Here is a 56,997-nt window from a genome sequence, read left to right as displayed (position 1 = left end):
ACGTCAGGTCCAGCCACGGCCGCCCCGGGGCCATGGACCCGACGAGCACGGCCTGCTGGCTCTTCAGCTCTTTCGGCGCGGTGAGCGCCCCGATCAGCCGCACGAGCGCCACCAGGCCGCTGGCGCCGAGCGAGACCGACATCACGACGAAGATCTCGGCCCGGATCAGCTGGGGCCCGAGCACCGGGGTAGATGCGGTGGGAGACTCTGTGCGCATGGCCGCAGGTTAGTCGTTGCCCGCTAAAAAGGAGATCAGATGACGAAGGGGCCGCACGACGTGCCCACGGCGGCGCAGCTGGTGGCCGCCGTGCGCGATTTCCTCGAGAGTGACGTGTTGCCGGCCGTCGAGGGCCGGGTGCGGTTCCACACCCGGGTCGCGATCAACGTGCTGGGCATGGTCGAGCGGGAGATCGAGCTGGGTCCCGCCCAAGCGGCCGAGCACGCCGCCCGGCTGGCCGCGCTGGGCGTGGCCGGCGACGCCGAGCTGGCCGCCGCCGTTCGCGAGGGCCGGATCGCCGACGACCACGAGCTCGTCGCCGCCCTGGTGGATGCCGTGCGGGCCAAGCTGGAGGTCGCCAACCCCGGCTATCTCGTGGCGGATTGACCGGCGGCCCGCCCCCGCGGGGGGACGGGGGCGGACCGCCGGGGTTCAGTGCGAGCCGGTCAGGTCCAGGTCCTTGACCTTGGGGTCGCCCTCGTCGGCGAAGTAGTCGTCGCGCGAGGTCCCGTCCGGCCCGTCGGCCATCTTGAGCGCCCGGAACACCAGCGTGCCCAGCGCCGCCACCACCAGGTTGACGATCACCGCGACGAACCCGACGTAGATCGTCATCTTGGTGTCGAACCCGAAGTTGGCCAGCGGGAACGCCGAGCCGCCGAAGTGCAGCTTGCCGTTGGCGGGGTTCGGGATGAGGTAGAGCATCCACATGCCCGCCCCAAGGCCGGCCGCCCAGCCCGCGATCAGGCCGCCCTTGTGGAACCAGCGCGTGTAGAGGCCGAGCGCCACCGACGGCAGCGTCTGCAGGATGATCACGCCGCCGATGAGCTGCAGGTCGATGGAGAACTGCGGGTCCAGCACCAGGATGCACAGCACCGCGCCGACCTTGACCAGGAGCGAGGTCAGCTTGGAGACCTTGGCCTCCTGGGCGTCGGTGGCGTGCTTGTTGAAGTACTCGCGGTAGATGTTGCGGGTGAACAGGTTGGCCGCCGCAATCGACATGATCGCCGCCGGGACCAGCGCGCCGATGCCGACCGCCGCGTAGGCGACGCCGGTGAACCAGTCGGGGAACATCTGGTCGAACAGCTGCGGCACGATCGTGTTGGCGTCCGGCTTGCCGTTCGCGTTCATGACCGGCTTGGTGCCGGCCGCGATCGCCATGTAGCCGAGCAGCGCGATCAGGCCGAGCAGGAGGCTGTAGGCGGGCAGCGCCGACATGTTCCGCTTGATCACGTTGCGGTTCTTGGAGGCCAGCACGCCGGTGAGGCTGTGCGGGTAGAGGAACAGCGCCAGCGCCGAGCCGAAGGCCAGCGTGATGTACTGCAGCTGGTTGGCGGCGTTGAGGATGATCCCGTCACCGGGCGCGGGGGAGGCGTCGAACTTCGCCTTCGCCGCGTCGAAGATCGATCCCCAGCCGCCCAGCTTGGCCGGGATGTAGAAGACCGCCGCCAGGATCACGATGTAGATCAGCGTGTCCTTGACGAAGGCGATCAATGCGGGGGCGCGCAGGCCCGACTGGTAGGTGTAGGCGGCCAGGATCGCGAACGCGATGATGATCGGCAGGTGCCCGGTGACGCCCATCGACTTCAGCACGGCCTCGATGCCGACCAGCTGCAGCGCGATGTACGGCATGGTCGCCACCAGCCCGGTGATCGCCACCAGCAGCGCCAGCGTCGGCGAGCCGAAGCGGGCCCGGACGAAGTCGGCCGGCGTGACGAACCCGTGCACGTGCGACACCGACCACAGCCTGACCAGGACCAGGAACACCAGCGGGTAGATGATCACGGTGTACGGCACGGCGAAGAAGCCCATGGCGCCGGCGCCGAACACGAGCGCGGGCACCGCCACGAACGTGTACGCGGTGTACAGGTCGCCGCCCACGAGGAACCAGGTGATCCAGGAGCCGAAGTTGCGGCCGCCCAGGCCCCACTCGTTCAGGCTCTCGATGTTGTCGGGCCGCCGCCAGCGGGCCGCCACGAATCCCATGGCGCTGACGACCAGGAACAGCACGATGAAGACGACCAGCTCGGTCGTGTGCCCGCTCACTTCGTCATCCTGTACACGATCGTCGTGGACACGACGCCGACCCCGATGAAGGCGAGCTGCAGCCAGTAGAACAGCGGGAAGCCCAGCAAGCGGGGCTCATCCCCGTTGAACAGGAACGTCAGCAACGGCAACACGATCGGCACGAGCAGCAGCCAGTTCCAGGGGCTGCGGTCGGTGCGCGGCTGCCCGGGTTCCCCGGTAGTCATCGACCCTCCGATGGCATGGATCAGCAGCCGGCGGTGACCGGCTCCTGACAGGTAGTCAATGGAGGGAGACTAGCTTTACGGCGGTATTAAACCCAATGTCGGTTATGTTACGGTTTGGCCTAAATACTGAGATTCCATCCCGGCATATGAGACACACAGCCGTAACGCCGTTGTGGGAGCTTAGTTACCAGGACCTCGCCTGCCCGTCATCGATCGGCGAGTGGTCGGTTGCACGCGCCGAACGGCTTCTCGCGGAAAACATGACAAGAGATGTCCTCTTTCCCGGACAGCATCGGTCGCATGATTGCTTTGGTGGCGGGCTCGACCCGCGGCACGGGACGAGGGATAGCGGTCGCGCTGGGCGCGGCCGGCGCGACGGTTTACTGCACGGGCCGCAGCACGCGCGAGCGGCGCTCGGAGATGAACAGGCCGGAGACCATCGAGGAGACGGCGGAGCTGGTCACGGCCGCCGGCGGCACGGGCATCGCCGTCCAGGTCGACCACCTCGACCCCGCGCAGGTCGAGGCGCTCGCGGGGCGCGTGGAGCGCGAGCAGGGCCGGCTCGACGTGCTGGTCAACGACGTGTGGGGAAGCGACCACCTGTGGGAGTGGGACACCCCCGTGTGGAAACACGACATGGACAAGGGGCTGCGGCTGCTCCGGCTGGCCGTCGACACCCACATCATCAGCAGCAGGTTCCTGCTGCCGCTGGTGATCAGGAACGAGGGCGGGCTGGTCGTGGAGGTCACCGACGGCACCTGGGAGTTCAACGAGACCCGCTACCGGCAGAACGTCTACTACGACCTGGCCAAGATGTCGGTGAACCGGCTGGCGTTCGCCTGGTCCGAGGAGCTGCGCCCGTACGGCGGGACGGGCGTGGCGGTCACGCCCGGGTTCCTGCGCTCGGAGGCGATGCTGGACAACTTCGGGGTCACCGAGGACAACTGGCGCGAGGCCAAGGTGGACCACACGAGCTGGCTGGTCTCCGAGACCCCCGCCTACGTGGGCCGCGCGATCGCCGCGATCGCCGCCGACCCTGACAAGCAACGCTGGTCGGGCAGGTCAGTGGACAGCGGGCAGCTGGCCGAGGCGTACGGTCTCACCGACGTGGACGGCAGCCGCCCGCAGGTGTGGCGCTTCATCACCGAGGTGGAGGAGACCGGCAAAGACGCCGACCCCGCCGACTACCGGTAGCCGCGGACCCTGCTACCCACCGTAGAGGGCGGAGGTGCGGGCGGCGGCCTCGGCGACCATCGTCCGCAGCTCCGGCGGCGCCAGCACCTCCGCCTCCGGCCCGAACCGCAGCACCTGCGAGAACGCCACCTCCACCGACTCCACCGCCAGCTGCACGGTCCCGTCCGGCTGGAGCGAGCCGAGCGCGTCCGCCAGCGCGGCCGGGTCGGCGATGTGCCGCAACATGCGCTGTCCCCGCTCGCTCAGCCGCAACGTGATCACGTCCCGCAGCAGCGAGCGGGTGAACTCGGCCGACTGCTCCGCCCAGAAGCCGGCCAGGTCGAAGCCGGGATCCCGGTCGAAGGCCTCGGCGAGCACGTCGATCGCGCCGAACCGGTGCACCCGGAAGATCAGGAACCGCGTCCCCAGCCGCGCGGCCAGGTACCAGACGCCTGCCTTCAGCACCAGCCCGTACGGCTCCAGCGTGCGCTGGTTGCCCTTGTACACCGTCCGCACGCGCCGGTCGTTCCACACCGCCCTGGCCAGCGGCGCCAGCGCGGCCGGCGGCGGATCGTCGCCGGCGAACCAGCCCGGCGCGTCCAGGTGGAAGCGCTGCGCCGCGGTCGCCGGCGCGTCACGCAGGGCCGGGGACAACGCGGCGGCCGCCTTCAGCCGGGCGGTCGCCGCCACGTCGTGCAGCCCCATCTCGCGCAGCGCGGCCGGCACGCCCGACAGGAACAACGCCTCGGCCTCGGACCGGTCCAGCCCGGTCAGCCGGGTCCGGTAGCCCTCGAGCAGCCGGTAGCCGCCGCCGCGGCCGCGGTCGGCGTACACCGGCACGCCGGCCTCCGACAACGCCAGCACGTCGCGGTGCACGGTGCGCTCGGAGACCTCCAGCTCCTTGGCCAGCTCGGTCGCCGTCATCCCGCCCCGGCCCTGCAACAGCAGGACCAGCGACATCAGCCGCGAGGCGCGCACACCGGCATCACCACCGCCGAGGGCCGGTCGGGCGAGTGGAACACCTCGACGTCGGCCGGCACCATCGGGCCGCCCGCGCCGAGGGGGTCGCCGGTGCCGGGGTTGCGGGCGATCGTCGGGTACGCCCCGGCCGCCACGTGCACCCGGATCCGGTGGTCGCGCCGGAACCGGTGCGCGATCGGCCACAGGTCCACCTCCACCCGCCGCACCTCCCCGGCTGACAGCGGCCCGAGGCGGCGCACGCCCTCGCACACGTTGACCGAGCGCCCGTCCGGCCAGACGTCGCACACCCGCACCACCACGTCCACGTACGGGGTGCTGGAGCGCACGAACACCTCCGCGCGGACCGGGCCGATCATCTCCACGCCCGACTCCAGCGCAGGCGAGCTGTAGACCAGCACGTCGCGGCGCTGCTCCAGCCGCCGCTGGTCGCGCGGCCGGGAGTCGCCGAGCAGCACCGGCCCGCCGATCACCGGCGTCGGATGGTCAGGATGGTAGCGGAACCGGTCGGGCCCGGCCTCCCGCGGACTGTCCACGCCCAGCCTGAACCCGTGCTGCAGATGCCACCGCTGCTCGCGCATGCCCGGCACCGGCCAGTCGGGGTAGTCACGCCACTCCTCGGCGCCCGTCACGTAGATCCGCACAGGGTCGGGCCGCAGCCGGGACAGGTCGCCCATCAGATGCGCGCGGAACCACGCCGACGCCTCCACCATCGTGGGCCGGGCGTGCCGCGTGTCGATGTGGTACCACGGCCCGATCGTCAGATAAGGCCGCCGGCCCGCCGCCCGCAGCGCCGCGTAGTCCTTCAGCTGCCACGGCAGGAACACGTCGTACCAGCCGCCCAGCATGGTGACGGCCGCGTCCACGTCGCCGACCTTCAGGGAGAAGTCCCGCTTGTCCCAGTACGGCACTGCCGGGTCCGCGTGATGCGTCACCAGATCCTGGAAGAAGGGCAGCGGCCGGCCCGCCGACACCAGGTCCAGCTCGGCCACCGGCCGGCCGGACAGCACCGCCCTGCGGGTGAGCCGGGGCGCGGTCCACAACGCGGCGCCGCCGAAGCGGCGCGACATGGCGTCGGTGAGCGTGGTCCAGCTCAGCGCCGACTCCAGCGCGAACGCGCCGCCTACGTAGGCGGCGTCCCTGAACTGGGAGGCGGTGATCTGCAGGGACATGGCCTTCAGGTCCGGCCCGGCGTAGGGGGCGATCGCCCACTGCGTGTAGCCGAGGTAGGAAGGGCCGAACATCGCGAACGAGCCGCCGTACCAGGGCTGCTCGCGCAGCCACGCGACGGTCGCCAGGCCGTCGTCGTGCTCGTCGCCGAGCGGGTCGAGCAGGCCGCCGGAGCCGAACCCGCCCCGGCAGCTCTGGATCACGACGTGGAAGCCCTGCCTGGCGAAGCCGCGGCCGAAGAACCAGCCGAACGGCCCGCGCCGGCCGTAGGGGGAGCGCATCAGAATGACGGGAGCCCGCTCGCCCGTGGCCGGAGCGTAGTGGTCGGCCAGCAGCGTCACGCCGTCGGGCATCGGCACCGGAAGATCGCGGTGGAGCCGCACGCGTCTCATGTACTAACCAGTAACAGATGCGCCCGGGGTGCGGTAGCCCGGGGGCACCGTGGGACCTATCTGTCGAGCTGGACCGCGATGTCGCTCACCTGACGGTTGGACGGGAACGTTCCAACCAGGGTCGCCGCGCCGGTGAGCACGTTGACCGAGTAGAAGCGGTAGGCACCGCGGACCTTGAGCGTGGCGTACGCGGCGTTGGACACCGTCACGCCCCTGCTCAGCCTGCTGTAGACGTCGAACCCGGCGTCGGTGGCGGCGTCCACGCCCAGCTTGCCGGTGGGGGCCAGGTTGCCGGCGTTGGCGGGGGACTGGAGCGAGACCTGGTCGTTCATGGTGTCCACGTCGATCAGGGTCGTCGCGGTGGCCGCGTCCAGGTCGTTGTTGGTGTAGCCGGCGGCGGTCACGCCGGTCGCGGTCGCCCCGGCCGTGGCGGGGGGCACGGGCGGGTTGGTGAGCGTGCCGTCGGTGGCGGTGGTGTTCCGGGCGGGCGCGCCGTTCGGGTCGTCGATGTTGTGCCGCAGGTTCTGGCCGGTGTCGCTGATCACGCGCAGCCGGTTGGCGGCCGGGTTGAAGTCGACGCCGAAGATCCTGCCCTGCAGCGCGACGGTCAGCTGCGACACCTTGGTCGCCCGCGCGCGGCTGTCGAGCGTGTAGATGCCGCCCCGGTCGCCGACCGCGTACAGCCGGCCGTCCTGGACGCGGTAGTCGATGCCGACCACTCTCATGTCGCCCCTGAGGCCGCTGATCCTGCCGGCCCGGTCGACGTTGCCGGGGTTGTCGCTACGGAAGACCACCAGATCGCCGCCGGTCGTCAGGCCCGCCACGAGCGGTCCGGCGTTTCGGTGCTGGGCCTGCGCGGGCGAGGCCAGAACCGCGCCCGCGCCGAGGACGGCGACGGCGAGCGCCAGTTGCTTACGCATCAGATCTCCTTGTGTGGGGTGTTGCCTTGCCCCTTTCTTCGCTGATGGGACCGTTGCGGATGACGTTCGTAGACGCGCACCACGTTGGCGGGCCGTCGGGCTGGACGCGCCGCGCGAGCCGCGTTGCGCGATCTTGATTGGCCGGATAACCTATCGGCATGCGAAATCACGCTCAGCTCCAGTGGTGGCGCCGCTCTTAGGCGGCGCGGGTTTCGCATTTCTCGACGGACGGCCGCCCCGGATGGCGGCCTTTCTCGTGTCCGCCCCCGGGGCTCGATCTTTTGACGTGATAAGGGGCAGCAGATGGAGACCAGCGGATATACCACCGCCGGGGGCATCGGGGTCGAGCGCGAGGCTCGCGAGGTGGACGAGACGGCGCTCGAAGAGATCGTGACGGCCCTCGGCGAACGACGCGGCGGCGCGTTCTCCTCGGGCATGGACTATCCGGGCCGCTACAGCCGATGGGCGTTCGGCTACGTCGATCCGTGCCTGGAGCTGGTCGCGAAGGGACGCACGATCAGCGCGACCGCGCTCAACGAGCGCGGCAGGATCGTGCTGCCCGCCGTCGCCTCCTGCCTGCTGGCCGCGGGCAAGCCGGTCACCGAGCCCACGGCGGAATGCATCGTGGTGCACGTACCCGAATCCGAAGACCTGCTGCCCGAGGAGATGCGCAGCCGCCGGCCGACCGTGTTCACCGCGATCCGCGAGGTCATCGCCGCCTTCCGCGGCGACGACCCGCACCTGGGTCTCTACGGCGCCTTCGGCTACGACCTGGCCTTCCAGTTCGAGCCCATCAGGCAGGAGCTCCCGCGCCCCGACGACCAGCGCGACCTCGTGCTCCACCTGCCCGACCGGCTGGTCGTCATCGACCGGCAGCGCGAGACGTGCGTCGAATACCGCTACGAGTTCACCGTGGACGGGACCACCACCCGCGGCCTGGAGCGCACCGGCGCGAGCACGCCCCTTGCCGTCCCCGGCGAACTGCCCGCGAACCCCGAGAAGGGCGAATACGCCAAGGTCGTGGCCGCCGCCAAGGAGAAGTTCAAGCGCGGCGACCTGTTCGAGGTCGTGCCCGGGCAGGTCTTCCACGCCGCCTGCACCGACCCGGCCGCCTTCTACCGCGGCCTGCGTCACAGCAACCCGGCCCCCTACGAGTTCATCATCAGCCTCGGCGAGGGCGAGCACCTCGTCGGCGCCTCGCCCGAGATGTACGTCCGGGTCACCGGCGACCGTGTCGAGACCTGCCCCATCTCCGGGACGATCGCCCGCGGCAGCAACCCGGTCGAGGACGCCGAGGCCATCCGCACGCTCCTGTCCAGCATCAAGGAGGAGTCGGAGCTGACCATGTGCACCGACGTCGACCGCAACGACAAGTCGCGGATCTGCGTGCCGGGCACGGTCAAGGTCATCGGCCGCCGCCAGATCGAGCTCTACTCCCGCCTCATCCACACCGTCGACCACATCGAGGGCCGGCTGCGCCCCGAGTTCGACGCGCTCGACGCCTTCCTCACCCACATGTGGGCCGTCACCGTCACCGGGGCCCCCAAGACCTGGGCCATGCAGTTCATCGAGGACCACGAGGCCACCACCCGCCGGTGGTACGGCGGCGCCATCGGCTTCATCGGCTTCGACGGCTCCATGAACACCGGCCTGACCCTGCGCACCGCCCAGGTCAAGAACGGCGTGGCGACCGTCAGGGCCGGGGCCACGCTGCTGTTCGACTCCGACCCCGAGTCCGAGGAACGCGAGACGGAGCTCAAGGCCAGCGCCCTGCTCGGCGCCCTGGCCACGGTCAACGAGCCGGACGCCGTTCCGGTCGCCGAGCCCAGGCCGCAGCCGGGCTTGGGCATGAAGGTGCTGCTCGTCGACCACGAGGACTCCTTCGTCAACACCCTGGCGGACTACTTCCGCCAGGAGGGCGCGGACGTCGTGACGTTGCGTCACGGCTTCCCGGCCCACATGATCGACGAGATCGGCCCCGACCTCGTGGTGCTGTCGCCGGGGCCGGGCTGGCCGACCGACTTCGGCATGGCGGCGCTGCTCGACCAGGTCTACGCCCGCGACCTGCCGGTCTTCGGCGTCTGCCTCGGCCTGCAGGCCATGGTGGAGCAGGCAGGCGGCACGCTGGAGCTGCTCGGCTACCCCGAACACGGCAAGCGCGGCCAGGTCACGCGGCTCGGCGACAGCGCGCTGCTGGACGGGCTGCCCGAGCAGTTCACCGCGGCCCGCTACCACTCGCTGCACGCCAAGCAGCCCGGAGTGGTCGGCTTCGCCGCGACCGCGCTCACGCCCGACGGCAACGTCATGGCCATCGAGGACGTCGAGCGGCGGCGCTTCGCCGTGCAGTTCCACCCCGAGTCGATCCTGACCCAGGAAGGCGGGGCCGGCGCGAAGGTCATCGCGAACGTGCTACGGCTCTGCCGCCGCTAGGGCGGTGCGGACCTGAGCCGCCCGGCTGGGGCGGCTCGCGCTGTCGCGCAATGGGGCGGCTCGCGCTGTCGCGTAATGGGGCGGCTCGCGCTGTCGCGCAACACGCCCAGGCGCGCGTAGCTCGTAAAAGGGCGGCGGGTGCATGCGGGACTCCCATAGAGTCTCCGCATGCACCCCGTAGATCTACCCGGCACGGTGCGTGACGCGCTGCTGGCCCCGCTCGTCGACCACCACTGTCACGGGGTGCGCAGAGACGACCTGACGAGAGCCCAGTTCGAGCTGCTCATCCACGAGGGCGGCAGCGCGGCCCCGCCTGGCACCACCCACTTCGACACACCCTTCGGCCTGGCGATCCGGCGCTGGTGCGCGCCCCTGCTCGACCTGGAGCCGCACGCCCCGCCCGCCGTCTACCTCGCCCGCCGGGCCGAGCTGGGCGCCGCCGAGGTCAACAGCCGGCTGCTGGCCGCGGCCGGGGTGGTGGCGTTCCTCGTGGACACCGGGTCCGAGGACGCGGACCTGCTGTCGGCAGCCGAGATCGGACGATATGGCGGCGCGGCGGCCGACGAACTGGTCAGAATCGAGCAGATCGAGCACGACGTGGCCGAGACCGCCGAGCTCGCCGTCGACTACCTCGACAACCTCGGCGAGGAGCTGACCGCCAGGGCCGCCAGGGCGGTCGGCCTCAAGACCGTCATGGCCGGGCTCTGCGGGCTGGACTTCGATCCGGCCAGGCCGAGCAGGGGCTCGGTGATCGCGGCGGCCAACCGGCGGCTGGCCGACCCGAAGCAGCCGCTCACCGACCCCGTCCTGCTGCGCCACCTGCTGTGGAACGCGATCGAGGTGGCCAGGGAACGCTGCCTGCCCGTGCAGTTCCACACGGGCCTCGGCGGCGTGCCCGGACTCGGCGTGGGCGCGGCGGCGCGGTTCGGCGGTGGCGCGGGGGCGGACCTGCACCGCACGGACCCGGCCCGGCTGAGCACCTTCATCGCCGGGCTCCAGCCCGCCGGCGTGCCGGTGATCCTTCTGCACTGCCATCCGTTCCACCGCCAGGCCGCCTACCTGGCCGGCCGCTACCCGCACGTCTACGTGGACGTTGGGCTCGCCCTGCCGCACACCGCCGCCGCGTCCGCCAGGGTCATGGAGGAGCTGCTGGAGCTGGCGCCGTTCCACAAGCTGCTGTTCAGCTCCGGCTGCCGCGGCGCGGCCGAAAGCTGTCTGCTGGGCGCCCTCTACTACCGGCAGGCGCTGGGCGCGGCGCTCGCGGCCAGGGTCGGCGCGGGGGAGTGGAGCGCCGCGGACGCGGCCAAAATCGCCCACATGATCGGCTCAGGGAACGCCCGCCGCATTTACCGCTTGTGAGGCACCTCCTCCTCGCGGAGAAGGTGTGATCCACGTCTCATTCCGGATAATCGGCCACCATGACTGCTGCCGCGATACGAGACCTTTGCTAGTCATTCGGTCCGGTACGATCAAGGGCTACTTAGGCCCGAGAACGGCGCCGACAAGCAGAATAGCGGTCTGGAAGATCACTGAAGAGCTCGTTCCTGTGGCCGTGTGGCTAGGTCCGTGGTGGGTGTCTACGCGAGTCTGGGAGCCAGTGTTCAGATGTCGCCGGTCCTGGTGATTTCGGGTGATCCGGGTTCGTGGTTCGCAGGTTGAGGGTTGCGGCGCATGTTCTCCCTGTGACCCGGGCTCCTTGCCCGGGATCCCGGATCTCACGCGTGTCTCGCCGGTCGAGAACGCTCCGGTCCTGCGTCACCCTGTGGGTGTCCCTGCGGCAGCAAATGTCGCCTCCTGGGTATGCGGTGAGCCGATCTTTGATCTGCGAGTCGGGCAAACCCTTTTGATCTACACATGGATGGTGACGGCGGTCAAGACCGCTGGGCAAAGATTCGCCGCCACGGCCCCTCTGATACGCCTTTCTGCAGGTTGCTCGACGCGTCGGCCGCAAGTTTACGGACTGTGCTGTTTTCTGTGAGTTTGTTGTGAATTGACTCCCGGAGCTTTGCCGGGTGCTCGTGATCACCTGCGGGTTTCACTCTGCGTTATCGCTGGCGTGGGACGGCTGGGATCCCATCTTCGGGTCGATCTTCGCAGCCGGGAGGGCTTGTCGCCCCTGCTTCAACAGTGTGTTCGGTCATTCAGGTAAGCCACCTTCCGTTGGCCTTGACCGAATGTGCCGGTTTGTGACGTTATTTGGGTGTTTTGCTCCGAGGATCTTTTAGATCCTCCTTACCTGCGGCCCCGCAAGGGGTCGCATGAGTGTGGAGTGTGCCCGTGTCACAATTACCCCTCCCTCGACCGCAACCGGCCGGACGGCCCCGACCCCGACGTCACACACGGTTACGCCGATCCGTCACCCTGATCACCACCCTCGCCCTGGTGCTGTCGCTGGCCCCGGCGCCACCCGCCGTGGCGCAAACCGGCCCGGCCGAGCCCGGGTTGCTCTCCCAGGCGGTGAGTTGGCTGGCCGGGCAGGTGGCCGGCTGGTTCGCCGTCGAGCCGGAGGGCAAGACACCCCCGAGCGCCGACAAGGTCACGCTGCCGGGCCGCGACACCCGCCCGGCGGCCGGGTGGCAGGCGGCCCCGCCCGGCAAACGGGTCAAGGAGGTGGCCGGTAAGCGGTGGCGGTATGGCACCGTTTATGAGCTGGAGGACGGCCGTTCGCAGGCGGAGATCTCGACGCGGCCGGTGCATTATCAGGACGCCTCGGGCGCCTGGGAGAAGATCGACACGACCGTCGCGGCGACGTCGGAGGACGGGTTCGTCCACGGCAACGACAAGACCGGTTTCCAGGCCCGCTTCGGCGACAAAACCGACAAGCTGGTCCGGGTCGGGGTCGGTAAGCGGCAGGTCACGTTCGGCCTGCCGGGTGAGGCGCGGCCGGTCGTCCCGACGGTGGACGGTTCGACGGTTACCTTCCCGGGCGTGTGGGACGGCGCCGACCTGGTGTACACCGTGACCGGCTCGGGGGTGACCGAGCACCTGCGGCTGACCAAGCCGCCCACGGCGGGGACGGTGTTCGCGTTCACCGTCAAGACCGGCGGCGGCCTGCAGGCAACGCAGAACGCCGACGGGTCGATCGTCTTCACGGGCGAGGACGGAGATCGCGCGTTCACCATCCCCCGCCCGTTCATGATCGACGCTCAGTCGGATGCGGCCTCGCCGTTCGGCAGGCGCACCGGCGCCATCACCCAGGAACTGACGCAGGGGCAGGGTGGTGAGGCGACGATCACGCTGAAGCCGGACGCGGCGTGGCTGGCCGCTCCCGAGCGGAAGTGGCCGGTGGTGATCGACCCCACCCTGAAGATCAACGACTGGGGGGCCAACCTCTACGACACCTACGTCAGCAACGCCGCGACCTCTTCCAACTTCGCCGACTCGTGGAAGCTGCCGGTGGGCAAGAGCGCGGCGGGGCTGAACCGGGCGCTGCTGTACTTCGGCCCTCCAGGGGCCAACGAGGATGTGCTGCCGATCGGCACCCGCATCGACCAGGCCCGCCTGGAGGTGTACTTCGACCAGGCACTGGGTGAGAGCGCGGCGGTGACGCTGGCCGCCCACGAGATCACCGATGACTCCTGGGTCTGGGATCCCCAGGGGGTGACCTGGAGCAACCAGCCCTCTTTCGCCTCTACCGCGGCTTCGACAGTGACCCGCAATGTGGGGGAATTGTCGCGCTGGCACGGCTTCGATGTGACCGCGATGGTCAACGCCTGGTACTCCAGCGGCGCCGCGCCGATGGGCGGCATCCTGCTCAAGGCCGCCAACGAGGCCAGGACGGCGCCGGTGGGCGGGGTGGCCTACCAGGCGATGGACGACTTCACCGGGGTCGACCCGCTGACCATCGATCCGGTCGCGCATCCGCGGCTGCTGGTGACGTTCGGCAAGCCGTCGGTGACGCTGGAGCAGCCGACGCTGGCCACCTCGGTGGGCGCGTCGCTGTCGTGGAGCGCCTACGCCGACCCCACCCCCGGCGACGCCTCCGATGACCTGGTGGAGTACCGGCTGCGCAGGACGTGCCCGTCGGGCTGCCAGATCACCTCCAACACCACCGGCGGCGACGGGGACGACCTGGTGGTGACGCTGGGGCCGGAGGTCACCTCCTACGCCGACACCAGCAGCGGCGCCGACCCGTTCGATGCCGCCAGCCCGGACTACGCCCACCAGGCGGACTACTGGGTGGAGGCGGTGCTGGCCAACGGGCAGGTGGTGCCCTCGCAGCAGGTGCGGGCGTTCCTGCCCAAGCCCGGCTACGTCACCAAGACCCTGTACGGGACCGCCGACACCACGCTGTCGTCCGGGGAGGCGTCGGCCGGCCACGATGTGGTGGGCGGGCAGAAGCGGCTGCAGGTCGGCAACACCGCCACCGCCCTGGCCAACACCCGCGCCGTGGTCACGTTCGGCGACTACACCGAGCAGATCCCGGCCGGCGCCCAGATCGCCGACGCGCGGTTGTCGCTGTGGCAGGCCACCGCCACCGGCACCGGCGCCTCCTTCACCGCCCACAAGCTCACCAAAGCCTTCGACGAGAGCGCGACCTGGACCAGCCCCTGGACCACGCCCGGCGGCGACGTCGACGCCGCCGCACTGGGCAGCCTCGACGGGTTGAGCGACACCGCCGGCTGGCGGCAGTGGACGGTCACCGACGCCGCCAAGGCCTGGACCGCCACCCCGAGCACCAACCACGGCCTGCTGGTCAAGATCGGCAACGAGGCCGGCGCGGCCAAGCAGTCAGCCCAGTTCCTGGCCACCGAGACCAGTGAGCCGCTGCTGCGGCCCAAGCTGGCCGTCACCTACGCCGACCCGGCCGCGGTCACCTCCTTCTACGCCCCCGGCACCCCCGAACGGCTGGACACCGCCGCCACCACCACGGTCACGGTAATGGTGAAGAACACCACCAGCCAGCCCTGGCCGGCCGCCTCGACCAAGCTGTCCTACCACTGGAAACTGCCGGACGACACCGACATCTCCACCCCCGACACCCAGCTCAAGACCGACCTGCCCGATCTGGAGCCGGGCGCCGCCGCCACGGTGACCGCCGCGGTCAAGGCACCGGCGGCGGTCGGGAACCTGGCCGAGGGCGCCCAACTGGTGTGGGACGTGCAAGACACCGTCACCAACAACTGGAAGTCGGCCACCCACCAGCTGCCGCAGCTGCCCCAGCAGATCCGCCTCGACTCCCCCACCTCGGACCTGCTCGGCTTGGAGAAGTTCTACGCCTACACCGGCAAGAACACCGGCGCCGGCGGCACCGCGCTGACCAACCTGTATGCCGGCAACGCGGTGTGGGGCTACAACGCCTTCTCCAACCCCTCCCGCGGCCCGCAAACCTTCGCCCGGATGACCTACAACAGCCTGGACACCAGCACCGCCTCCCTCGGCTACGGCTGGAGCCTGCAGACCTCCACGCTGGCCAAGCTGGGCTCGCAACTGCAGTTCCACCCGCCCGGCCAGAAATGGCCCGAGCAGGTCAGGTTGACCGACGGCGACGGCACCACGCACGTGTGGACCATCGACCGCCACGGCAACACCGGCTGCCTGCCCAACACCTGCGACTACGTCCACCCCCGCGGCGTGCACCTGTACCTGCAACGCGTCCCGGAGTCGGCCAGCCTGCCGGACCGCTACTCGCGTGACCCGGCCCGCCAGTGGGTGTTCACCAAACCGGACCGCACCCAGTTCTTCTTCGACGAGGAGGGCTTCCAGTCCGCGATCGTCGACAAGAACGGCAACACCATGGCGTTCACCTACGAACGCCGCCACTCCAACAACAAGCCCACCAAGTTCCTGCAGTACATCACCGACGCCGCCGGCCGCCAGACGCTGACCTTCGACTACTACACCAAGGGCCAGGACTACAGCTACATCAACGACGCCGGCCAGGAAGTCAGCGACACCAAGCTGACCAACCCGCACATCATCGACAACGTCGAGTCCATCACCGACATCGCCGGCCGCAAGGTCACCTTCACCTACACCGACAAGGGCCTGCTGGCCAAGATGGTCGACGGCGCGGGCGACGACGGCGCGAAGACGTTCGGCTTCACCTACGACGCCACCCAAGGCACCAAGAACGTCAAACTCGTCAACGTCACCGACCCGCGGGGCAACAGCACCAAGCTGGCCTACTACGAGGCGACGACCGACCCCAAGGACAAGTGGGAGCTCGAAACCCTCACCGACCGCGAGAACGGCATCACCCACTTCGACTACGTCGACCCCGACGGCCCGCAAGACGGAGTGATCCACGCCACGGTCACCGACCCGCTCCAGCACGGCACCGGGCGCAACACCAAGTACGTGCTGGACGCCTTGGGCCGCCCCGATGAGATCACGAACGCCAACCTCGAGATCACCGATCTGGTGTGGAGCCCGGATCACAATGTCACCACACTGATCGAGAAGGGCCGCGCCGACTCACCGACGCCTGACGCCATCACGACGTGGACGTATGACGACAAGACCGGCTACCCGCTGACCATCACCGACGCCGAAGCCAACAACAACGGCACCAGCCCCACGGTGCTGGACTACTACCGCGGCCTGGGCGGCTACGTCGCCGACCTGAAGACGAAGACCAGCCCCGAAGGGCGCACGTGGGCCTTCAGCTATGACGACCGCGGCAACCTCGAGACCGTCACCGACCCGCTCGGCGTCACGACGCCGGACGCGACGGACTACACCACCTTCTACGAGTACGATCCCGTCGGCCAGCTGGCCAAGGTCATCGACGCCAGAGACAACCCCACCACGTTCACCGACTACCACCCCACCGGATACCCGGAGAAGATCACCGACGCCGACAACAACGTCACCACCACCGGCTATGACGTGCGCGGCAATGTGCTGTCGGTGATCGACGCGCTGGGCAAGAAGACCACCCAGACCTACGACATCTTCAAACGCCCGCTGGAGTCCAAGGTCCCCAAGGACCAGGATGCCTCCCCGCCGGTGTTCATCACCACGCCCGCCCCGGTCTACGACCGCAACGACAACGTCACCAAGACCACCGCCCCCAATGGCGCCGTCGCCACCGCCACCTACGACAAAGCCGACCAGCTGATCGAGTCGGCGCTGCCCAAGGACACCACCGACGGGCCCGAACGCAAGGCCACCTTCACCTGGGACCTGGCCGGCAACCTCACAACCCAGACCGAGCCCAAGGGCAACCTGACCGGCGCGAACCCGGCCGAGTTCACCACCACCTACACCTACGACCCGATCTACCAGCTGACCGACATCCTCAACGCCGACCAGCACAAACTCACCTACCGCTACAACGACGTCGGCAACGTCACCACGGTCATCGACCCGCGCAAGAACACCACCACCGACACCGCCGACTACACCGCGTTCTCCACCTACGACCTCAACCACCGCGTCACGACCGTCAAGGACGCCGCGGGCTTCGAGACGTCCACTGAGTATGACCTGGACGGGCTGGTCGTCGGCCAGACCGACCAGGACAACAACAAGACGATCACCGCCTACAACGCACGCGGCGACGTCACCGAAACCAAGGTGCCGCACTCGGAGACCGGCGGCGTCATCAAGTACGTCACCACCCAGTTCACCTACGACGAGGTCGGCAACAAGACCAAGACCATCACGCCCCGCGGGGTGGAACGCGGCGGAGACCTAGTCGACTTCGTCGCCGAAACGAAATACGACAAGCTCAACCGCCCGATCGAGGAGATCTACCCGTACGACCGGTCCGACCCGGTCTACAACACCCCCGACAAGGTCCTCTACACCTACGACCCGGCCTCCCGGCTCAAGACGATCTCCCACCCGCCCTCGCACGGCCAGACCATCCGCAACATCTCGACGATGACCTACTGGGACAACGGCTGGTCCAAGACCACCACCGACCCATGGGACATCAAGACCACCTACGACTACAACGAACTCGGCCTACAGAAAAACCGCACCGTCACCAGCGCGGGCGGCTCCAGCCAGCGTGCCCTGGACTGGGACTACTACCCCGACGGCAAACTCAAGACCCACTCCGACAACGGCACCCCGCTCGGCCTCGACGTCGTCATGAACGACAACTCCGATGTCGGCCAGGTGAGTACGACCGGCACCTGGACCTTGGGTTCGGGGAGCAGCTCGTCCTCGAACATCGTCGGCCCACAGGTGGCAGCGGCCGAGGGCTTCGTCGGCTACGACTACGCCACCGCCCCGGCGGGCACCGGCCAGTCGTCGTTCACCTGGAACCTGACCACCCCCACGGACGGCACCTACAAGGTGCAGGTTCAGTACCCGACCGGCGCGACGGCCACCAACGCCAAGTACACGGTCAAGCACCAGGGCGGCGAGGCCGGCGTCACCGTCGACCAGACCCAAAACCCCGGCACCTGGGTCGAGCTGGGCAGCTACACCTTCACCGCCGGCACCACCCACAGCGTCACTCTCACCGACGCCGCCAACGGCACGGTGGCGGCCGATGCGGTCAAGCTGGTCCGCGACAACACCGGCGAGTCCGACGCCGAGAAGAAGGACTTCGCCTACACCTACGACCCCAACGCCAACCTCACCAAGATCGAGGACAAGTCCCCGACCGCCAAGATCGACGTGTGGGACGTCGCCTACACCAACCTCAACCAGATCGACACGATCAAGGAGTTCCTCAACGGCACGCTGAAGAACACCACCAGCTACGCCTACAACGAAAACAGCGCCGTCACCACGCGCACTCATGACAAGACGGTGGCCACCTACGGTTACGACGTGCGTGACCTGGTCAACGAGGTCGTCAACAAGAAATCGGTCACCGACACTGCGCCGAAGACCACCCGCTACACCTACACCAAGCGCGGTGAACGCTTCACCGAGACGAAGGCCAACGGCAACACCGTCACCTACGGCTACTTCCTGTCCGGCGTGCTACAACACTCCATCGAGAAGAAGCCCAACGCCACCGTCGTCTCTGAGCACACCATCGGCTACCAGGGCAACCTGCACCGCTCAAGCGACCACGCAAAGATCCAGAACGCCGACAACCCCGGCGCCTACCTCGATCACACCTACGCCTACACCTACGACCCCCGCGACCGCATCGCCAAAACAGTCAAAACCCCCACCAGCGGCGGAACGGCCGAGACCGAAACCTACTCCCACGACGCCAACAGCAACGTCTGGGAAGAGGTCCTCGGCAAGAAGACCACCTTCACCTACGACCGCAACCGCCTGATGACCTCCGCCACCAACGGAGCCACCAGCACCTACACCTACGACCCCTACGGCCGACTGCGCACCATCCAAGGCGGCGGCAAAACCCAGGAGAAGTACACCTACGACGGCTTCGACCACGTCACCAAGCACGAAAAACTCGGCGGCGACGGCGTCACCAGCACGGTGACCAGCTACACCTACGACCCGCTCGACCGGACCACGTCGAAGACTGAAAAGGAAGGCACCGCCAACGCCAAGACCACCGCCTACTCCTACCTCGGCCTGTCGGCAGAGGTCCTGGACGAAGAGGTGGCCGGCAAGCTCACCAAGTCCTTCCAATATTCGCCGTGGGGCGAGCGTTTGTCGCAGGTCAAGGTGAAGGCCGACAGCACGGAGGAGTCCTCGTACTACGGCTACAACCCGCACACTGACGTCGAACAGATCACCTCGGAGGCGGGCGACACCCGGGCCACCTACGGCTACACCGCCTACGGCAAGAACGACGATAAACTCTTCACCGGCGTCGACAAACCCGACCCCGTCGACCCCACCGCCAAAGAGGAGTACAACCCCTACCGCTTCAACGCCAAGCGCTGGGACAACTCCACCGGCATGTACGACATGGGGTTCCGCGACTACAACCCCGGCCTCAACCGCTTCCTCAACCTCGACACCTACAACGGCGCCCTCAACGACCTGAGCCTCGGCCTCGACCCCTGGACCGCCAACCGCTACGCCTTCACCGGCGGCAACCCCATCAACATCATCGAACTCGACGGTCACGCAGGATGCACGCCAGGAGAGTTCTGCAACACCGGACGCCGCTCGGCCAGCGGCGATATCAAGCCCGAAAAGGTGCCCGGCGCACCCGGTTACCGGCCTGCCGGAGACCCGTGCGCGAAGGTCAATTGCAATCCTCGTCCCACGCCCAAGAAGTCCAAGGGTTTCTGGGATGGCTCCCGTGACTCGGCCATGGGCATCTACCAGGCAGGCTGGGACCTGACCTGCATAATATGCCACGCCGTTGTACCGGACTGGAGCGACCTTCCGAAGTACCCCATGCAATTCTTCGGGGTGGACACCGACAGTGGGGAATTCAAGACCGGATACTGGGGAACCCAGGCACTAACCCTATTAGTCGCGCCAGAAGGCGAAGCTGTCAGGGCGGGAGCTGCTGCCAGATCCGGCAGTAAGGCGACGGCAATTCCTTGCCTGAATAGCTTTGCGGCAGGCACCAAGGTCCTCATGGGTGACGGCACCCAAAAGAACATCGAGGATATCAAGGTCGGTGACAAGGTAACGGCCACTGATCCTGAGACAGGTGAGACCAGCGTCAAAGAAGTCATCGCGGTTCACCGCAATCAAGATGAGAAGCTGGCTGACGTCGAGATCCGAATCGATGGGAAACGCGTCAAGGTCGTACATACTACTCAGCATCATCCCTTCTGGGATGAATCCCAGAAGGATTGGGTAGAGGCGGAGAACTTGCGGCCTGGCGACATCCTCCGCACGCCTGACGGAGCGGTGGCAGTGGTCGTTCGGGTACGGTCCTTCAACGACATCCAGTTCATGTACAACCTAAGCGTGGACCGCATCCAAACCTACTACGTGAAGGCTGACGAGACGGCCGTCCTCGTCCACAATACGAAACCAGGGTGCGGGTCCTTGTGGATATCAGCCGACAAGGTGCCGCACCATTTCATGCGAGCCGATGACGAGGGGGTCACGCACGCGGCACAGTTCGGCATAAAAGGTCCGTATAACAAGACCAATGCTGGCGCCTTCATCGAGGCGATCAGGCAATTGGTCGAAAATCCTGGAACCAAGGTCATTCGCGGCACCTTCAGAGGTCAGAATGCTGTCCATTACGTCGACGAGGCCACCGGGCGGCACGCGTCATTTGTCGCGGACGGGCCAAGGGTAGGAGAATACATGGGAGGATGGCAGTCTGCGGGTGATCAACTAAGATATCTGCTGGAGCGCGGAGTGCTCTAGCTGATATACTGATCGGGCGTCACACCTTGGCTGTGGCGCCCGATTTATATGTAAGGACATATAAATGATGCAGAATGAAAATGTCGCGATCACCTTTAGTGCCGACGAAGCTCTAGTTCTATCTGACTGGCTTGAGCAAGTCATAGATAATCCAGAGTTTTCCCGACTAATAGGGGAGAATAAAGCGGTTTGGGTGCCGCTAATGAAAATATCGGGCGTTCTGGAGCATGGCTTGACTGTAATATTCTCTCCCGATTATGCGGATCAGCTGCGTATGGCACAAGAACGCCTCATCGACAGTCTCGGAGAATTCGGAAGAACGTAAGACCGCTTATCGAGTAGGCGAGGAGCAATATCACCCTCCCGGCTCCCCGAAATCCGCACGTGAACCAGTCAGTTTTACGGCTCTTGTCGGACCGGAGACGTCATCACCAGCTACGGTCCATCAGGTCTTCTGGAGAAGAGCGGTGTGGAGACTTCGTTCGAGACCCGGACGATCCTGTTGTACCGGTCTGTCAACGGTCAGATGCCGAGTTGATCGATCCACGAACAGGGGCAAACATCGTGTTTTTCGACTGCGGAATGGGAGACGGATTTTGCCCCACCTGGATCGGTCGATCCGCGAATGGGGAAATCGCCTGTTTTGCCACCGACCTCGAACTGTTGTCGCACAGCTCGGGCCCCGTTGCGTCGTGATGGGCGCTCTGCCGCGCGACACACGCCCGAAGATTGCGACAGCACTCCAAGGGAGTTGACGCCCTGGCGAGAGCACTCACCCAGGCCAGCGAGGGTCGACCGGCTGGCCGCCACGTCAGCCAGGGCCGTATCGCCCGATCTTGGTTGTGTTCGCATCGACGTGCAGCACATGCGACAGCTTCAGGAGCGCAGATCAGCTTGGATCTGTCGCCGACTTGGACGGTGACCTCACCGAGCACCGACGACACCCATCTGGCGACGCCCGTGCCCCAGTGACGCCGCCTAGTTTAACCGCGGCTACCTCCTTGAGTTGCGCCACGGTGACGACGCCGCCGCTCTGATGCCCCGGCCGTGGCTGCCGCCGTTCAGGCCGGCCACCCTGCGGATGAGCGACGCCGTCGTCGGCTGGATGACGGACGGGCCCCTGCCTGGTGTGCACTGGCGTTCGCAGGGCGGCTTGCACGCGTGCGGCGGAAGCCCGCCCGGCAGGGCAGGGCGGACGTGGTGCAGGGCCACCGTCTCGGCCCGCGTGGGCAAGGTCAGTCAGCGGGCGAGGCTGTCTCAGCGCGGCACGTGTGGGTCGTACGCGCCTGGGGCGGTGCCTGGGCGTGGCCGGTTGGGGCATTGCATCGAGAACAGCACGCCGGGCTGACGCTGGACCGCGTCCCAATGCTCCGTGATGACCATCCCCTCGTATCGGTTCTTGACGATCCGGGTGCCGCAGAACGCGCACTCGCTCTCGGGCCGCTGTGGTTCCCAAGGGATGCCGCCGACTGGGTGGATCACAGCTGCGCCTCCCCGGACGTGTCGCACCGCAGGCACACGATGACAGTCCCGTAGATGTAGGACGGCTTACGGGCGTGCCGATCCAGGCGTACCAGTTGGATGAAGCCGTGAGCTCCTGGCGCAAGAGCATGCAGAGCTCGGTCCAGGTGCTCTGAGGCGCGGTCCCGATCGCTGGTCACGCCGCACGCACCACCTCCGCGCCCATTTCGCGCGGACCAGGAGTACAAACGGTCGTCTACGCTCATTGGCCGGCCTCGCGGTTATGGATCCGCTTGTGGACGGCCGCCCAGGCGCTGTCCGGCCGATCCCGGACGGCGCGGAACCCCGGGATGTGATGTCCGGCCTGCTGGTGCCGAGTCGCGTCGGCGCCGACAGACCTGCTCATAGCGCCCGCGCGGGCGGGAGATCTTGGGGGCTTGGACCCGTGACTGCCCATGTCCAGGACGGTAAAGCTACTGCGAGAGAAAACTCCAGAAGTTTGCTTCAGTTTGCTTCAAACGAGCTGGGCGAGAGCCTCCATGATGAGGCGGCGGGCGAGGTCCCCGTACACCGCCGACCGTTGGAGCAGGGCGAACGCCTTGCCGTATGCGGCGATCTCGTTCGGCTCGGTGATGGTCAGCTCCGCCGAGTACGTCTCCAGCATCACCATCCGGTCGTCGAACATGATGAACATGTCCCCGGGCCAGATCTCATACGGCGCCCGGGCCGGGATGATGCCCAGACTCAGCCGCGGCAGCGTCATGACGGCCAGGAGCCTGTCAAGCTGGCCGCGCATCACGCCCGCGCCGCCGATGTTGGTGTAGAGCGCCTGCTCGCCGAGGATGACATTGAACCGGCGATCGCCGCGGTAAAGGTACTGCTGGCGCTCCATGCGAGCCGCCACACCTTCCTCGACGTCGTCAGGAACGTCATCCAAGAAGCTGACGAGTTGGCGCAGGATCGTCTCGGCGTACTCCGCGGTCTGCAAAGTACCCCAGATCATGTTCGGGTTGTAGACGCGGAATATGTGCGTCTTCTCGTACAGGTCCAGCGAGCGGCGCTGCCGTAGGCGGGTACCCGCATGGAGTGCGCGACGCCACTCCGTCCATAGGGTTTCGATGTTCCGCACGGACGCGACAAGGTCGGCTGCTCGAGACTCGGCGTTGCAGTGGTGGCACCACGTGCGGACGTCTTCAGCGGTCGCATTCTGCTTGCCGTGCTCGATTTTGCTCACCTTCGAGAGCTGCCACCCGGCGAGCGCGGCGAGCGCCCGCCCGGTGAGCCCCGCTTCCTTGCGGAGATCACGCAGCCGGGCGCCTAGGTTCTCGCGTGCTCGCTGTGCTTCGGTCGACACAGGGATCAGGTGAGCTTGAACTCGTGATGCGGGATACCCGCCGACCACAGCTTGTCGCGGAGCGCGACGCAGTCCGCGACGATCGCGGGCGTCGTGACCAGATCTGAGCCGAGCACGCGGCCATCATCGTCGAACCTGCCGACCGCGAGCAACTGATCATCGAACAACCACCAGTCTCGCCCGCTCAGAGGGAACACCACATCTGCGGGAACCATGTGGCGCGGCAGCCAGCGTATGTCCTCTCCCGCCTCCAGGGTTGGAGGCGTGGCCACGGTGTACTCCCATCGGATGTAGTCGGTCACCGGCTCCGTTACCACCCGCACGCGACGTACGGTACGGCCGGCCTCTGCCGCACGCCGGACCCTGGCCAGCCACGGCTGGAACCATTCGAGATCGTCGGGCTCCCCCCACTGCCACCGCATGAAAGGGTCCGCCTCGTTCGGCACCCCGTAGTGGTCGCGCAGTTCCAAGTGGAACGCCTGCTGCGCGAAGGTGTCGAACAGCTCGTCGCGCTGTTCAGGCGTGAGCTGCATCGGTTCCTTCCTGGAGAGCAGCGACGGCGTCGCGAGGGAGCTCCACGCAGCTCTCGTGAGCGGGGATACGCATCTGTGAGAGGCGTCCGGATCGGTGACGATGGTTCCCTGGACGATACAGGTCTGATGATCGCTGACATGGACGATGGGGCCGCCATGGCGGGGGGTGACCCGGTGGAGACCATCCTTGGCGAAGTGCGCGAAGAGGTTGAAGGGGACCTCAACCCGGGTCTGATCCGCGGGCTGGGCGTCGGGCGTGGGGACGATCCATCCCTGAATGACGAAGCTGTTCCGGTCGGTGGCGTAGAGGGTTGGTGAGTCGCCGCCGGCCGACGCGCTGTCTTTGCCGAGGAACCGTAGTTTCATGCCGGACCTCTCCAGGAGTTTGCCGCAGTTTGCTAGCAATCGCGATCGTGCATCTTGGACGAGCTCTCGTCAAGGCGGTCCCGCGGCTTCGGTCTTCTGCTGCGGGCCGTACGGTGGAGGATCTTCACACTGGGTATAAGCATTGGCCACCGCTAGGTGCTCGCGCTGTGTCGGCCGCGTCCGCACGGGCATGGAAACGCTCGACCTTTACGCGGAGGTACTCAGTCTGGAATTGACCCCAGTTCACCGGCTCCAGGCGCTCAGGTCGGCGGTCAGTGCGGGCGGCCGTCGAGGCAGGCGCCGAGTTTGGTGCCGACGACCTGCATGGCGTCGGCCAGGGCGGCCGTCTGCTCCGGCGTCAGGTGGTCGAAGAGGACCTCACGAAGAGCCTGTGCATGGTGAGGGGCGATCTGCGCGATGACCGCGCGCCCCGCATCGGTAATCTCCGCCACGCTGGCCCGCCCGTCGCTCGCGTCCGGCCGCAGCCGTACGTACCCGCGCTCGACGAGCTTGCTGACCCGATGGCTGAGCCGGCTGATCGACACGTTGCCCACGGTCGCCAGGTCGCTCAGCCGGAGCGGTTGCCTGGTCAGGGCGTTGAGCAGCCCATATTCGATGTGGACCAGGCCGTGAGCCCGGAAGGTGCGCTCCACCTGCGGGATGCCGACGAGCATGACCGCGAGCAGACCCTGCCACGCCCGCTGCTCGTCCTCGCCGAGCCCTTCGACCAACGAACCCCCACGGTCAGATGCGTCCCGCCACCACGACGACGGCCATCGCCAGCAAGACCAGATTAACCGTGAAAGGCTCCTTCCGCCTCCGGTGCACCAGGGCGGCACCGATCATGATGAGCCCGAGCCCGGCGGCCGCGAGCGGGGTGAGGACAGGGGTGATCCCGGTGGCCCAGGGCAGCACCACGCCGATCCCGCCGAGCACCTCCAGTGCCCCGATGCCCTTGAGCTGCGCGCCGGTGAAGTCCTGCCGGTACGCCTGCTGCTGCCGCATCCGCTCGCTGAGCGGTACGAACTTGCCGATCCCCGAGAGGACGAAGGCGACGCCGAGCAGGATCTGCACGATCCAGAGGAAAACGTCCATAAGCTTGACCCTTCAAGTTTTCACTGCGGGCCCCGACTGTAGACCTAAAAACTTGAAGCGACAAGCATTGTCTGGCCGCACCGCCCCTGACCTGCCCGTGCGCACGCCGTACCGCAGAGAATGGGGCCAGAGGATGGGGAGGGACGCCGACTCGCGCCGAGGCGCGCAAATCAAGTCCGCCGCATCGGACGCCGATGTGCTGTGGGCCGCACGCGTCTCCACGAAGGGGGAGAGCTCGCTGGCCGAGCTCGAAGCCGACCCTCAGCGCTCCAAGGGGCTCATCAACTTCCTGATGCGCGACAGGCACGGCACGCCGTTCGAGCATTCGTCCATGACCTTCTACATCAGCGCGCCGATCTTCGTCTTCCGCGAGTTCATGCGGCACCGCGCCTTCTCCTGCAACGAGGAGTCCGGCCGATACCGTCAGCTGGTCCCGGTTTTCTATGTGCCCGGCCCTGAACGCCAGCTGGTGCAGGAAGGCAAGCCCGGCAAATACGTGTTCAAGGACGGCACTCCCGAGCAGCACGAGATCGTGACCGAGGCGACTCAGGAGAGCTACCGGCAGTCAACGCCCGCGCCTTGATGAACTTCCTGTCTCTCCGGGTCAAGCGAGAGGACTCCACGTTCCCGTCCTTCCCGCAGCGGGAGATCGAGATGGTCGCGGAGAAGATGGAGAGACTGTGGGCGGAGCTCATGCCCCTGACCCATGAGGCCTTCGAGGCCAACGGGCGCGTCTGCCCCTGAACGACATCGCCTCGCGCACCCCGCTCACGCCTCCGGGCGGAAGCGGTGGGGCGGGGTGTGGATGTCGAAAGGCAGGCGCCGCTGGCCCAGGATCGAGTGCGGCGGCGTGCCGGGCGTGATCAGGCCGAGGCGCTCGAATACGGGGAAGCTCGCGGAGGCCGCGGCGAGATAGCGAGGGCGCATGACCGGGTGCCAGATGCTGTAGACCCCCAGCTTGCCGCCCCGACGCCGATACCAGCCCAGGGTGGGATGGGTGAGCCGCTCCAGCCAGTCGGGCTCGCCCGTGAAGCCGTCCAGGAGGCTGAGCGGCTGGGGGAGCTCGGTGGCGTCACAAGAGGCGTCCCCGGCGTCGAGCCGCCAGCGCGGCGGGGTGCCGTCCCAGTCCGCCTCGATGCGGATGCGGTCGCGGCGCCACGGCATGCCCCACAGGTGCTGCGGGATCGCGACGACGGGGTGGTCAAGGCTGGTGCCGAAGAACCACACGCCCGTCTTGCCGTACGCCGTGACGTAGGCCCGGTAGTTGATCTGACCGCAATCGATGCTCACCTGCGGAAGGAACCGGAAGTGGAAGTCGCGGTCCTTGAAGGCCACCGCGGAGATCAGGGTGCCCGGCCCGTCCTCGAAATCCATCTTCATCGGAGCGAAGCCCTCGGGCAGGTGCCGGGCCACCGCGTCGGCATCCACCCGGTAACTGATGATGGTGAAGTCGTCGAGGTCGGTCTGCGCGTGGTGCCAGCGCGGGTCTGGCCGGGGTGTGCCGTCGAAGCTCATGACGTCAACAGTATGATCGCCACCGCCCAGGCGAGCGGACGTGGACCCTGCGCGGCCGGCATGCGTGAAGACCCGGCCGGTCGCCATGACGGCGACCGCCGGATCGGACAGACGCGGGCTCAGGCCAGCGCCGGCATCACGTAGACCTCGGCGCCCGGCGGCAGGGCGCAGTCCAGGCCGCCAAGTCCCCGGGAGTTCTCCCCGCATACGATCATGCTGATGTGCCTGCGGATGCATCCGTAGTCATCGCGCAGCCGCTCCTCCAGCAGCGGATGCGTACGCCGGAGCATGTCGAGGGCGGAGCCCAGCGTGGGCGGGGAGTCGCGGTCGGCGCCCACGGCGAAGACCTTGACCTCCGTGCGCCCGCTCACCCAGCGGCGCAGCACGCTCGGCAGCACGAACACCACCATCGTCACGGGTTTCGTCACCATCGCCTACAGCACCGCCGCGCGCACGGTGAGCACGTCGGGCAGATGCCGGCCGACCAGCGTCCACGTCGCGCCGTCGTCGCGGGATCCGTAGACCTCGCCGTCGCGCGTGCCGAAGAACAGGCCCGCCTCCGACATGGTCATCGCATCGCGCAGGACGGCCGCGTGCACGGGCTCCTCCGGCAGCCCCCGATCGAGGGGCTGCCACGTGGCGCCGGCGTCGTCGCTGCGGTAGACGCGGTAGTGGTGGTCGACGGGGGTGCGGTCCATGTCGGCGTGCAGCGGCAGCACGTAGACCGTGTCCGGCCGGGACGGGTGCACGACGATCGGGAAGCCGAAGTCCGACGGGAGCGGGGAACCGATGTCGTGCCAGGCCCCGCCGAAGTCGTCACTGCGGTAGACGCCGAAGTGGTGCTGCAGGAAGAGCCGGTCGGGCCGGGACGGGTGTATGGCGACCTTGTGCACGCACTGCCCGAACTCCGGATATTGCTGCCCCTCGGGCATGAACGGGGCGCGAATGCCCTGGTTGGCCGCCTCCCAGGACAGGCCGCCGTCGGTCGAGCGGTAGAAGCCGCCTGTGGAGATCGCCACGCCGATGATCTTGGGGTCGGACGGGTGTGGGATGATCGTGTGCAGGCACAGGCCGCCGCCGCCCGGCTGCCACTGCGGACGGTGGGGGTGCTCCCAGAGGCCTTCGACGAGCTCGTAGGTGACTCCGCGGTCCTGCGAGCGGAACAGCGCGCCCGGCTCGACGCCCGCCCACACGACGTCGGGCTCGGAGGGCGAGGGTGTCAACTGCCACACCCTGGTCAGGGTCGCCTCGGTCTTCTCGGGGAAGGCGATGGGCGGCTTGTCCGCCTCACCCCAGGTCTGGCCGAGGTCGTCGGAATACATGACAGACGGGCCGAAGTGCCCGTATTCGATGCCGGCAAGGAGCCGGGGTGTGGTGCCGCGGGTGTCGATCGCCACCGAGGGCACCGCGACCGTGGAGAACTGGATCGGCTCGATCTCGAACGGACCGCCGTCCGCCGAGCGGGCGAGGAACAGGCCCTTGCGGGTGCCGATCGCGAGCAGTGTGTCACTCATGCGGTTGCTCCCTTCGCTTGCGGCCATCGTGCCACGCGGGGCCGACAAGTTCCGAGGACTGGGAGATTCCCGCCCGCCCGCTCCACGCGGCCCTCGGCCGGGGACCGGCATTACCTGCCGGGTAATCGTGACGCTTCCCTCCAACCGATAGGTTTCCGGGCATGGGAGCGGTAGCCATACGAGAAGAGTCTTTTGGTGATCTGTTGCGCTCATGGCGGCAGCGGCGCCGCGTGAGCCAGCTCGACCTGGCCATCGAGGCCGACGTCTCGGCTCGCCACATCAGCTTTCTGGAGACCGGGCGCGCCCGGCCGAGCCGTGAGATGGTGATGAAGCTGGCCGAGGAGCTAGGAGTGCCGCTGCGGCACCGCAACAGGCTGCTGATGGCGGCGGGGTTCGCGCCGGTCTATCCCGAACGTGAGGTACGCGCCCCCGAGATGCAGGTCGTCCGGCAGGCGCTGGACAAGATCCTGGCGGGGCACGAGCCGTATCCGGCGCTCGTGGTGGACGCGACGTGGAACCTGGTGGCGGCCAACTCGGCGGCCGGGATGTTCATGGAGGGCGTACCGGCCGAGCTGCTGAAGGAGCCGATCAACGTGATGCGCCTGTCGCTGCACCCGGACGCCATGGGCGGCAGGCTGCTCAACCTCGCCGAGGTGCGCGCGCACCTGCTGCATCAGCTGCGCCGGCAGGCTGAGATGTCCGGGAACGGGCGGCTGGCCGAGTTGCACGACGAGCTGGCGTCGTACACCTATCCCGGGGTGGATCTCAACGTGGCGCACGTGCCGGGGCCGGCGGACATTCTGGTGCCGCTGCGGATCGCGGCCGGTGACCGGGTGTTGTCGATGTTCACGACGATCGCGACGTTCGGGACGCCGGTGGACGTGACGGTGTCGGAGCTGGCCATCGAGACGTTCTGGCCCAATGACGAGGAGACCGCGGCGGCGTTCCGGTAGCCGGCGGGCGGTCCCGGGGGTCAGCGGGCAGTGGCCGGCGCGTCGGGCGGCGGGGTGTCGCCGGCCGCGACGGGGCCCTCGATGGACAGCAGGGCGGGGCCGCCGCCCGTGATGGGCAGGCCGCCGGAGACGGTGTAGGTGCGCACGTCGTACGCGCCGCCCGCGGGTGCGGCGGCGGCCGTGAAGGCGGGGAAGGCGTTGCCGCCGGGGACGATCGAGGTGGAGATGTAGTCGCCGGCCATGCGGCCCTGCGCGGTGTTGGCGAGCCAGTCCGGTTTCATCGGCCCGCGTAGCTCGGCGGGCGGGGACCAGCTGCCGCCGCCGTTGGCGGAGGAGGTGTAGGCGACGGTGAGCCGGCAGGTCGCCTCGGCGCAGGCGGCGTCGGGGTAGCGGTAGTAGGCGAGGGCGAGCCTGGCCGAGCCGCCGGAGGTGGAGCGGTCGACGCCGAGGCCGGGGATGAAGTGGTCGCCGCCATCGGCGGTGACACGGGTGACGTGGTCCCATTGGGCGCCGTCGGCCGACGTGGCCAGCACGATGTCGTTGCCGGCGCAGAAGAGCTGGAAGCGGCAGTCCTGCCAGACGACGTACACGGTGCCGGCCGCGTCCGTCTCGGCCGACGGCAGGGGTAAGGCGCGTAACCCGCCCGCTGGCGTGTGTCGCTGCACCGTGGAGACCGGCACGCTGTCGCTCCAGGTGGCGCCGCCGTCGCGGGAGCGGATGGCGCGGATCCGGTCGTCGCCGCCCAGGTACGGCACCACGACGGCGCCGTCGGGCCGCACCACCGGCTGCGCGCCGAGGCCGGTCGCGGCGGTGGCGGTCACCGTCCAGGTCAGGCCGCTGTCGGCGGAGCGGGCGACGCTGATCGCATTGCCTGCGCCGTGGTCGTCGAACGCGACGTGGCAGCGGCCGTAGTACGGGCTGGCGGGGGTGTTGTCGCAGGCGATCCAGCTCTTGTCGAGGTCGCCGCCCGCCGCGACGACGACCGGGTTCGCCCAGGTGCGGCCGCCGTCGTCGGAGCGGCTGACGACAACGGCCGCGCCCGTGATCCCATTCGTGTCGGTGAGCCCGAGCGAGGCCACGAGCCAGACGTCGTGCCTGGCGTCATAGGCCACGGAGGGATTGCTGACCCGCTGGTAAGGCCCTCCGCCGAACCCGGTGATCCCCGGCAGCACGCCCTTGGCCCACGTGGCGCCGTTGTCGCCCGACGTCGCGAACGCGATGCCGGACGCCCCGCCGTCGAAGAACCTGCCCGCCTGCTGCGCGGTCACGATGGTCGTGCCCCACTGGAAGGTGTCGGGGCCGGCCTGCGTGCCGTGCTGGCTGGTGGCGTTGGCGTACGCGTCCGCCCCGATCTCGGTCAGCCGGACGTCCGCCGCCGCCGGGGCGGAGGTGAGGAGCAGCGTGCCGGCGATGACGAGCGCGCCGATGGCTCGGCGGCCGGCGGGCGATGGCACAGTCGACCTCCAGGACTGGACGGCGCGCGTGTCACCTTCCACAACGCACCGTCCAGCCCCTCCTGTCAACCTCCCGATCAGAAGACGGGCCTGCGCGCCGTGAAGATCTCCTGCTCGTTGGCCGGGTCGGCCTGCGGCATCGGCGCCGTGCACGTCTTGGGCGGCACACCCGGCTCACCTGTGCCGGGGCACAGGAACAGCGCCGGCTCGCGGGTGTCCACCCAGGCCGGGTAGGCGCCGGTCGCGGTGGCCGACACCTGGATGTAGTCACCGAAGAACAGCCCGCCGAACTGCGTGGGCGGCGGCATGCTCGACGAGGTCACCCGCTGGGTCGCGTAGCCGGAGCCGGTGCGGGTGGACAGCGAGATGTCGGAGAAGCCGGTGACGGCGGCGTTGCCGTACTGGCGGTCGTAGTAGGTGACGACGTACTTGCCGCCAGGGGTGTAGTCGGAGCCGTGGAAGAACTGGTCGGTGGTGCGCTGCCCGGGCCGGTCGGTGGCCGAGGGCAGGGTGCGCACGTCGGTCGAGGTGCCGGCGAAGCTCGCGCCGCCGTCGGTGGACTCGGAGACGACGATGTCGTTGTTGCAGGCGGACTTGACGCCGGTGTAGAGCGGGTTGCCCAGCGGCCCGGTGAAGCCGGCCGGCGTGCAGCCGCCGGACTCGCGGGAGTTGCGGCTGATGAACGATCCGTACGACACCGTCACCTGCGCCGGGTTCTTCGGGTTGACGTTGACGTAGGGGTAGTTGGCGGCCCGGAAGATCGAGGTGAACGTGGGGCCCTTCTCCGGCACGCAGGAGCGGCCGGGGTCCTGGCCGTTCTGGTAGGTGGCGCAGTCGGGCAGCTCGAAGAAGTCGCCGGCCTTCACCGGCGCGGAGTAGCTGGCGCCGCCGTCGGTGGACTTGGCCAGCAGCACCTGCAGGTGGTTGTCGCCCGGCCCGGCCGGGGTGGTGTTGTAGTTGGCCCACACCACGTACAGCGCGCCGTCGGGGCCGACGCTGGGGTGCGAGAACTGGTTGACGTTGCACCTGCCCCGCGGCGTGGGGACGCCGAAGGTGCTGGAGCACAGCGCGGAGTCGCCGCTGATCAGGACGGGGTCGCTGAACGACTCGCCGTAGTCCGCCGAGTACGCGCCGAAGATGTACGCCGTCCCGTCGGCGTCGAACGTCGTCCACGTCACGTACACGCGGTCCCTGAACGGGCTGGAGACGTAGTGGTCGACGGCCATGAGCTGCTTGTCCAGCAGGACGTTCCCGGCGCCCGCGGTGTCGGCGTGCTCGGCGACGGGCCGCCCGGTGAAGTTGAAGGAGGCGCCGGCCGTGCCCGTGGAGCGGAAGACGAACATGGCGCTGGACTGGTCGGGGTTGGGGCTGACGGTGCGGCCCCGGTTGAAGGCCAGGCACGACAGGTACACGTTGCCGCGGCTGTCCCAGTCCACCGACGGGTCGCCGCCGCCCTGCCAGTACTGGCGGGCGGCCCCGCCGAACGCGGTGCCCCTGGTGAAGCCGTTCGGCACAGTGGAGTCCGCCCAGCTCGCGCCGGCGTCGCCCGAGTACGACACACCGCAGGTGCCGTCACCGCGCCGGTAGTCGTTGTAGCCGGCCACGATCTGCCGGGGGTCGTTCGGGTTGACCGCGATCCAGGTCTCGTTCTGGGCCTGCGAGCGCCCGTGCAGGTCGGCGTCGGTGATGGTGGCGCAGTTGACGTTGACCTTGACGTTGTCGCCACGGCGGTCGCCGCAGTCCGGCGTGGCCGCGGGTTTGAAACCGGTCAGCCCGCGCCGGGCGGCGCCGGACCGCTCGGCCAGGGCGTCCACGAAGGCGCCCGAGGCCAGACGCTGCTGCCAGGGCTTGAGATCGTCGTAGCCGAACCCCTCGGCGCTGGCCTGGGGACCCGATAAGGAGGTCGCGGCGAGCACGAGAGTGCCCGCGGCGGCCATGTTGAGGGCATGCCGGAAGCGCATCCTGCCTCCAAGAGACGGTCGGAACCGATGTCGGGTTCTCCCCGATCGGCCGCTCCACCCTTGGGGGAAGGACCCGAGAACTGGACGCTATGCCTGTCTGGCCGCAGCGCCAATCCCTCGACGCTGACCTCATGTGGACATTTCGGTAAAGGGTCAGCGTTCGCCCTGGATGATGTCCCGGTGGATGCGCGACAGCGGCACGCCGTCGATCTGCAGGCGGCGGACGGTCTCGTTGACCATGCCGGGCGGGCCGCACACGTAGACGTCGTGCTCGGCCCAGGAGTGGAAGCGCTGCGTCACCTCGGGCAGGCGGCCGCGCATCCCGTCGTACGACTGCTGGTGGGAGACCACCGGAAGCACCCGCAGCCAAGGGAACGACGACTCCATCGCGATCAGGTCGGGCAGGTCGTAGAGCTCCTCGGCGGTGCGGGCGCCGTACAGCAGGTGGATGTTGGGCCGGCGGCCGGAGGCGATGATCGACTCGATGATCGCCTTCAGCGGCGCCAGGCCGGTGCCGCCCGCCACGCACAACACGTCGCGCATGCTCTGCTCGCGCAGCGTCATCGTGCCCATCGGCGGGCCCACCATGAGCGTGTCGCCGATGCGGGTGTGCCTGATGAGCGTCGTGGACACCCAGCCGCCGGGGATCGAGCGCACGTGCAGCCTGATCGTGTTGTCCGTGCGCGGCGCGTTGGCGATGGAGAACGTCCGCCACACGCGCGGCCAGCGCGCGGTCTGGACGTTGACGTACTGGCCCGCCTGGTACGGCAGCCGCTGCGTGGGCCGCAGCGTGATGACCGCGATGTCGCGATGGCGCAGCTCATGGTCGATCACCTCGGCCAGCCACCACGCGGGGGAGACGCCCGAATCGTCGTCGGCGGATTCGATCATCAGATTGGCCGCGGCCGTGTAGGCCGCCACCCAGGCGGCCTCGATCTCATGGTCCCAGATGTCGGCGGCGAAGCGGCGGATCGTGGCGAGCAGGGCGTTGCCGACCGCCGTGTAGTGCTCGGCGATCACGCCGTACTTGCGGTGGTCCCTGCCCAGCTGGCCCAGGAACGCGGCCAGGCTGTCCGGGCTGTCCAGGCTCCACACGATCCGGGTCAGCGCGCTGAACAGGCGGTCGCGCTGGACGTCCATGGCGGGCGGGAACATGGCGCGTAGGTGCGGGTTCTCCGCGAACAAGCGGCCATAGAAATAGGCCGTGGCGCGCTCGGCCTGCGGCTCGACGACGGAGAAACTCTCCTTCACCAGGCGCGGATTCAGCGACATAAAGAGCCCCACTTTTCGCCCGGAAATATATTCCGGTCTTGTCGTTCCACCTCCCTGACGGCTCCGGGTCGTGAGCGTGCGGCGGCCCCGGCACATCCGGCGCGCTCGAAAATGAGTCTTACACCGCCCACGACACGCCACAACCGTTTCCCCCCAATACGGTGCGAAGCAGAACTTTGCGTAGCGGTCTCGTGATTCTGCGCACAGGGCGTTAATATCGTTTCGGACGATTAATGTGAATAAAAGTCGTGTTCGCAGTTTGGTGTTCAGTTCGGCTGCCCGTTGGCCTGGATCGGCGCCGGCCGCGGTCAGCTCCTCCTGCTGCGTCGCCGGCGGCACGCGTTCCCAGCGCCGCCGGAGTATGTCATCTGCGGCGGACAGAGCCCGAAACATTCCGGAAACCGCCCGGCGGGCGTACGATCCGGCCATGGCAGTCCTCCACCCCAGACGGGTGGCCTGGGAAGGCGCTCGGATCTTCGTCTTCGCCGCCAACACGGACGCCTACTGGTGGCTCAGCGACACGGTCGGGCACTACCTCGGGCTGATGTATCAGCTGCAGCTGTGCGAGACCCGGCTGCGCCTGCAGGCGGAGGACGACGCGTTCTACGCCGAGGCCGGGGCGTGGCGGGCCCGCTTGGACGAGCTGCTCGACACCCACCCGGAGACCGCCTCGATCCTCACCCAGCTGATCAGCGAGACATCCTTCCGTCTTCGGATGAAAAGGCACGAATCCGGTGGCGGGGGAGGCAAGTGGTAGCTGGGGATCTTTGGGATGGGTGACATATCGGAAAGGCTGTGCGCCATGATTGGGACAAGTGGCCGTCACCGCAGACGGGCTGGCGGCGGCACGAACTCCACCCTGCTCCGGGAGATCGCATGGCCCGACCGCTGATCGGAATCACCGCCTACTTCGAAGCCGCCCGCTGGGGCGACTGGGTGCGGGAGGCCGTGATCTCCCCGCCCTCCTACGCCAAGGCGGTCGCGCGGGCAGGGGGCGCGCCCTTGGTGCTGCCGCCGCTCGGCCCCCACGCCATCGAGGACTACGTACGCGGGCTCGACGGCGTGCTGCTGGCCGGCGGCGTCGAGATGGCGGCCGCCGCCTACAACGGCGAGCAGGACGAGCGCGTCCCCGAGCCGCAGGTGCACCGCGACCGCTTCGAGCTGGCCCTGGCCAGGGCGGCCGTGCGCGCCGACGTCCCCATCCTGGCCATCGCCAGGGGCATGCACGTGCTCAACGTCGCGCAGGGCGGCACGCTGATCCCGTGGCTGCCCGAGATGCTCGACCACGACCGGCACGGCGAGCCGGGAGCCACGCACGCGATCCAGGTCAGCGTCTCCAGCAAGCTCGGCAAGGCGGTCGGCGACCACGTCGAGGTCGTCGCGCCGCACCACCAGTCCGTCCGGCGGCTCGGCAGCGGCCTGCTGGCCGTGGCCTGGGCCGATGACCAGATCGTCGAGGGCATCGAGCTGCAGGGCCACAGGTTCGGCGTAGGTGTGCAGTGGCACCCGGAGCGGGGCGCGGACAACCGGCTCTTCGATGCGTTCATGGAGGCGGCCCGCTAGGCTGCGATCATGCCGCTGCACCCCCAGGCGCGGGACTACCTCGCCTCCCTCGGGCCGGACGAGGACACCGACTTCGACGCGATCACACTGGCCGAGATCCATGAGAGGCGCGCACAGCCCGACGGCGTCGCGCTCCACCGCGGCCCGCTCACCAAGCTGCCCTTCGTCCGCGACGAGGTGGCCGAGGGCGTGCCCATCCGGATCTACCGCGCCGACCCGGGCGACGGGCCGCTGCCCGTGGTGGTCTACTTCCACGGCGGCGGCTGGGTCTTCGGCAGCATCAGGCGGTCCGACGCGTTCGGGCGCTTCCTGGCCGTCCACAGCGGGGCGGTGGTGGTGTCGGCCGACTACCGGCTGGCGCCGGAGCATCCGTTCCCCGCCGCCGCCGACGACGCGTTCACCGTCGTGCGCGACATCTTCGCCCGGCCCGCCTTCTACCAGAGCAATGGCAGCGTGGCGGTGGTCGGCGAGAGCGCGGGCGGCAATCTCGCGGCGGTCGCGGCCTGGCAGGCCCGCGACGCCGGCCTGCGGCTGGCCCACCAGGCCCTCGTCTGTCCCGTGCTGGACGCCGCCATGGACACGCCCAGCTACGCCGAATGCGCGAAGGGCTACGTCCTGCCGGCCGCCGAGATGGCATGGTTCGCGCGGCAATACGCCGACGGGGTGAATCGCGCGGACCCGCGCTTGTCCCCGCTGCGGCTGCCCGACGTCGCGGGGCTGCCTCCCGCGACCGTGGTGACGGCCGAATACGACGTGCTGCGCGACGAGGGCGAGGCCTACGCCCGGCGGCTGGCCCAGGCCGGCGTGCCGGCCGAGAGCCGCCGGTTTGACGGCGCGCTGCACGGCTTTTTCGCCCTGCCCGGCCTGTTCGACCAGGCGGCCGAGGCCCGTGATTACGTGGCGCGACGGCTCAGGGAATCGTGGTGACCTACGACGCCTACACCAAGCTCGCGATCGACACCCCGGCCGGCGGCGTGCTGCGGATCACGATCAGCGAGCCGGGCAGGCTCAATGCCGTCGACATGACCGCGCACCGCGAGCTGGCCGAGATCTGGCGCGACGCCGGCCGCGACGAGAGCGTGCGGGCGATCGTGGTCAGGGGAGAGGGCCGGGCGTTCTCCGCCGGCGGCGACCTGTCCATGATCGAGGAGATGACCCGCGACCACGCCACCAGGCTGCGCGTGTTCGCCGAGGCCCGCGACATCGTCTACAACGTGCTCAACTGCGCCAAGCCGGTCGTCTCCGCCATCCAGGGCCCCGCCGTGGGCGCCGGGCTCGCGGTCGCGCTGCTGGCCGACATCTCCGTCGTCGGCCGCACCGCGCGCATCATCGACGGGCACACCAGGCTCGGCGTCGCGGCGGGCGACCACGCCGCGATCGTCTGGCCGCTGCTGTGCGGCCTGGCCAAGGCCAAATACCACCTGCTGCTCTGCGAGCCGGTGACGGGCGAGCAGGCCGAGCGGATGGGCCTCGTCAGCCTGTGCGTGGACGACGACCAGGTGCACGACAAGGCCATGGAGATCGCCGTCCGGCTCGCCGCCGGCTCCCAGGAGGCGATCAGGTTGACCAAATACTCGCTCAACAACTGGCTCCGGCTGGCCGGGCCGACGTTCGACGCCTCGCTGGCGATGGAGTTCCTCGGCTTCACCGGTCCCGACGTGGCCGAGGGCGTGCGCGCCCTGCGGGAGAAACGGCCCCCGTCCTTCGGCTGAGGGCTGGGCGTGTGCTTCCCCAGGCCTCGGGTAGACGCAGGCTCATGAAGGACAACGATGTGATCGACCTGCTGCTACGCCAGCACGAGGAGATTAAGGGCCTGTTCGACGAGGTCGAGAACGCCGCCCCGGAGGACAAAGAAGAGGCCTTCCGAAGCCTGGTGCGGCTGCTGGCCGTCCACGAGACAGCGGAGGAGGAGATCGTCCACCCGTACGCGCGCCGCAAGCTCGACCACGGCCAGGAGGTGGTCGACGAACGGCTTGCCGAGGAGAACGCCGCCAAGGACATGCTCACGCAGATGGAGAAGGACGGCGTCGACCATCCTCAGTTCGCCACCAACCTCGCCACGTTGCGCAAAGCCGTCGTCGCGCACGCCGAGCACGAGGAACACGAAGAGTTCCCCAGGTTCAAGCAGGCCACCGGCGACAGGGAGCGTCAGGCGATGGCCGTCGGGGTGAAGGCAGCGGAGGCCATGGCGCCCACGCACCCGCACCCGGGGGTCGAGACGGCGGCGCAGAACCTGCTCGTAGGCCCGCCCGTCGCCATCATGGATCGGGCCCGGGACGTGATCCGCAAGGCTATGGGCAAGCCGGGCTGAAGCGCGAGCAGGGCCGAGCACCCGGGGTTGTGAGGTAGTTGAGCAGGAGCTCCTCCGCCGCGGGTGCCCCTTTTTCCGTCAGGGCCTGGGACGGCGCGCGTGGAAGACGAAGGCCGGGGGAGCGTTGCGCCACACCGTGCGTCCCCGTACGACCTCTTCGAAACGCTCGGCCAGCAGCTCCCGGAAACGCCGCGCCGAGTTGAGCGGGATGGCGTGAATGTAGGAGAACGTCGTGAAGGCCGCTCCCTGGCACATCGACGCCGTCACCGCACCCAGGAGATCCCTCTGCAAGCCTTCTGGGAAAGCCGCCCACGGCAGGCCGCTCACCACCACGTCCGCCTGCCGCAATCCCCGTTCCCGCAGGAGCTCGCTCAGGTGCGCCGCATCCGCGTGCGCCACGTCCACGGTGGGGAAACGCTCGGTGAGCAACCGCGCCAGCGGCCCGTTGACCTCCACGGCCAGATGGTGGCCGCGCCCGGCGAGCCGCTGCTGGATCTCCGCGGTGAACGACCCCGTGCCGGGGCCCAGCTCCACCACGGTCGGCTCGCCACGCTCGGGGATCGGCGTGCACACCGCGGCGGCCAGCTGCCGGGAACTCGGCGCCAGCGCGCCGATCATGGCAGGGGAGCGGAGGAACTGACCGAGAAAGAGAGCAGTGCCGTTAGACATAGGACAAAACTAGGGCCAAGATCTGACCAATCGCTCCCCCCTGAGGACGGTCCCTGCGGCCACAAGGAGGAGGAGGAGTCCTCCGCCGGGAGGATTGGCCCTTCATCGCGGCCGGATACCGTGTGCGCATGCGTTGGCGCGGTGTGCCGCTGGATGTCCTGCTGGCCGTTTCGGGTGTGGCTCTGGCCCTGTTGACCACGGCCCATGCGGGCGAGACGAACTATCTGCCCGCGGAGCTGAACATCCCGATGGCGCTCCTGGCGGGCCTGCCCATGGGGCTGGTGCGGCGGTGGCCGGTGCCGGTCACCCTCTACCTGGCCGTCCTGCTCGTCGTCACCGACCAGCTGGGATCGCTCACCTCGAACAGCGCGCAGATCCTCGTGTGCGTCGCGCTCGGCGTGGCCGGGTTCCGGTCCGGCTGGCGGGCCACGGTGGTGGCCGTGGCCGCCACGATCGGCGCGACCGCGGTCAACATCGCCGACCCCGGCATCGCGCTCACCGCCAACGCGTGGATGTACGCGGTGCTGCTGCCGGTCTTCCCCGCCGTACTGGGCGCCTACCTGCGCAGCTCGGCCGGGCGGCTGGAGGAGCGCGACGTCACCCCGGACGCGCTGCTGGCGGCCGCCGGGGTGGCGATCACCGTGCTCAGCACCTGGACCTCCTGGCATTCGGGCACGCAGCCCGTCTGGGTCGTCGGCCTGCTGGCCGTGGTGGGCGGCCTGGCGCTGGGAATCGCCCGGCGCTTTCCCGGGCTGGTCTTCCTCCTGCAGGGCGTGCTGCTGCTGTCCGCCGACACCTACCTGAACGACGCCGTCAACACGTGCGTGATCCTCACCCTCATCGCGGTCGGCGTGTTCGCCATGCGCGTGGCCTCCTGGCCGTGGACGGTGGCGGCGTACTTCGCCGGCTGCCTGCTGACCGCGATCGCCGTGGTCGGCGACGACACCGACATCACCCCGTTCCGCGTCGGCGTGCTCATGACGCTGGTCGCCACGCCCATCGCGATCGGCCGCTACCTCGGCGTGCGGCAGTCCGCCGTGGCCGCCGACCGGCTGCGCGCCGAGGAGGCCGCCCGGGCGGCGCTCGCGCAGGTGCGGGCCGACCAGCTGGCCGAACGCGAGCGCATCGCCCGCGACGTGCACGACATCGTCGCCCACCACGTCGGCGCCATGGTGCTGCGGGCCGGCGCCGCCCGCTACACCGCGCCCGACGGCCCCGTCGCCGACGCGCTCAACGACATCCGCGAGACCGGCCATCAAGTGCTGCAGGACCTGCGGGACCTGCTCGACCTGCTGCGCGAGGGGATCCGGCCGGACAGCGAGCCCCACCTGCTGGCCAACCCCGCCGACGTGGTGCGCGAGTCGGCCGAGCGCATGGCCGCCGCCGGGCTCGTGGTAGACCTGGACCTCGACCCGGCCACCGACCAGGCGCCGCTCATCGCCCTCACCTCGGCCGCCCGCATCGTCCAGGAAGGACTCACCAACGTGCTCAAACACGCAGGCCCCGGCACCCGGGTGCGCATCAGCGTGGTCCCCGCCGGTGAGGGGCTGTCGGTGGAGATCCGCAACGGCCGGCCGCCCACCAGCATCGAACGCCTGCCGTCCTCCGGCCGCGGGCTGGCCGGCATGCGCGAGCGCGTGCGCGCGCTCGGCGGCACCCTCACCGCCGGTCCCGACGGCGAGGGCGGCTGGCTGCTGGCCGCCAGCCTGCCTGCGCGCGTGCCATCGAGGAGCGCCGTGTGATCCGCGTGCTGGTGGCCGACGACCAGGCGCTCGTCCGCGCGGGCGTGCGCATGCTGCTGCAGGCCGCGGGCGGCATGGAGGTCGTGGGCGAGGCCGAGGACGGCGCCGTGGCGGTCCGCCTGGCCGACCGCCACGTGCCCGACGTGATCCTCATGGACCTGCGCATGCCCAGGGTCGACGGCCTGGAGGCGATCAAGCGGGTGCTGGCCGCCCGCCCGGCGAGCAGGATCGTGGTGCTGACCACGTTCGCCGAGGACGCCAACGTCTACGCCGCCCTGCGGGCCGGGGCCGTCGGTTTCCTGGTCAAGGACGACGAGCCGGAGCGCATGGTGGAGGCCGTGCGCCGGGCGGCGGCCGGCGAGCAGCTGCTCGCGCCGTCGGTGCTGCGCAGGGTCGTCGAAGGTTTCCTGGCGGCCGAGGAGCAGGCCACCGCGCCGCCGCCCCCAGGGCTGACCGACCGCGAAGTGGAGGTGCTGGCCCTGGTCGGCACCGGCCTGTCCAACGCGGAGATCGCCGAGGAGCTGCACGTCGGCGTCACCACGGTCAAGACCCACATCGCCGCCGCGATGGAGAAACTGGGACTGCGCAACCGCATCCAGGCCGCGGTCGTGGCCCACCGCACCGGCCTCGTGGACGCCTCCTTCCGCCCGGTACGCCGCGGCCCCGGCTGACGCCTCCCCGGCCCCGGAGGTCCTGGTGTCCGCCGTCCGGCGGATCGGCGATCATCCCGCAGGGTGACGCCGCGGCGCTGATCCGGGCGTGGTCACCGGCAACCGCGCGCCGCCGCTAAGGTTTCAGGTGTGCCCCAGGATGTGTACGTCAAGATCTGCGGGTTGACCGAGCCCGAGCACGTGGCCGCCGCGGTCGAGGCCGGCGCCGACGCCGTCGGGTTCGTCATGACCCGCAGCCCCCGGCAGATCGCGCCCGAGCGGGCCGCCGAGCTGGCCGCGCTGGTCCCCGCCCACGTGCTGACCGTCGGCGTGTTCCGCGGCGAGGACCCCGGCGCGGTGCGGGCGGCGGCGCTGACCTCCGGCGTGCGGGCCGTCCAGCTGCACGGCAGGCACCCGCACGGCGACTTCACCGCGCTCAAGGATCTCGGAGCCGCCTTGATCAGGGCGGTGGACGCCGAGGCCGACCTGCGGTGCGGCGCCTACGACGAGGACCTGCTCCTCGTCGACGCGCCTCACGCGGGCTCCGGTCTGCCGTGGGACTGGGCCGCGATCCGCGGCCGCGCGTCGGGCAGGTGGCTGCTGGCCGGCGGCCTCGCCCCGGCCAACGTGACGGAGGCGATCGCCGCCGCCGAGCCGTGGGGGGTCGACGTGTCCAGCGGCGTGGAGTCCTCGCCCGGCGTGAAGGACCCGGCCCTCATCAAGGCGTTCCTGCAGGCGGTGCGCGGCGCCTGCCCCGTAAGCCGATCGGCGTGACGGAGGAGCTCGCGCGCGCCGCCGCTCTGGCGCGACAGGGCGCGGCGGCCGACCTGGCCCGCGGGGTCGGCTTCATGCGCGCCTTCGCCCGCCGCAGGGCGCCGCGGGAGCTCCCGGTGCCCGGCGGCTTCGCGGTGCTCGACGACCGCTACCCGGGCTCCTACGACGACAACAAGCTGATCGTCGGCGCCGGTGACGGTCCCGGCCCGGCCTCCGGCGCACTGCTGAGGGCGGCCGACGAGGTCCTCGCCGAGCGTGCCCACCGGCTGGTTTCGGTCGACGACGACCGCCTGGGCACGGCGCTGGCGGACGCGTTCGCCGCCGCCGGCTACGGCCACGAGACCAACGTGGTCATGGCCTTCCGCGGCGCGATCCCGGCCGATCCGCCCGTCGCCGAGCACCTCGATCTGGAGGAGCTGGTGCCGGTGCTGCGCCGCGACTGGCGCCGCAGTCTGCCCCAGGCCCCGGAGCACGTGATCGACGATCTCGCCCGCCGCGTGGAGACCCGGTTGCACGGCGCCGGCGTGGTGGCCTTCCGCGGCGTACGCGCCCCGGACGGCCGGATCGCCGCCAGGGCGGACCTCTACATGCACGGCGGCGTGGCCCAGATCGAGGACGTCTTCACCGGCGAGGAGCACCGGGGCCGGGGATACGCGCGTGCCCTGATCACCGCGCTCCTGGCGGAGGCGGCGGGGGCCGAGCTGATCTTCCTGGTGGCCGGCGCGTCCGGCTGGCCGAAGGAGTTCTACGCCCGGCTCGGCTTCGAGGAGCTGGGCCGCATCCACGCGTTCCTGCGCGCCTGACCGGTCCCCGGGCAGTCCGCCGCAGGCGGGGCCGCTGTGGTGGAGTTCCAGGCAGTAGGGTCTGCCTCGTGAGCGAAACTTCCGCCGAGGACCGGATCTGGACGGTTCCCAACCTGCTGAGCTTTCTGCGCCTCCTCGGCGTGCCCGTGTTCCTCTGGCTGGTTCTCGGGCCCAAGGCGGACGGGTGGGCCATCGGGGTCCTCGCGGTGGCCGGGTTCACCGACTGGCTCGACGGGAAGATCGCTCGCGCGTTCAACCAGACCAGCAAGCTCGGCCGGGTCATCGACCCGGCCGCCGACAAGCTGTATGTGGGCGCCACGATCCTGGCGCTGCTGCTGCGCGACGTCATCCCCTGGTGGCTGGTCGCGGTGATCGTGGCGCGGGAACTCTTCGTCGCGAGTTGCTTCCCCGTACTCCGCAAATACGGCTATAGGGCACTTCAGGTGCATTTCCTGGGCAAGGCCGCCATGTTCAACCTCATGTATGCCTTCCCTCTCCTCTTCCTTGCATCCCACACTGGGTGGTATGCCGATATAGCCCGAATTGCCGGATGGGCGTTCGCACTCTGGGGAACAGGCCTCTACTGGTGGGCAGGGGTGCTGTATGCGGTACAGGTGCGGCAGCTCGTAACGTCGGCCAAAAAGGAGTGATCGGGTGAAGGCGGTCGTCATGGCGGGCGGGGAGGGCACTCGGCTGCGTCCGATGACCGCCAACCAGCCCAAACCCTTGCTCCCCGTGGTCAACCGCCCGATCATGGAGCACGTGCTCCGCCTGCTCAAGCGGCACGGCGTCACCGAGACGGTGGTGACGGTGCAGTTCCTCGCGGCGTTGGTGCGCAACTATTTCGGCGACGGCGACGAACTCGGCATGAGCCTCCAGTACGCCACCGAGGACCTGCCCCTCGGCACCGCGGGCAGCGTCAAGAACGCCGCCGACCGCCTTCGCGACGATCGATTTCTGGTGATCTCCGGTGATGCCCTGACGGATATCGATTTAACAGAAATGATCCGATTTCATCGGGAAAATGCGGCGCTTGTGACAATCGGCCTGAAACGCGTACCGAACCCGCTCGAGTTCGGCATCATCATCGTCGACGAACAAGGCCGCGTGCAGCGCTTCCTCGAGAAACCCACCTGGGGGCAGGTCTTCTCCGACACCGTCAACACCGGCATCTACGTCATGGAGCCCGAGGTCCTCGAGGCCGTGGCGGCCGACGAGCCCGTCGACTGGTCATCCGACGTCTTCCCCGCCCTGCTCGAGCGCGGCGCCGCCCTCTACGGGTACGTGGCCGACGGCTACTGGGAGGACGTCGGCACCCACGAGAGCTACCTCAAGGCGCAGGCCGACGCCCTGTCCGGCAAGGTCGCCCTGGACATCGGCGGCTTCGAGCTCTCGCCCGGCGTCTGGGTCGCCGAGTCGGCCTCGGTCGACCCCGACGCCGTGCTCAAGGGCCCGCTGCTCATCGGCGAGTACGCCAAGGTCGAGGCGGGCGCCGAGCTGCGCGAGTTCACCGTGCTCGGCAACAACGCCGTCGTGCGCGAGGGCGCGTTCCTGCACCGCGCGATCGTCCACGACAACGTCTACCTCGGCCCGGGGGCCCACCTGCGCGGCTGTGTGATCGGCAAGAGCACGGACGTGATGGCCGGCGCCCGCATCGAGGAGAACGCCGTCGTCGGCGACGAGTGCGTCATCGAGGCCGAGGCGTACGTCTCCAGCGGCGTCAAGGTCTACCCGTTCAAGACCATCGAGGCGGGCGCGGTCGTCAACACGAGCGTCATCTGGGAGTCGCGGGGCCAGCGCAACCTGTTCGGCCCCCGTGGCGTCAGCGGCCTGGTCAACGTCGAGATCACCGCCGAGCTGTGCGTGCGCCTGGCCAGCGCGTACGCCACCACCCTGAACAAGGGCGAGCACGTCGTCACCTCCCGCGACTGCTCACTGGCCGCCAGGGCGCTCAAGCGGGCCGTCAACGCCGCGCTCACCGCCAGCGCCATCAACGTGCTCGACCTGGAGGCTGCCCCGCTCCCGGTGGCCCGCTTCCACACCGGCCGCGAGTCGGCCGCGGGCGGCATCTCGCTGCGTACCACGCCCGGCGATCCGCAGAGCGTCGACATCGTCCTCATGGACGGCCGCGGCGCCGACCTGCCGCCGGCCGCCCAGCGCAAGCTGGAGCGGGTCTTCTCCCGGCAGGAGTTCCGCCGCGCCTTCCCCGGCGAGATCGCCGAGCTCACCTACCCGGCCAGGGCGGTCGAGGACTATACGCGTGAGCTGCTGCGCCACGTCGGCATCGACGGCATCAGGGACATGAAGGTCGTCGTCGACTGCGCCGGCGGCACCTCGTCGCTGGTGCTGCCCGCGTTACTCGGCCGGCTCGGGGTGGAGGTGCTGACCGTGAACGCCCGCCTCGACGACCTCTCGCCCACCGAGACGCTGGCCGAGCGCCGCCGCGACCTGCAGCGCCTGTCCGAGCTGGTCAGCTCCTCGCGTGCGGCCTTCGGCGTGCGGTTCGACCCGGTCGGCGAGCGCATCGCCCTGGTGGACGAGATGGGCCAGCTCATCAACGACGAACGGGCGCTGCTCGTCGTGCTCGACCTCGTCGCCGCCGAGCGCCGGGGCGGCCAGGTGGCGCTGCCGGTCACCACGACCAGGGTCGCCGAGCAGGTCTGCCGCTTCCACGGCGTGCAGGTGCAGTGGACCTCCACCGCGCTGGACGCCCTCACCTCGGCCGCCGCCGGAGCCGACATGATCTTCGCGGCGGACGGGCGCGGCGGGTTCGTCGTGCCCGAGTTCAGCCCGGCCATCGACGGGCTGGCCGCGTTCATGCGCCTGCTGGGGCTGGTCGCCCGCACCCGTCTGTCGCTCAGCCAGATCGACGCCAGGATCCCCGAGGTCAAGCTGCTCAAGCGGGCCGTGCCGACGCCCTGGGCGGCCAAGGGCGCCGTCATGCGCTCGGTGATCGAGGCGGCCGAGGCCGAGGCCGAGGGCCACCGCATCGACACCACCGACGGGGTGCGCGTGACCCACGACGACGGGAGCTGGGTGCTGATCCTGCCCGCCGCCACCGAGCCCCTCACCGATCTGTGGGCCGAGGCGCCCGACATGGACGGCGCCCAGGCGCTGCTCGAACACTGGGCGCGCATCGTGGAGCAGGCCGCCACCTAGGGGCCGGTCACCGAGTGTGATCTGAAAAAGTTCGCCCGCGAAGCGCGCGGACGGCGCCGCAAGATCGTAATGTTGAAACGCGCGGCGGCATGGACCACGGGGCGGAAGCGGCGGTAACTTTGTCTGCGTCCACACCACAGTCCAGCGCCCCGAGTTGACCTTTACCGCTGATCAGCGTATGTTGCGGCATTCGCAAACGTGAAAAAGCGAAGCGAGGCGCGCCCCGAGCACCGTCGCCGCGTCTTCGCGGTAGGAGGCCGAGCCGATCGATGCCGAGCGTCTACTGCACGCAGTGCGGGCACGCCAACCCCGAGGATGCCCGTTTCTGTTCCCGTTGTGGGTCACCGCTGACCAGACCCGAGGTCTCCGGGGACACCACGTCGACGATCTCCGTCGCGGGAATCGAGGCATACGAGGCTGAGACAGGTGACATGCTCCTGGCCGAGCGGGCGCTCGTCGAGCAGCTGCCGCCCGGCACGGCGTTGCTCACGGTGACCAGGGGCCCCAACCAGGGGAGTCGTTTCCGGCTCGACAAGGAGCTGACCACGACCGGGCGCCACCCGGAGAGCGACATCTTCCTCGACGACATCACGGTCTCCCGCCGCCATGTCGAGTTCTACCGGCATCGTGGTGGCCAGTTCTCCGTCCGCGACGTCGGCAGCCTCAACGGCACCTACGTCAACAGGGAGCGGATCGAGGAGGTGCCGCTGCACTCCGGCGACGAGGTGCAGATCGGCAAGTTCCGCCTGGTCTTCCTGATGCGGGGCAACGCCGGGGCATGAGCGAGCGAAGCGAGCGGCCAGTAGACACAGCTCCGCCAGGACTCATGAGGCCGAAGGACTCATGAGTCCTCAGGCGGCACGCTCGCACATGAGCATCGGGGAGGTGCTCGCGCTTCTGCAGGGCGAGTTCCCCGATGTCACGATCTCCAAGATCAGGTTCTTGGAGGGCGAAGGGCTGATCGAGCCCGAGCGCAGCCCCTCCGGCTACCGCAAGTTCACGCATCTGCACGTCGAGCAGCTGCGTTTCATCCTCACCGAGCAGCGCGACCACTACCTGCCGCTGCGGGTGATCAAGGACAGGATGGCCGAGAGCTTCGGCCGCCCCCGCGCGGTGCAGGACAAGCACGAGGTCAAGCTCAGCCGTGCCGAGCTGCTCGAGGCCGCGGAGATCGACGAGGAGACGCTCACCGAGCTGGAGGACTACGGCCTGCTCGCCCCGGTGGCCAGGCGCTACGACGAGGAGGCGCTGAAGGTCGCGCGTACCGTCGGCGCCCTGGCCCGCTTCGGCCTGCACGCCCGGCACCTGCGCGCGGTCAAGGCGGCGGCCGAGCGCGAGTGCGGCCTGGTCGAGCAGACCGTCGCGCCCGTGCTGAAACGGCGCGCCCCCGGGGCCATCGGCGAGGCGGAGGAGACCGCCAGGGAGCTTTCGGCCCTCTTGCTCGATCTGCACGCATCTCTGGTGCGCACGGGCGTACGGTCGGTGCTGGGCCGTTGAGAGCGAGGCGAGCAGGGAGCCGACGGCACATTCCAGGCTCGCCGGGTGTTACGTTGAATTGAAGTAGCCAGTCGAGCGAAGAGCTGTGCCGGGTGACCGGTCAGGAATACGGAGCAGCCCGTGTTGCAGATGGAGGTCGTGGGCGTAAGAGTTGAAATGCCCACAAACCAGCCGATCGTCTTGCTCAAGGAGGCACACGGGGAGCGGTTCCTTCCGATATGGATTGGCATGACCGAGGCGACGGCGATCGCCCTGGCCCAAGCGGAGGAGCCACCGCCGCGGCCGCTCACCCATGACCTCTTCCGTGACGTCCTGAGCGCCCTGGGCGTCGGCCTGCGGGCGGTCAACATTGTGGCGCTGCGTGACGGCATCTTCTTCGCCGATCTGGTGTTCTCCAACGGCGTGGAGGTGAGCGCGCGGCCGTCGGACTCGATCGCGCTCGCGTTGCGCACCGGAGCCCGCATCTTCGCCAGCGAGGAGGTGGTCCAGGAGGCCGGCGTGGTCATCCCCGATGACCAAGAGGACGAGGTGGAGAAGTTCAGGGAGTTCCTTGACACAATCACTCCTGAAGACTTCGGCAGGGCGGGGTAGGTATTTCGGTGCATTTACGCTTCACGACGCGCCGAGCCGGATCGTTGACTGAGCATGGTCACGGTCCTACGGTGCAAGTGAAACCCGTGGCCGCCCTTCATGAACCCCCAGATCAGGCCACGGGATGAGAGAAAGCCGGAGGTCCGCGTGGCGGTCAGCAGCGGCGAGGGAAAGACGGCCGGCCAGGAAGATCCGGTACGGCGTGAGGACGCGCGGCAGCGTGCCGGGGAGCAGGGTCTGCTCTTCGACGAGCAGCCGGCGGCGTTGCCGGGCGACATCGGATACCGCGGGCCCACGGCCTGCGCGGCGGCCGGCATCACCTACAGGCAGCTCGACTACTGGGCGCGCACGGGCCTGGTAGAGCCCACGATCAGGGCCGCGCAAGGCTCGGGCTCCCAGCGGCTCTACAGCTTCCGCGACATCCTGGTGCTCAAAGTCGTCAAGCGGCTCCTCGACACCGGGGTGTCGCTGCAGCAGATCCGCACGGCCGTGCAGCATCTGCGCGATCGCGGGGTTGCCGACCTCGCCCAGATCACGCTCATGAGCGACGGCGTCAGCGTCTACGAGTGCACCTCCGCCGACGAGGTGATCGACCTGCTCCAGGGCGGCCAGGGCGTGTTCGGCATCGCGCTCGGCCGGGTCTGGCGCGAGGTCGAGGGATCCCTCGCGGAGCTGCCGGGGGAAAGAGCGGCGGTCGAGGACACCGTCCCGGCCGACCACCCCGCTGACGAGCTCGCCCAGCGCCGCCGCGCCCGACGCATCGGGTGAAATCCCCTTGTAACGCATAGGGGCTGTAATGTAGGACAGCAAGGCTGATGACCCCGTGCGGGAGAGTCTCTGGGGCCCACGGGTCCCGGGGCGCCGAAGGAGCAACCCTCCCCGGAATCTCTCAGGCACCCCGTACCGCTCGGGCGAGGCAACTCTGGAAAGCAGGCGCGCCCGCCAGGCGTGCCTCACCGACGGTGCAAGCCCCTGTTCACGGGGGTGAAGCTCTCAGGTCGCGGTGACGCCGCGCTGACAGAGTGGGGAGATCCGGCACTCGCCCGCGCCCTGGCGCCGGTCTCCATAGCCTCGGGAGGCACTGTCCATGACCGACCTGTCAGCTCCGCCGTTCTCATCCCGGCACATCGGCCCCTCCGCTGCCGAGCAGCAGCGCATGCTCGAGGCCGTCGGCTTCGAGTCCGTGTCCGATCTGGTGGCCGTGGCCGTCCCCGAGGCCATCAGGGCCAAGGACCGGCTCCAGCTGCCCGCCGCCGCGAGCGAGACCGAGGCGATCGCCGAGCTCCGCGCCCTCGCCGACCGCAACCGGGTGCTGACCTCGATGATCGGCCTGGGCTACCACGACACGATCACGCCCGCGGTGATCCGCCGCAACCTGCTGGAGAACCCGGGCTGGTACACCGCGTACACGCCCTACCAGCCGGAGATCTCGCAGGGCCGCCTCGAGGCGCTGCTGAACTTCCAGACGGTCGTCTCCGACCTCACCGGCCTGCCCGTCGCCGGGGCCTCCCTTCTCGACGAGGCCACGGCCGCCGCCGAGGCCATGACGCTGGCCCGGCGCGCCGGCAAGTCCAAGAGCAACGTGTTCGTGGTCGACGCCGACGCGCTGCCGCAGACCAAGCGGGTGCTGGCCACCCGCGCCGAGCCGCTCGGCATCACGCTCGTGGAGCACCCGCTCGACGGCGAGCTGCCCGCGTGCTTCGGCGTGCTCGTCCAGTATCCGGGAGCCTCCGGGCGGCTGCGTGACTTCCGCGCCGTGGCCGCCGCCGCGCACGAGGCGGGCGCGCTCGTCGTGGCCGCCGCCGACCTGCTGGCCCTCACGCTCGTGGCCGCGCTGGGCGAGCTCGGCGCCGACATCGCGATCGGCTCCTCGCAGCGTTTCGGGGTGCCGTTCGGGTTCGGCGGGCCGCACGCCGCTTACATGTCGGTACGCGAGGGGCTGCAGCGGCAGATGCCGGGCCGCCTGGTCGGCGTGTCCGTCGACGCCGACGGTGACCCCGCCTACCGGCTGGCCCTGCAGACCCGTGAGCAGCACATCCGCCGCGAGAAGGCCACCAGCAACATCTGCACCGCGCAGGTCCTGCTCGCCGTCATCGCCGGCATGTACGCCGTCTACCACGGCCCCGACGGGCTGCGCCGCATCGCCCACCGGGTCCACCGGCACGCGGTCGCCCTCGCCGACGGGCTGCGCGAGGCCGGCCTGGAGGTCGTGCACCGCGAGTTCTTCGACACCGTCCTGGTCCGCGTGCCCGGCCGGGCCGCCGAGGTCGTCGCCGCGGCCGCCGAGCGGGGCGTCAACCTGTGGCAGGCCGACGCCGACCACGTCTCGGTCGCCTGCGACGAGAAGACCGGCGCCGCCGAGGTGACCAAGGTGTGGGCGGCGTTCGGCGTGGACGGATCCGAGGTGGCCTTGGACGCCGACGCGTTGCCCGCCGCGCTGCTGCGCGAGTCGGCGTACCTGACCCACCCGGTCTTCCACGGCCACCACTCCGAGACGGCGATGCTGCGTTACCTGCGCAAGCTGCAAGACAAGGACATCGCGCTGGACCGCTCGATGATCCCGCTCGGCTCCTGCACGATGAAGCTGAACGCCAGCACCGAGATGGAGCCGATCACCTGGCCCGAGTTCGCCGCGATCCACCCGTTCGCGCCGGAGGCCCAGGCCGCGGGCTACACGGAGCTGATCGGCACGCTGGAGCGCTGGCTGGCCGAGATCACCGGCTACGACGCGGTGTCGATCCAGCCGAACGCCGGCTCGCAGGGCGAGTTCGCCGGGCTGCTGGCCATCCGCGCCTACCACCGCGCGAACGGCGAGAGCGGGCGCGACGTCTGCCTCATCCCGTCCTCCGCGCACGGCACCAACGCCGCCAGCGCCGTCATGGCGGGGATGCGCGTGGTGGTCGTGGCCTGCGACGCCGACGGCAACATCGACCTGGCCGACCTCGACGCCAAGATCGACAAGCACCGGGACGCGCTGGCCGCGATCATGGTGACGTACCCGTCGACGCACGGCGTGTACGAGGAGAGCATCACCGAGGTGTGCGCCAAGGTGCACGGCGCCGGCGGGCAGGTCTACGTCGACGGCGCCAACCTCAACGCGCTGGTCGGTCTGGCCAAGCCGGGCGAGTTCGGGGCCGACGTGTCCCATCTCAACCTGCACAAGACGTTCTGCATCCCGCACGGCGGCGGCGGCCCGGGTGTCGGCCCGGTGGCGGTGCGCGCCCACCTGGCGCGCTACCTGCCCGGCCACCCGCTGCACAACGACACGCCCGTGGGGCCCGTCTCGGCCGCCCCGTACGGGTCGGCGGGGATCCTGCCGATCTCGTGGGCGTACATCAGGATGATGGGCTCGGACGGCCTGACCGCGGCGACCGAGCAGGCCATCCTGTCGGCCAACTACCTCGCCCGGCGCCTGGCCCCCCACTACCCGGTGCTGTACACCGGGCGCGGCGGGCTGGTGGCCCACGAGTGCATCATCGACCTGCGGCAGATCACCAAGGAGACCGGCGTCACCGTGGACGACGTGGCCAAGCGGCTCATCGACTACGGCTTCCACGCGCCTACGATGTCGTTCCCGGTGGCCGGGACGCTGATGATCGAGCCGACCGAGAGCGAGGACCTCGACGAGCTCGACCGGTTCGCGGAGGCGATGATCGCCATCCGGGGGGAGATCTCCAAGGTGGCGTCCGGCGACTACGACAAGACCGACAACCCGCTGCGCAACGCGCCGCACACGGCCGAGTCCGTCGTCGCCGACGAGTGGGCGCACCCTTACTCGCGGACGGAGGCCGCCTACCCGGTGCCGTCGCTGCGGGACGGCAAGTACTGGGTGCCGGTGCGCCGCATCGACCAGGCGTACGGGGACCGCAACCTGGTGTGCTCGTGCCCGCCGCTGGAGGCCTACGAGGACTGAGCCGTCCGGCCGGCCCTGGATCTAGGGCCGGCCAGTCCTTCAGCGTCAACTGAGCAGACATGATCGCCAGAAGTGGTTAAGCTTCGTGCGACCGTCGCCAGAAGGAGCTCTCTTGACGTTCTCAGAGCTGGAGACACCGCCCCTCGACACCGCCCGCCGCCTCGCCGAGGACGGTGATCTCGACGGAGCCGCCGCCATCCTGAGCCGGCTGGCCGCCGACCCTGAAGGACCCGACCGGGCCCAGGCCGCCGTGGGGCTGGCCGTGGTGCTGGAGGAGCGCGGCGACGTCGAGGCCGCCCGCGCCGCGGCCAGGACCGCGCTGGCCACCGGACATCCTGAATACGCCGCGCAGGCCGCCTGCCATCTCGCGCAGGGCTTCGAGCGGGAGGGCCGGGCCGAGCAGGCCAGGGCCGCCTGGCAGGCCGTGCTGGGCGTCGGCACCGCCGCGTACGTGCCGCTGGCCCATCTCGCGCTGGCCCGGCTGGCCACGAGCCTCGAGGAGGCGGAGGCGGAGCTGCGGGCCGCCATGGCGGCCGGCGACGGCCAGATCGGCGCGCACGCGGCCCGGCAGCTGGCCGATCTGCTGATGGAGCACGACGAGCCTGGGATGGCGGCCGACGTCCTCATGGAGGCGCTGGAGTCGGCTCCCGAGGAGGATGTGCCGGGGCTGCGGGTGCAGCTGGGGATCGCGCATCTGGAGCTGGCCTGCGCCGAGTTCGCCGACACCGTGGAGGGCGGCGCCGACCCCCAGACCAGCGCGCTGGCCATCGAGCTGCTGGCCCGCACCCTGCCGCTGCGCGGGCGGGAGGAGGACGCCGAGCGGGTGTGGGCGTACGGGCTGGAGCACGAGGACGAGAGCCTGGCAGCCGAGGTCCGCCTCCGCTACGACCGCGACGCCTGATGGTCCGGCTCAGCCGCGGCGCATGATGGCCGCGGCGGCGGCCACGTTGATGATGACGATCGCCAGCCAGGTGATCGTCAGCCCCACCAGGCCGGCGTTGCCCGCCGCGATCGCCGTCAGCGGGATGCCGATGCCCATCGACCCCAGCGCGATCGGGATCATCGCGGCGCCGGGGTTCTTGCCCTGGTGCCGGTGTGGGGTGGCGCCGCGTACGGCCAGCTCGGCCTGCACGCGGGCGGCGATCGTCTCGTCGAGACGTTCCACGAACGACTCGACCAGCGCGGCTTCGTAGTCCGGGCCGAGGTCGCGGCGCGCGTCGAGCGTGGCCTGTAGATCATCCCGGAGGGGACGCTTGTCTGGCATAGGAAAATCATGCCCCGTACGCGGCACGCCGTCATCAGCCCTGAGGGGTAGGCCGGAATCGTCCGAAGGTACGGTTCTCCCATGGAGGTCATGACCCCGCGAGGACCCGCGATGGTCGAGGTCGACGAGGTGGCCGAGCCACGGCTGCTGCTCGTGCTGACCCACGGGGCCGCCGGGGGAGTGGACGCTCCCGACCTGGTGGCCGTGCGTGCCGCCGCGCTGGGGGCCGGGGCCGTCGTGGCGAGGGTGAGCCAGGCGTTCAGGGTGGCGGGGGCGCGGGCGCCCGGCTCGCCGGCCCGGCAGGACGAGGCGTGGGAGATCGTCCTGAGCGAGCTGCGTGCGCGGTGGCCGGAGCTGCCGCTGGTGCAGGGCGGGCGGAGCAACGGGGCGCGGGTCGCCTGCCGTACGGCCCAGGCGGTCGGCGCGGCGGCGGTCGTGGCGCTGGCCTTCCCGCTGCATCCGCCCGGCAAGCCAGAGCGGTCCAGGGCCGAGGAGCTACGCGGCGCTGGAGTGGATGTCCTGTGCGTCAGCGGAGATCGTGATCCGTTCGGCATCCCCGACGCGGCGGACGCGGCGCGCCTGGTGGTACTGCCGGGGGAGGGCCACGACCTGAAAAAGGACCCCGCCCGGGTGGGCGAGGTGGTGGCGGAGTGGATCACCCACTACGCGTAGGTCCGCAGGTCAGGCCGCGCCGACCACGGGCCGGTGCGGTTCGATGCTGGCGCCGCTGGGCAGGAGCTCCCCGGTGTCCTCGAACAGGACGACGCCGTTGCAGAGCAGGCTCCATCCCTGCTCGGGGTGGCAGGCGAGAGTGCGTGCCTTCTCGCGGTCTGGCGCCTCTGCATCCGGACAGGCCGGGTCGTGCGGGCACATCGGCGTGCCTCCGATATCTCGTGAAATGCCCCCGCTGAGGGACGGGAGCGGCTCGGGTTGTCGTTTTGGCAAGTGTGCGATGTCCGTCACACATTCCGACATAGTCCTTCGGACTGTTACAGGGGGGGTCCCCGGAACGTGTGACCTTCGACACAGCGTGCCTTATGCAGGATAACGGGCCAAGCGTGACACGCGCATCACGTTTGCAAACCCTTGAGGAGAGCGTCGAGTCCGCGCTCGAAGTCCATGTCGGCTCTTTCATCCCGTCTTACCCACTCGTCGACTTCGGGATCGGCCCAGCCGGACTGCTGGACCTCGACGGCGACGCTGCCGAACACGAAGGCCCGCAGCGCGCGGACGCCCTGCGCCGCGTCGTCCAGGCCGCCGTCGGCGAGTTGTTCGACCTGCTCCCTGATGGCGAGGGCCGTGGCCCCCTTCGGGGGTTTGGTCAGCGCCAGGGCGAGCACGCCCGGGTGCTCGCGGAGCAGCTCGCGCTCGGCCCGGCACCAGGCCTTGGCCGTCTCCTGCCAGGTCGAGCCCTGCTCCACGGTCACGGTGGTGACGTGCTCGGCCAGGGCGTCCATCAGCGCCTCCTTGCCCCGGGGCAGGTGGTGGTAGATGGCCATGGCCTCCACCTGCAGGGCGTCGCCCAGGCGCCGCATGGTCAGCCGGCGCAGGCCCTGGCTGTCGGCGATGTGGAGCGCGGCCTCGATGATGCGCTCGCGGGAGAGGGGAACGGGTGGTCGCTTGGCGGGCATGGCGATCATCTTACAATGTAAAGGCCGCCGCGCCGGGGTGATTTCAGTTCGTGTCGCGCGACGGCGTACTCTTGGCCGTTGAATGAGGTGCAGGCTGGCGAAAGGGCAGGGTCGATGGCGTTTTTCCGTCCGCGGGTGAGCCGGGAGGCCGAGGTTCGCTATCACGCGGACCAGGAGATCTCCAAGAGCTTTCCCGAGCTGCTCGAGAAGGCGCGGCAGGCCGAGCAGCTGCTGCGGGAGCTGCGGGCCGCGGCCGCCGACGACATCGAGCTGCTGGCCGCGGGGCGGGCGTTCGACCGGGCGCTGACCGACGCGCTGCGGGCCGCCGAGGCGGGGCAGCGGGCCACGTTCGGGGTGAAGTCCTACGACGATCGGATCGCGCGGCGCAAGGCCCGGGCCACGCCGGCCGGCCGGATGTGGACCGATGAGGTGGAGCGGCTGCGGACGCTGCGCGAGGAAAACCGGCTGTGGGGGATCCCGAGCGTGCCCCGCCCGGTGCCCTCCACCGTCTGACTCGACGCGCGCATGGAAAAGCCCCGGTCACGCCTCCCTCGTGTGGCCGGGGCTTTGCTTCAGAGCGGTCAGCTGGCCCAGTCGAGCAGCGGGCGGGTGTTGCTCGGGTGGCGCAGCTTGGACAGCGACTCCTTCTCCAGCTGACGGATCCGCTCCCGGGTCAGCCCCAGGTGCTTGCCGATCTCGTCGAGCGTGTGCGGCTTGCCGTCCACCAGGCCGAACCGCAGCGCCATGATCTTCGACTCCCGCGGCGAGAGGTTGTCGAGCACACCGCGCAGCTGGTCGCCCAGCAGCTGGCGGTCGACGATCTCCGAGGCCTCCGGCGAGTCGACGTCCTCGATGAGGTCGCCGATCGTGGTCTCCCCGTCCTCGCCGATCGTCGCGTTCAGCGAGATCGGCTGGCGGCTGGTGCGCAGCAGCTCTTCGATCTGGTCCGGCGTCTTGTCCAGCTCGATCGCCAGCTCCTCGGGCGTGGGCTCGCGCCCCAGGCGCTGGTGCATGTCACGCTCGATCCGCGACAGCTTGGAGAGCATCTCCAGCACGTGGACGGGCAGCCGGATCGTTCGCGCGGAGTCGGCGAAGCCGCGCTGGATGGCCTGCCTGATCCACCACATGGCGTAGGTGGAGAACTTGAAACCCTTGGTGTAGTCGAACTTCTCCACGGCCCTGATCAGTCCCAGGTTGCCCTCCTGGACCACGTCCAGCAGGGACATGCCGCGGTCGGTGTACTTCTTGGCCACCGAGACGACCAGCCGCAGGTTGGCCTCCAGCATGTGGTCCTTGGCCTGCCGGCCGTCCTCGACGACCATGCGCAGGTCCTCGCGGACGTCCAGCGGCAGCTCGGGGTGGGTCTCCAGCTTGTACTCGGCGTACAGTCCGGCTTCGATCCGCCTGGCCAGCTCGACCTCCTGTGCCGCGGTCAGCAGCGTGCGGCGGCCGATGGACTTGAGGTAGGTGTGCACCGAGTCGCCCATGGTGGACTGCGTGTCGTCCAGGTCGAGCTGCTCGGTCTCGATTTCTTCGTTCTCAGAGGTCATGACGATGTCGTCGGGCACGTCCTCCTCGTGTTCCGGCTTGGGGTCGGGCGGGACGACGCCCTTCGCCGCGGCCGGCATGTCGGTTTTTGCCTTGGCCGCCTTACGGCCGGTAGCCTTTGCTCGCGAGGTCGGAGACTTCTTCGGAGCGGCTTCTTCCTGCTCCTCGGTGGCCCTCGACTGTGCGGGCTTCCTGGTGGTGGTCTTCTTGGGGGCGGTCTTGCTGAGCGACGGCTCGTTCTCGGCGGCCAGGCTCACGCCGGCCTCCGACAGCTCGCGCAGTATCGTGCGGCCCTCAGAGGGGCTGATCCCGGCTTCGGCGAACGCGTCACGCAGCTCCGCCAGAGAAAGGTGACCCTGGTTACGCCCTCGTTCAAGCAATTGGTCGAGAGTCGCGGGTGGGGTCGCCACGGCGGATGTGGGCATGAGGACACCTCCTCCGTACGGAGTAGAAGCGATCAGGCAGGTTATGGCGGGCGGCTTCGTTGTCCGCACGGCGCACCAGTATCAATAACGCCATTCTCCGCCATTTGTTCCCGCCTGGACGAAATGCCAAAAAGGGACGGATCGCCCATGTGGCGAGCCGTCCCTCGTGCGGGTCTTACTCGGTCACGTCGATCTCGCCGGTCGTGACCTCCGGCATGGGCATGGGCTCGGCGTCCTCCATGCGCTCGTCCGTCCAGTATTCGAGCACCTTGCTGGGG

Annotated in this window: 52 protein-coding genes and 2 riboswitches (2 of these 54 cut by a window edge); of the genes, 29 read left to right on the top strand and 23 right to left on the bottom strand. The window is 69.2% G+C overall.

All coding sequences use genetic code 11. From position 1 onward, the window contains the following. Positions 1–217 carry the start of a CPBP family intramembrane glutamic endopeptidase gene (locus tag Q9G87_RS25060; protein ID WP_305918892.1) on the bottom strand. 566 nt of this gene lie to the left of the window's left edge, so the window shows 217 of its 783 coding nt (coding positions 1–217); its start codon is at positions 215–217; its stop codon lies off the left edge, out of view. Between the two features lie 39 nt (positions 218–256). Between Q9G87_RS25060 and Q9G87_RS25055 the strand changes: the two genes are divergently transcribed. After that, positions 257–604 (top strand): DUF6285 domain-containing protein, encoded by a 348-nt coding sequence (locus Q9G87_RS25055; RefSeq protein ID WP_305918891.1) that lies wholly within the window; start codon positions 257–259, stop codon positions 602–604. A gap of 45 nt (positions 605–649) precedes the next feature. Here Q9G87_RS25055 and mctP read toward each other — a convergent pair whose 3' ends face one another. Both mctP and Q9G87_RS25045 read right to left on the bottom strand, forming a co-directional pair. After that, a complete protein-coding gene (gene mctP, locus Q9G87_RS25050) occupies positions 650–2,260 on the bottom strand; it encodes a monocarboxylate uptake permease MctP (protein ID WP_305918890.1) in 1,611 nt (536 codons plus the stop codon). Continuing rightward, on the bottom strand, positions 2,257–2,466 hold the full coding sequence (locus tag Q9G87_RS25045; protein ID WP_305918889.1) for a DUF3311 domain-containing protein: 210 nt from the start codon (positions 2,464–2,466) through the stop codon (positions 2,257–2,259). Before Q9G87_RS25045 ends, mctP begins: the two co-directional genes overlap by 4 nt. A gap of 300 nt (positions 2,467–2,766) precedes the next feature. Here Q9G87_RS25045 and Q9G87_RS25040 point away from each other — a divergent pair, with 300 nt between their 5' ends. Beyond that, a complete protein-coding gene (locus Q9G87_RS25040) occupies positions 2,767–3,660 on the top strand; it encodes an SDR family oxidoreductase (protein ID WP_305918888.1) in 894 nt (297 codons plus the stop codon). Positions 3,661–3,672: 12 nt separating this feature from the next. Here Q9G87_RS25040 and Q9G87_RS25035 read toward each other — a convergent pair whose 3' ends face one another. Genes Q9G87_RS25035 through Q9G87_RS25025 form a run of 3 tightly spaced genes read right to left on the bottom strand, consistent with a single transcriptional unit; the run spans position 3,673 to position 7,099 of the window. Next, entirely contained in the window at positions 3,673–4,617 is a 945-nt protein-coding gene (locus tag Q9G87_RS25035; RefSeq protein WP_305918887.1) for a helix-turn-helix transcriptional regulator, read from the bottom strand. Beyond that, complete coding sequence (locus tag Q9G87_RS25030; protein WP_305918886.1) at positions 4,599–6,179, bottom strand: CocE/NonD family hydrolase; 1,581 nt, start codon at positions 6,177–6,179, stop codon at positions 4,599–4,601. The genes Q9G87_RS25035 and Q9G87_RS25030 overlap by 19 nt, the downstream gene beginning before the upstream one ends. Positions 6,180–6,235: 56 nt before the next feature. Continuing rightward, entirely contained in the window at positions 6,236–7,099 is an 864-nt protein-coding gene (locus Q9G87_RS25025; protein ID WP_305918885.1) for a DUF4394 domain-containing protein, read from the bottom strand. Positions 7,100–7,402: 303 nt separating this feature from the next. Here Q9G87_RS25025 and Q9G87_RS25020 point away from each other — a divergent pair, with 303 nt between their 5' ends. The 5 genes from Q9G87_RS25020 (at position 7,403) to Q9G87_RS60775 (ending at position 21,397) form a co-directional block, all read left to right on the top strand. Beyond that, positions 7,403–9,529, top strand: coding sequence for an anthranilate synthase component I (locus tag Q9G87_RS25020; protein WP_305918884.1), 2,127 nt, complete (start codon positions 7,403–7,405; stop codon positions 9,527–9,529). A gap of 168 nt (positions 9,530–9,697) precedes the next feature. After that, entirely contained in the window at positions 9,698–10,888 is a 1,191-nt protein-coding gene (locus Q9G87_RS25015; RefSeq protein WP_305918883.1) for an amidohydrolase family protein, read from the top strand. 1,023 nt (positions 10,889–11,911) lie between these two features. Further along, a complete protein-coding gene (locus Q9G87_RS25010; protein ID WP_305918882.1) occupies positions 11,912–20,701 on the top strand; it encodes a DNRLRE domain-containing protein in 8,790 nt (2,929 codons plus the stop codon). A gap of 64 nt (positions 20,702–20,765) precedes the next feature. Next, entirely contained in the window at positions 20,766–21,026 is a 261-nt protein-coding gene (locus Q9G87_RS25005; RefSeq protein ID WP_305918881.1) for a hypothetical protein, read from the top strand. Between the two features lie 59 nt (positions 21,027–21,085). Then, positions 21,086–21,397, top strand: coding sequence for a DUF4241 domain-containing protein (locus tag Q9G87_RS60775; protein ID WP_371825815.1), 312 nt, complete (start codon positions 21,086–21,088; stop codon positions 21,395–21,397). A gap of 561 nt (positions 21,398–21,958) precedes the next feature. Here Q9G87_RS60775 and Q9G87_RS25000 read toward each other — a convergent pair. From Q9G87_RS25000 to Q9G87_RS24980, 5 genes are all read right to left on the bottom strand, one after another. Then, the gene (locus Q9G87_RS25000; protein ID WP_305918880.1) at positions 21,959–22,183 is read right to left on the bottom strand and encodes a hypothetical protein; all 225 of its coding nucleotides are present in this window, start codon (positions 22,181–22,183) and stop codon (positions 21,959–21,961) included. Between the two features lie 493 nt (positions 22,184–22,676). Further along, positions 22,677–23,516 (bottom strand): helix-turn-helix domain-containing protein, encoded by an 840-nt coding sequence (locus Q9G87_RS24995; RefSeq protein ID WP_305918879.1) that lies wholly within the window; start codon positions 23,514–23,516, stop codon positions 22,677–22,679. Positions 23,517–23,521: 5 nt separating this feature from the next. Next, entirely contained in the window at positions 23,522–24,415 is an 894-nt protein-coding gene (locus Q9G87_RS24990) for a DUF6879 family protein (protein WP_305918878.1), read from the bottom strand. Between the two features lie 272 nt (positions 24,416–24,687). Then, positions 24,688–25,146: a MarR family winged helix-turn-helix transcriptional regulator gene (locus tag Q9G87_RS24985; RefSeq protein WP_305918877.1), complete on the bottom strand. Its 459-nt coding sequence runs from the start codon at positions 25,144–25,146 to the stop codon at positions 24,688–24,690. Between the two features lie 13 nt (positions 25,147–25,159). Beyond that, the gene (locus Q9G87_RS24980; protein WP_305918876.1) at positions 25,160–25,510 is read right to left on the bottom strand and encodes a DoxX family protein; all 351 of its coding nucleotides are present in this window, start codon (positions 25,508–25,510) and stop codon (positions 25,160–25,162) included. Between the two features lie 133 nt (positions 25,511–25,643). Between Q9G87_RS24980 and thyX the strand changes: the two genes are divergently transcribed. Both thyX and Q9G87_RS24970 read left to right on the top strand, forming a co-directional pair. Then, positions 25,644–26,093: an FAD-dependent thymidylate synthase gene (thyX, locus tag Q9G87_RS24975; protein ID WP_305918875.1), complete on the top strand. Its 450-nt coding sequence runs from the start codon at positions 25,644–25,646 to the stop codon at positions 26,091–26,093. Further along, positions 26,093–26,254: a hypothetical protein gene (locus tag Q9G87_RS24970; protein WP_305918874.1), complete on the top strand. Its 162-nt coding sequence runs from the start codon at positions 26,093–26,095 to the stop codon at positions 26,252–26,254. The genes thyX and Q9G87_RS24970 overlap by 1 nt, the downstream gene beginning before the upstream one ends. 24 nt (positions 26,255–26,278) lie before the next feature. Here Q9G87_RS24970 and Q9G87_RS24965 read toward each other — a convergent pair whose 3' ends face one another. The 3 genes from Q9G87_RS24965 to Q9G87_RS24955 form a co-directional block, all read right to left on the bottom strand. Further along, on the bottom strand, positions 26,279–27,025 hold the full coding sequence (locus Q9G87_RS24965) for a DUF2071 domain-containing protein (protein ID WP_305918873.1): 747 nt from the start codon (positions 27,023–27,025) through the stop codon (positions 26,279–26,281). 119 nt (positions 27,026–27,144) lie between these two features. Then, positions 27,145–27,456, bottom strand: a complete 312-nt coding sequence (locus Q9G87_RS24960) for a ubiquitin family protein (protein ID WP_305918872.1) — start codon at positions 27,454–27,456, stop codon at positions 27,145–27,147. Positions 27,457–27,459: 3 nt separating this feature from the next. After that, positions 27,460–28,539 carry a WD40/YVTN/BNR-like repeat-containing protein gene (locus Q9G87_RS24955; RefSeq protein ID WP_305918871.1) on the bottom strand — a complete coding sequence of 360 codons (1,080 nt, stop codon included), beginning with the start codon at positions 28,537–28,539 and terminating at the stop codon, positions 27,460–27,462. Positions 28,540–28,700: 161 nt separating this feature from the next. Here Q9G87_RS24955 and Q9G87_RS24950 point away from each other — a divergent pair, with 161 nt between their 5' ends. Next, positions 28,701–29,492, top strand: a complete 792-nt coding sequence (locus tag Q9G87_RS24950; RefSeq protein ID WP_305918870.1) for a helix-turn-helix domain-containing protein — start codon at positions 28,701–28,703, stop codon at positions 29,490–29,492. 20 nt (positions 29,493–29,512) lie between these two features. Here the strand turns inward: Q9G87_RS24950 and Q9G87_RS24945 are convergent, their stop codons facing one another. The 3 genes from Q9G87_RS24945 to Q9G87_RS24935 all read right to left on the bottom strand — a co-directional run bounded on the left by Q9G87_RS24945 (position 29,513) and on the right by Q9G87_RS24935 (position 34,179). Next, on the bottom strand, positions 29,513–30,946 hold the full coding sequence (locus tag Q9G87_RS24945) for a sialidase family protein (protein WP_305918869.1): 1,434 nt from the start codon (positions 30,944–30,946) through the stop codon (positions 29,513–29,515). A gap of 77 nt (positions 30,947–31,023) precedes the next feature. Beyond that, the gene (locus Q9G87_RS24940) at positions 31,024–32,907 is read right to left on the bottom strand and encodes a sialidase family protein (RefSeq protein WP_305918868.1); all 1,884 of its coding nucleotides are present in this window, start codon (positions 32,905–32,907) and stop codon (positions 31,024–31,026) included. A 153-nt stretch (positions 32,908–33,060) separates the two neighbouring features. Continuing rightward, positions 33,061–34,179, bottom strand: coding sequence for a globin domain-containing protein (locus Q9G87_RS24935; protein ID WP_305918867.1), 1,119 nt, complete (start codon positions 34,177–34,179; stop codon positions 33,061–33,063). A gap of 427 nt (positions 34,180–34,606) precedes the next feature. On the opposite strand from Q9G87_RS24935, the gene Q9G87_RS24930 reads away from it, so the two are divergent. The 5 genes from Q9G87_RS24930 (at position 34,607) to Q9G87_RS24910 (ending at position 38,053) form a co-directional block, all read left to right on the top strand. Next, positions 34,607–34,936, top strand: coding sequence for a hypothetical protein (locus Q9G87_RS24930; RefSeq protein WP_305918866.1), 330 nt, complete (start codon positions 34,607–34,609; stop codon positions 34,934–34,936). A gap of 119 nt (positions 34,937–35,055) precedes the next feature. Further along, entirely contained in the window at positions 35,056–35,742 is a 687-nt protein-coding gene (locus Q9G87_RS24925; protein WP_305918865.1) for a gamma-glutamyl-gamma-aminobutyrate hydrolase family protein, read from the top strand. A gap of 9 nt (positions 35,743–35,751) precedes the next feature. After that, a complete protein-coding gene (locus Q9G87_RS24920; RefSeq protein ID WP_305918864.1) occupies positions 35,752–36,669 on the top strand; it encodes an alpha/beta hydrolase in 918 nt (305 codons plus the stop codon). Continuing rightward, positions 36,666–37,454 (top strand): enoyl-CoA hydratase/isomerase family protein, encoded by a 789-nt coding sequence (locus Q9G87_RS24915; protein ID WP_305918863.1) that lies wholly within the window; start codon positions 36,666–36,668, stop codon positions 37,452–37,454. Before Q9G87_RS24920 ends, Q9G87_RS24915 begins: the two co-directional genes overlap by 4 nt. A gap of 44 nt (positions 37,455–37,498) precedes the next feature. Next, the gene (locus Q9G87_RS24910; RefSeq protein WP_305918862.1) at positions 37,499–38,053 is read left to right on the top strand and encodes a hemerythrin domain-containing protein; all 555 of its coding nucleotides are present in this window, start codon (positions 37,499–37,501) and stop codon (positions 38,051–38,053) included. Positions 38,054–38,131: 78 nt separating this feature from the next. Here the strand turns inward: Q9G87_RS24910 and Q9G87_RS24905 are convergent, their stop codons facing one another. Beyond that, positions 38,132–38,722: a class I SAM-dependent methyltransferase gene (locus Q9G87_RS24905; RefSeq protein ID WP_305918861.1), complete on the bottom strand. Its 591-nt coding sequence runs from the start codon at positions 38,720–38,722 to the stop codon at positions 38,132–38,134. A gap of 128 nt (positions 38,723–38,850) precedes the next feature. Here Q9G87_RS24905 and Q9G87_RS24900 point away from each other — a divergent pair, with 128 nt between their 5' ends. From Q9G87_RS24900 to Q9G87_RS24845, 12 genes are all read left to right on the top strand, one after another. Further along, a complete protein-coding gene (locus tag Q9G87_RS24900; protein WP_305918860.1) occupies positions 38,851–40,464 on the top strand; it encodes a sensor histidine kinase in 1,614 nt (537 codons plus the stop codon). After that, positions 40,461–41,135: a response regulator gene (locus Q9G87_RS24895; protein ID WP_305918859.1), complete on the top strand. Its 675-nt coding sequence runs from the start codon at positions 40,461–40,463 to the stop codon at positions 41,133–41,135. Before Q9G87_RS24900 ends, Q9G87_RS24895 begins: the two co-directional genes overlap by 4 nt. A 129-nt stretch (positions 41,136–41,264) precedes the next feature. Then, on the top strand, positions 41,265–41,888 hold the full coding sequence (locus Q9G87_RS24890) for a phosphoribosylanthranilate isomerase (RefSeq protein WP_305918858.1): 624 nt from the start codon (positions 41,265–41,267) through the stop codon (positions 41,886–41,888). Further along, entirely contained in the window at positions 41,885–42,691 is an 807-nt protein-coding gene (locus tag Q9G87_RS24885) for a GNAT family N-acetyltransferase (RefSeq protein WP_305918857.1), read from the top strand. Before Q9G87_RS24890 ends, Q9G87_RS24885 begins: the two co-directional genes overlap by 4 nt. 68 nt (positions 42,692–42,759) lie before the next feature. Further along, positions 42,760–43,341, top strand: coding sequence for a CDP-alcohol phosphatidyltransferase family protein (locus tag Q9G87_RS24880; RefSeq protein WP_305918856.1), 582 nt, complete (start codon positions 42,760–42,762; stop codon positions 43,339–43,341). 4 nt (positions 43,342–43,345) lie between these two features. Next, on the top strand, positions 43,346–45,850 hold the full coding sequence (locus tag Q9G87_RS24875; RefSeq protein ID WP_305918855.1) for a mannose-1-phosphate guanyltransferase: 2,505 nt from the start codon (positions 43,346–43,348) through the stop codon (positions 45,848–45,850). 269 nt (positions 45,851–46,119) lie between these two features. Beyond that, complete coding sequence (locus Q9G87_RS24870) at positions 46,120–46,632, top strand: FHA domain-containing protein (protein ID WP_106237610.1); 513 nt, start codon at positions 46,120–46,122, stop codon at positions 46,630–46,632. A 61-nt stretch (positions 46,633–46,693) separates the two neighbouring features. Then, positions 46,694–47,347, top strand: a complete 654-nt coding sequence (gene ftsR, locus Q9G87_RS24865) for a transcriptional regulator FtsR (protein WP_305918854.1) — start codon at positions 46,694–46,696, stop codon at positions 47,345–47,347. Between the two features lie 120 nt (positions 47,348–47,467). Continuing rightward, positions 47,468–47,938 (top strand): bifunctional nuclease family protein, encoded by a 471-nt coding sequence (locus tag Q9G87_RS24860; RefSeq protein ID WP_020539830.1) that lies wholly within the window; start codon positions 47,468–47,470, stop codon positions 47,936–47,938. 147 nt (positions 47,939–48,085) lie between these two features. Beyond that, positions 48,086–48,706 carry a MerR family transcriptional regulator gene (locus Q9G87_RS24855; RefSeq protein WP_305918853.1) on the top strand — a complete coding sequence of 207 codons (621 nt, stop codon included), beginning with the start codon at positions 48,086–48,088 and terminating at the stop codon, positions 48,704–48,706. Positions 48,707–48,754: 48 nt separating this feature from the next. Then, positions 48,755–48,854: riboswitch (glycine riboswitch) on the top strand. Then, a riboswitch (glycine riboswitch) is annotated at positions 48,855–48,969 on the top strand. Between the two features lie 56 nt (positions 48,970–49,025). After that, entirely contained in the window at positions 49,026–51,851 is a 2,826-nt protein-coding gene (gcvP, locus tag Q9G87_RS24850) for an aminomethyl-transferring glycine dehydrogenase (RefSeq protein ID WP_305918852.1), read from the top strand. 112 nt (positions 51,852–51,963) lie between these two features. Further along, positions 51,964–52,752 (top strand): YfgM family protein, encoded by a 789-nt coding sequence (locus Q9G87_RS24845; protein ID WP_305918851.1) that lies wholly within the window; start codon positions 51,964–51,966, stop codon positions 52,750–52,752. Between the two features lie 9 nt (positions 52,753–52,761). Here the strand turns inward: Q9G87_RS24845 and Q9G87_RS24840 are convergent, their stop codons facing one another. Continuing rightward, entirely contained in the window at positions 52,762–53,115 is a 354-nt protein-coding gene (locus Q9G87_RS24840) for a hypothetical protein (protein ID WP_305918850.1), read from the bottom strand. A gap of 81 nt (positions 53,116–53,196) precedes the next feature. Here Q9G87_RS24840 and Q9G87_RS24835 point away from each other — a divergent pair, with 81 nt between their 5' ends. Then, entirely contained in the window at positions 53,197–53,787 is a 591-nt protein-coding gene (locus Q9G87_RS24835) for an alpha/beta hydrolase family protein (protein ID WP_305918849.1), read from the top strand. Between the two features lie 9 nt (positions 53,788–53,796). Here Q9G87_RS24835 and Q9G87_RS24830 read toward each other — a convergent pair whose 3' ends face one another. Next, positions 53,797–53,988 (bottom strand): DUF5999 family protein, encoded by a 192-nt coding sequence (locus tag Q9G87_RS24830; protein ID WP_305918848.1) that lies wholly within the window; start codon positions 53,986–53,988, stop codon positions 53,797–53,799. Positions 53,989–54,185: 197 nt separating this feature from the next. Further along, on the bottom strand, positions 54,186–54,746 hold the full coding sequence (locus Q9G87_RS24825) for a TetR/AcrR family transcriptional regulator C-terminal domain-containing protein (protein ID WP_305918847.1): 561 nt from the start codon (positions 54,744–54,746) through the stop codon (positions 54,186–54,188). Between the two features lie 114 nt (positions 54,747–54,860). Between Q9G87_RS24825 and Q9G87_RS24820 the strand changes: the two genes are divergently transcribed. After that, the gene (locus Q9G87_RS24820; protein WP_305918846.1) at positions 54,861–55,259 is read left to right on the top strand and encodes a hypothetical protein; all 399 of its coding nucleotides are present in this window, start codon (positions 54,861–54,863) and stop codon (positions 55,257–55,259) included. 68 nt (positions 55,260–55,327) lie between these two features. Here Q9G87_RS24820 and Q9G87_RS24815 read toward each other — a convergent pair whose 3' ends face one another. Both Q9G87_RS24815 and Q9G87_RS24810 read right to left on the bottom strand, forming a co-directional pair. Continuing rightward, a complete protein-coding gene (locus Q9G87_RS24815) occupies positions 55,328–56,719 on the bottom strand; it encodes an RNA polymerase sigma factor (protein ID WP_305918845.1) in 1,392 nt (463 codons plus the stop codon). Positions 56,720–56,894: 175 nt separating this feature from the next. Next, positions 56,895–56,997, bottom strand: the final stretch of a protein-coding gene (locus Q9G87_RS24810; protein ID WP_305918844.1) for a hypothetical protein. It continues 227 nt past the right edge of the window; 103 of the gene's 330 nt are visible here — the last part of the coding sequence; the start codon falls outside the window, past its right edge — the gene reads right to left on this strand; the stop codon is at positions 56,895–56,897.

The organism is Nonomuraea turcica, from assembly GCF_030718205.1.
Taxonomy (GTDB): Bacteria; Actinomycetota; Actinomycetes; order Streptosporangiales; family Streptosporangiaceae; genus Nonomuraea.
The sequence above is the reverse complement of the archived record's forward strand: the minus strand, read 5'-3'. Positions and strand labels throughout refer to the sequence as shown.

What these genes read in the sequence shown, in the direction of transcription:
- Q9G87_RS24840 (WP_305918850.1), bottom strand. Translation starts at nt 53,115, where the DNA reads ATGCCAGACAAGCGTCCCCTCCGGGATGATCTACAGGCCACGCTCGAC.
- Q9G87_RS24905 (WP_305918861.1), bottom strand. Translation starts at nt 38,722, where the DNA reads ATGTCTAACGGCACTGCTCTCTTTCTCGGTCAGTTCCTCCGCTCCCCT.
- Q9G87_RS24940 (WP_305918868.1), bottom strand. Translation starts at nt 32,907, where the DNA reads ATGCGCTTCCGGCATGCCCTCAACATGGCCGCCGCGGGCACTCTCGTG.
- thyX (WP_305918875.1), top strand. Translation starts at nt 25,644, where the DNA reads ATGGGGAGGGACGCCGACTCGCGCCGAGGCGCGCAAATCAAGTCCGCC.
- Q9G87_RS24970 (WP_305918874.1), top strand. Translation starts at nt 26,093, where the DNA reads ATGAACTTCCTGTCTCTCCGGGTCAAGCGAGAGGACTCCACGTTCCCG.
- Q9G87_RS24990 (WP_305918878.1), bottom strand. Translation starts at nt 24,415, where the DNA reads ATGAAACTACGGTTCCTCGGCAAAGACAGCGCGTCGGCCGGCGGCGAC.
- Q9G87_RS24930 (WP_305918866.1), top strand. Translation starts at nt 34,607, where the DNA reads ATGGCAGTCCTCCACCCCAGACGGGTGGCCTGGGAAGGCGCTCGGATC.
- Q9G87_RS25045 (WP_305918889.1), bottom strand. Translation starts at nt 2,466, where the DNA reads ATGACTACCGGGGAACCCGGGCAGCCGCGCACCGACCGCAGCCCCTGG.
- Q9G87_RS24815 (WP_305918845.1), bottom strand. Translation starts at nt 56,719, where the DNA reads ATGCCCACATCCGCCGTGGCGACCCCACCCGCGACTCTCGACCAATTG.
- Q9G87_RS24965 (WP_305918873.1), bottom strand. Translation starts at nt 27,025, where the DNA reads ATGAGCTTCGACGGCACACCCCGGCCAGACCCGCGCTGGCACCACGCG.
- Q9G87_RS24870 (WP_106237610.1), top strand. Translation starts at nt 46,120, where the DNA reads ATGCCGAGCGTCTACTGCACGCAGTGCGGGCACGCCAACCCCGAGGAT.
- Q9G87_RS24955 (WP_305918871.1), bottom strand. Translation starts at nt 28,539, where the DNA reads ATGAGTGACACACTGCTCGCGATCGGCACCCGCAAGGGCCTGTTCCTC.
- Q9G87_RS24825 (WP_305918847.1), bottom strand. Translation starts at nt 54,746, where the DNA reads ATGCCCGCCAAGCGACCACCCGTTCCCCTCTCCCGCGAGCGCATCATC.
- Q9G87_RS24980 (WP_305918876.1), bottom strand. Translation starts at nt 25,510, where the DNA reads ATGGACGTTTTCCTCTGGATCGTGCAGATCCTGCTCGGCGTCGCCTTC.
- Q9G87_RS25030 (WP_305918886.1), bottom strand. Translation starts at nt 6,179, where the DNA reads ATGAGACGCGTGCGGCTCCACCGCGATCTTCCGGTGCCGATGCCCGAC.
- gcvP (WP_305918852.1), top strand. Translation starts at nt 49,026, where the DNA reads ATGACCGACCTGTCAGCTCCGCCGTTCTCATCCCGGCACATCGGCCCC.
- Q9G87_RS24830 (WP_305918848.1), bottom strand. Translation starts at nt 53,988, where the DNA reads ATGTGCCCGCACGACCCGGCCTGTCCGGATGCAGAGGCGCCAGACCGC.
- Q9G87_RS24925 (WP_305918865.1), top strand. Translation starts at nt 35,056, where the DNA reads ATGGCCCGACCGCTGATCGGAATCACCGCCTACTTCGAAGCCGCCCGC.
- Q9G87_RS25055 (WP_305918891.1), top strand. Translation starts at nt 257, where the DNA reads ATGACGAAGGGGCCGCACGACGTGCCCACGGCGGCGCAGCTGGTGGCC.
- Q9G87_RS24910 (WP_305918862.1), top strand. Translation starts at nt 37,499, where the DNA reads ATGAAGGACAACGATGTGATCGACCTGCTGCTACGCCAGCACGAGGAG.
- Q9G87_RS24820 (WP_305918846.1), top strand. Translation starts at nt 54,861, where the DNA reads ATGGCGTTTTTCCGTCCGCGGGTGAGCCGGGAGGCCGAGGTTCGCTAT.
- ftsR (WP_305918854.1), top strand. Translation starts at nt 46,694, where the DNA reads ATGAGTCCTCAGGCGGCACGCTCGCACATGAGCATCGGGGAGGTGCTC.
- Q9G87_RS24900 (WP_305918860.1), top strand. Translation starts at nt 38,851, where the DNA reads ATGCGTTGGCGCGGTGTGCCGCTGGATGTCCTGCTGGCCGTTTCGGGT.
- Q9G87_RS24935 (WP_305918867.1), bottom strand. Translation starts at nt 34,179, where the DNA reads ATGTCGCTGAATCCGCGCCTGGTGAAGGAGAGTTTCTCCGTCGTCGAG.
- Q9G87_RS25025 (WP_305918885.1), bottom strand. Translation starts at nt 7,099, where the DNA reads ATGCGTAAGCAACTGGCGCTCGCCGTCGCCGTCCTCGGCGCGGGCGCG.
- Q9G87_RS25015 (WP_305918883.1), top strand. Translation starts at nt 9,698, where the DNA reads ATGCACCCCGTAGATCTACCCGGCACGGTGCGTGACGCGCTGCTGGCC.
- Q9G87_RS25020 (WP_305918884.1), top strand. Translation starts at nt 7,403, where the DNA reads ATGGAGACCAGCGGATATACCACCGCCGGGGGCATCGGGGTCGAGCGC.
- Q9G87_RS24920 (WP_305918864.1), top strand. Translation starts at nt 35,752, where the DNA reads ATGCCGCTGCACCCCCAGGCGCGGGACTACCTCGCCTCCCTCGGGCCG.
- Q9G87_RS25040 (WP_305918888.1), top strand. Translation starts at nt 2,767, where the DNA reads ATGATTGCTTTGGTGGCGGGCTCGACCCGCGGCACGGGACGAGGGATA.
- Q9G87_RS24960 (WP_305918872.1), bottom strand. Translation starts at nt 27,456, where the DNA reads ATGGTGACGAAACCCGTGACGATGGTGGTGTTCGTGCTGCCGAGCGTG.
- Q9G87_RS24950 (WP_305918870.1), top strand. Translation starts at nt 28,701, where the DNA reads ATGGGAGCGGTAGCCATACGAGAAGAGTCTTTTGGTGATCTGTTGCGC.
- Q9G87_RS25005 (WP_305918881.1), top strand. Translation starts at nt 20,766, where the DNA reads ATGATGCAGAATGAAAATGTCGCGATCACCTTTAGTGCCGACGAAGCT.
- Q9G87_RS24835 (WP_305918849.1), top strand. Translation starts at nt 53,197, where the DNA reads ATGGAGGTCATGACCCCGCGAGGACCCGCGATGGTCGAGGTCGACGAG.